General features: G+C 36.2%; 61 protein-coding genes (1 of these 61 running past the window's edge). 40 read left to right on the forward strand and 21 right to left on the reverse strand.

The window, feature by feature from the left end:
* Nucleotides 1-306 precede the first annotated feature (306 nt).
* The 3 genes from AC3II9_RS11495 to AC3II9_RS11505 all read left to right on the forward strand — a co-directional run bounded on the left by AC3II9_RS11495 (nucleotide 307) and on the right by AC3II9_RS11505 (nucleotide 2,593).
* On the forward strand, nucleotides 307-465 hold the full coding sequence (locus tag AC3II9_RS11495; protein ID WP_489155555.1) for a transcriptional regulator: 159 nt from the start codon (nucleotides 307-309) through the stop codon (nucleotides 463-465).
* On the forward strand, nucleotides 465-629 hold the full coding sequence (locus tag AC3II9_RS11500) for a transcriptional regulator (protein WP_489155557.1): 165 nt from the start codon (nucleotides 465-467) through the stop codon (nucleotides 627-629). Before AC3II9_RS11495 ends, AC3II9_RS11500 begins: the two co-directional genes overlap by 1 nt.
* Nucleotides 630-889: 260 nt before the next feature.
* On the forward strand, nucleotides 890-2,593 hold the full coding sequence (locus AC3II9_RS11505) for a putative bifunctional diguanylate cyclase/phosphodiesterase (RefSeq protein ID WP_489155559.1): 1,704 nt from the start codon (nucleotides 890-892) through the stop codon (nucleotides 2,591-2,593).
* Between the two features lie 45 nt (nucleotides 2,594-2,638).
* Here AC3II9_RS11505 and AC3II9_RS11510 read toward each other — a convergent pair whose 3' ends face one another.
* Complete coding sequence (locus tag AC3II9_RS11510; RefSeq protein ID WP_489155560.1) at nucleotides 2,639-3,997, reverse strand: nucleoside-diphosphate sugar epimerase; 1,359 nt, start codon at nucleotides 3,995-3,997, stop codon at nucleotides 2,639-2,641.
* 405 nt (nucleotides 3,998-4,402) lie between these two features.
* On the opposite strand from AC3II9_RS11510, the gene AC3II9_RS11515 reads away from it, so the two are divergent.
* The 9 genes from AC3II9_RS11515 to AC3II9_RS11555 all read left to right on the forward strand — a co-directional run bounded on the left by AC3II9_RS11515 (nucleotide 4,403) and on the right by AC3II9_RS11555 (nucleotide 13,092).
* Nucleotides 4,403-5,323 carry a metal ABC transporter solute-binding protein, Zn/Mn family gene (locus AC3II9_RS11515; RefSeq protein WP_489155562.1) on the forward strand — a complete coding sequence of 307 codons (921 nt, stop codon included), beginning with the start codon at nucleotides 4,403-4,405 and terminating at the stop codon, nucleotides 5,321-5,323.
* Between the two features lie 9 nt (nucleotides 5,324-5,332).
* Nucleotides 5,333-6,061 (forward strand): metal ABC transporter ATP-binding protein, encoded by a 729-nt coding sequence (locus AC3II9_RS11520; RefSeq protein WP_489155563.1) that lies wholly within the window; start codon nucleotides 5,333-5,335, stop codon nucleotides 6,059-6,061.
* Nucleotides 6,062-6,072: 11 nt separating this feature from the next.
* Nucleotides 6,073-6,948: a metal ABC transporter permease gene (locus AC3II9_RS11525; RefSeq protein ID WP_489155565.1), complete on the forward strand. Its 876-nt coding sequence runs from the start codon at nucleotides 6,073-6,075 to the stop codon at nucleotides 6,946-6,948.
* Nucleotides 6,945-7,832 (forward strand): metal ABC transporter permease, encoded by an 888-nt coding sequence (locus AC3II9_RS11530; protein ID WP_489155567.1) that lies wholly within the window; start codon nucleotides 6,945-6,947, stop codon nucleotides 7,830-7,832. The genes AC3II9_RS11525 and AC3II9_RS11530 overlap by 4 nt, the downstream gene beginning before the upstream one ends.
* Nucleotides 7,833-8,043: 211 nt before the next feature.
* The gene (locus tag AC3II9_RS11535; protein WP_391371051.1) at nucleotides 8,044-8,352 is read left to right on the forward strand and encodes an ArsR/SmtB family transcription factor; all 309 of its coding nucleotides are present in this window, start codon (nucleotides 8,044-8,046) and stop codon (nucleotides 8,350-8,352) included.
* A gap of 5 nt (nucleotides 8,353-8,357) precedes the next feature.
* Entirely contained in the window at nucleotides 8,358-9,647 is a 1,290-nt protein-coding gene (locus AC3II9_RS11540; protein WP_489155568.1) for an arsenic transporter, read from the forward strand.
* A 133-nt stretch (nucleotides 9,648-9,780) separates the two neighbouring features.
* Nucleotides 9,781-10,968 carry an MFS transporter gene (locus AC3II9_RS11545; protein WP_489155570.1) on the forward strand — a complete coding sequence of 396 codons (1,188 nt, stop codon included), beginning with the start codon at nucleotides 9,781-9,783 and terminating at the stop codon, nucleotides 10,966-10,968.
* Between the two features lie 96 nt (nucleotides 10,969-11,064).
* Nucleotides 11,065-11,877 carry a ComEC/Rec2 family competence protein gene (locus AC3II9_RS11550; RefSeq protein WP_489155572.1) on the forward strand — a complete coding sequence of 271 codons (813 nt, stop codon included), beginning with the start codon at nucleotides 11,065-11,067 and terminating at the stop codon, nucleotides 11,875-11,877.
* 33 nt (nucleotides 11,878-11,910) lie between these two features.
* On the forward strand, nucleotides 11,911-13,092 hold the full coding sequence (locus AC3II9_RS11555) for an AAA family ATPase (RefSeq protein WP_489155574.1): 1,182 nt from the start codon (nucleotides 11,911-11,913) through the stop codon (nucleotides 13,090-13,092).
* Nucleotides 13,093-13,432: 340 nt separating this feature from the next.
* Here AC3II9_RS11555 and AC3II9_RS11560 read toward each other — a convergent pair whose 3' ends face one another.
* The 3 genes from AC3II9_RS11560 to AC3II9_RS11570 form a co-directional block, all read right to left on the reverse strand.
* The gene (locus AC3II9_RS11560) at nucleotides 13,433-14,230 is read right to left on the reverse strand and encodes a DUF169 domain-containing protein (protein ID WP_489155576.1); all 798 of its coding nucleotides are present in this window, start codon (nucleotides 14,228-14,230) and stop codon (nucleotides 13,433-13,435) included.
* Nucleotides 14,231-14,393: 163 nt separating this feature from the next.
* Nucleotides 14,394-15,773, reverse strand: a complete 1,380-nt coding sequence (locus AC3II9_RS11565; RefSeq protein ID WP_489155578.1) for an anti-sigma factor family protein — start codon at nucleotides 15,771-15,773, stop codon at nucleotides 14,394-14,396.
* Nucleotides 15,751-16,290 (reverse strand): RNA polymerase sigma factor, encoded by a 540-nt coding sequence (locus AC3II9_RS11570; protein WP_489155580.1) that lies wholly within the window; start codon nucleotides 16,288-16,290, stop codon nucleotides 15,751-15,753. Before AC3II9_RS11570 ends, AC3II9_RS11565 begins: the two co-directional genes overlap by 23 nt.
* Before the next feature lie 297 nt (nucleotides 16,291-16,587).
* Between AC3II9_RS11570 and AC3II9_RS11575 the strand changes: the two genes are divergently transcribed.
* The 8 genes from AC3II9_RS11575 (at nucleotide 16,588) to AC3II9_RS11610 (ending at nucleotide 23,487) form a co-directional block, all read left to right on the forward strand.
* Entirely contained in the window at nucleotides 16,588-17,682 is a 1,095-nt protein-coding gene (locus tag AC3II9_RS11575) for a saccharopine dehydrogenase family protein (protein ID WP_489155582.1), read from the forward strand.
* A gap of 194 nt (nucleotides 17,683-17,876) precedes the next feature.
* On the forward strand, nucleotides 17,877-19,211 hold the full coding sequence (locus AC3II9_RS11580; RefSeq protein ID WP_489155583.1) for a DUF2252 family protein: 1,335 nt from the start codon (nucleotides 17,877-17,879) through the stop codon (nucleotides 19,209-19,211).
* 171 nt (nucleotides 19,212-19,382) lie between these two features.
* Nucleotides 19,383-19,958 (forward strand): TetR/AcrR family transcriptional regulator, encoded by a 576-nt coding sequence (locus AC3II9_RS11585; RefSeq protein WP_489155585.1) that lies wholly within the window; start codon nucleotides 19,383-19,385, stop codon nucleotides 19,956-19,958.
* Nucleotides 19,959-20,013: 55 nt separating this feature from the next.
* Nucleotides 20,014-20,952, forward strand: a complete 939-nt coding sequence (locus AC3II9_RS11590) for an SDR family NAD(P)-dependent oxidoreductase (protein ID WP_489155587.1) — start codon at nucleotides 20,014-20,016, stop codon at nucleotides 20,950-20,952.
* 115 nt (nucleotides 20,953-21,067) lie between these two features.
* Nucleotides 21,068-21,757: an aspartate/glutamate racemase family protein gene (locus AC3II9_RS11595; RefSeq protein ID WP_489155589.1), complete on the forward strand. Its 690-nt coding sequence runs from the start codon at nucleotides 21,068-21,070 to the stop codon at nucleotides 21,755-21,757.
* 178 nt (nucleotides 21,758-21,935) lie between these two features.
* Nucleotides 21,936-22,382 (forward strand): hypothetical protein, encoded by a 447-nt coding sequence (locus AC3II9_RS11600; protein ID WP_489155591.1) that lies wholly within the window; start codon nucleotides 21,936-21,938, stop codon nucleotides 22,380-22,382.
* Nucleotides 22,383-22,446: 64 nt separating this feature from the next.
* Complete coding sequence (locus tag AC3II9_RS11605) at nucleotides 22,447-22,797, forward strand: hypothetical protein (protein WP_489155593.1); 351 nt, start codon at nucleotides 22,447-22,449, stop codon at nucleotides 22,795-22,797.
* Between the two features lie 90 nt (nucleotides 22,798-22,887).
* Nucleotides 22,888-23,487 carry a hypothetical protein gene (locus AC3II9_RS11610; protein WP_489155595.1) on the forward strand — a complete coding sequence of 200 codons (600 nt, stop codon included), beginning with the start codon at nucleotides 22,888-22,890 and terminating at the stop codon, nucleotides 23,485-23,487.
* A 32-nt stretch (nucleotides 23,488-23,519) separates the two neighbouring features.
* Here AC3II9_RS11610 and AC3II9_RS11615 read toward each other — a convergent pair whose 3' ends face one another.
* The 4 genes from AC3II9_RS11615 to AC3II9_RS11630 all read right to left on the reverse strand — a co-directional run bounded on the left by AC3II9_RS11615 (nucleotide 23,520) and on the right by AC3II9_RS11630 (nucleotide 25,799).
* Nucleotides 23,520-23,834, reverse strand: a complete 315-nt coding sequence (locus tag AC3II9_RS11615) for a DMT family transporter (RefSeq protein WP_489155596.1) — start codon at nucleotides 23,832-23,834, stop codon at nucleotides 23,520-23,522.
* Nucleotides 23,834-24,172, reverse strand: a complete 339-nt coding sequence (locus AC3II9_RS11620) for a DMT family transporter (RefSeq protein WP_391371004.1) — start codon at nucleotides 24,170-24,172, stop codon at nucleotides 23,834-23,836. The genes AC3II9_RS11615 and AC3II9_RS11620 overlap by 1 nt, the downstream gene beginning before the upstream one ends.
* Entirely contained in the window at nucleotides 24,169-24,741 is a 573-nt protein-coding gene (locus AC3II9_RS11625) for a TetR/AcrR family transcriptional regulator (protein ID WP_489155598.1), read from the reverse strand. The genes AC3II9_RS11620 and AC3II9_RS11625 overlap by 4 nt, the downstream gene beginning before the upstream one ends.
* Nucleotides 24,742-24,908: 167 nt before the next feature.
* Nucleotides 24,909-25,799, reverse strand: a complete 891-nt coding sequence (locus tag AC3II9_RS11630) for a hypothetical protein (RefSeq protein ID WP_489155600.1) — start codon at nucleotides 25,797-25,799, stop codon at nucleotides 24,909-24,911.
* Between the two features lie 233 nt (nucleotides 25,800-26,032).
* Between AC3II9_RS11630 and AC3II9_RS11635 the strand changes: the two genes are divergently transcribed.
* Nucleotides 26,033-26,365: a hypothetical protein gene (locus AC3II9_RS11635; RefSeq protein WP_489155602.1), complete on the forward strand. Its 333-nt coding sequence runs from the start codon at nucleotides 26,033-26,035 to the stop codon at nucleotides 26,363-26,365.
* A 177-nt stretch (nucleotides 26,366-26,542) separates the two neighbouring features.
* Here the strand turns inward: AC3II9_RS11635 and AC3II9_RS11640 are convergent, their stop codons facing one another.
* Both AC3II9_RS11640 and AC3II9_RS11645 read right to left on the reverse strand, forming a co-directional pair.
* Nucleotides 26,543-27,166: a response regulator gene (locus AC3II9_RS11640; RefSeq protein ID WP_489155604.1), complete on the reverse strand. Its 624-nt coding sequence runs from the start codon at nucleotides 27,164-27,166 to the stop codon at nucleotides 26,543-26,545.
* Nucleotides 27,163-29,346, reverse strand: a complete 2,184-nt coding sequence (locus AC3II9_RS11645) for a sensor histidine kinase (RefSeq protein WP_489155605.1) — start codon at nucleotides 29,344-29,346, stop codon at nucleotides 27,163-27,165. The genes AC3II9_RS11640 and AC3II9_RS11645 overlap by 4 nt, the downstream gene beginning before the upstream one ends.
* Nucleotides 29,347-29,663: 317 nt before the next feature.
* Here AC3II9_RS11645 and AC3II9_RS11650 point away from each other — a divergent pair, with 317 nt between their 5' ends.
* The 6 genes from AC3II9_RS11650 (at nucleotide 29,664) to AC3II9_RS11675 (ending at nucleotide 34,346) form a co-directional block, all read left to right on the forward strand.
* Nucleotides 29,664-30,134 carry a hypothetical protein gene (locus tag AC3II9_RS11650; RefSeq protein WP_489155607.1) on the forward strand — a complete coding sequence of 157 codons (471 nt, stop codon included), beginning with the start codon at nucleotides 29,664-29,666 and terminating at the stop codon, nucleotides 30,132-30,134.
* A 142-nt stretch (nucleotides 30,135-30,276) separates the two neighbouring features.
* A complete protein-coding gene (locus AC3II9_RS11655; RefSeq protein WP_489155608.1) occupies nucleotides 30,277-31,398 on the forward strand; it encodes a serine hydrolase in 1,122 nt (373 codons plus the stop codon).
* Nucleotides 31,399-31,561: 163 nt separating this feature from the next.
* Nucleotides 31,562-32,008, forward strand: a complete 447-nt coding sequence (locus AC3II9_RS11660) for a GNAT family N-acetyltransferase (RefSeq protein ID WP_489155610.1) — start codon at nucleotides 31,562-31,564, stop codon at nucleotides 32,006-32,008.
* A 277-nt stretch (nucleotides 32,009-32,285) separates the two neighbouring features.
* The gene (gene arr / locus AC3II9_RS11665; RefSeq protein WP_489155612.1) at nucleotides 32,286-32,702 is read left to right on the forward strand and encodes an NAD(+)--rifampin ADP-ribosyltransferase; all 417 of its coding nucleotides are present in this window, start codon (nucleotides 32,286-32,288) and stop codon (nucleotides 32,700-32,702) included.
* A 326-nt stretch (nucleotides 32,703-33,028) separates the two neighbouring features.
* Entirely contained in the window at nucleotides 33,029-33,901 is an 873-nt protein-coding gene (locus tag AC3II9_RS11670; protein WP_489155613.1) for a DMT family transporter, read from the forward strand.
* Between the two features lie 100 nt (nucleotides 33,902-34,001).
* Nucleotides 34,002-34,346: a DUF3889 domain-containing protein gene (locus AC3II9_RS11675; RefSeq protein WP_489155614.1), complete on the forward strand. Its 345-nt coding sequence runs from the start codon at nucleotides 34,002-34,004 to the stop codon at nucleotides 34,344-34,346.
* A 178-nt stretch (nucleotides 34,347-34,524) separates the two neighbouring features.
* Here AC3II9_RS11675 and AC3II9_RS11680 read toward each other — a convergent pair whose 3' ends face one another.
* Nucleotides 34,525-34,854 carry a PepSY domain-containing protein gene (locus AC3II9_RS11680; RefSeq protein ID WP_489155616.1) on the reverse strand — a complete coding sequence of 110 codons (330 nt, stop codon included), beginning with the start codon at nucleotides 34,852-34,854 and terminating at the stop codon, nucleotides 34,525-34,527.
* A 101-nt stretch (nucleotides 34,855-34,955) separates the two neighbouring features.
* Nucleotides 34,956-35,567, reverse strand: coding sequence for a Crp/Fnr family transcriptional regulator (locus AC3II9_RS11685; RefSeq protein WP_489155742.1), 612 nt, complete (start codon nucleotides 35,565-35,567; stop codon nucleotides 34,956-34,958).
* Nucleotides 35,568-35,689: 122 nt separating this feature from the next.
* Here AC3II9_RS11685 and AC3II9_RS11690 point away from each other — a divergent pair, with 122 nt between their 5' ends.
* Nucleotides 35,690-36,412 carry an HAD-IIB family hydrolase gene (locus AC3II9_RS11690; protein ID WP_489155617.1) on the forward strand — a complete coding sequence of 241 codons (723 nt, stop codon included), beginning with the start codon at nucleotides 35,690-35,692 and terminating at the stop codon, nucleotides 36,410-36,412.
* Between the two features lie 95 nt (nucleotides 36,413-36,507).
* Here AC3II9_RS11690 and AC3II9_RS11695 read toward each other — a convergent pair whose 3' ends face one another.
* Nucleotides 36,508-36,963 carry an N-acetyltransferase gene (locus AC3II9_RS11695; RefSeq protein ID WP_489155619.1) on the reverse strand — a complete coding sequence of 152 codons (456 nt, stop codon included), beginning with the start codon at nucleotides 36,961-36,963 and terminating at the stop codon, nucleotides 36,508-36,510.
* A gap of 242 nt (nucleotides 36,964-37,205) precedes the next feature.
* Here AC3II9_RS11695 and AC3II9_RS11700 point away from each other — a divergent pair, with 242 nt between their 5' ends.
* From AC3II9_RS11700 to AC3II9_RS11710, 3 genes are all read left to right on the forward strand, one after another.
* Nucleotides 37,206-37,700 carry a hypothetical protein gene (locus tag AC3II9_RS11700; protein WP_489155620.1) on the forward strand — a complete coding sequence of 165 codons (495 nt, stop codon included), beginning with the start codon at nucleotides 37,206-37,208 and terminating at the stop codon, nucleotides 37,698-37,700.
* A gap of 188 nt (nucleotides 37,701-37,888) precedes the next feature.
* Nucleotides 37,889-38,578 carry a Crp/Fnr family transcriptional regulator gene (locus tag AC3II9_RS11705; protein WP_489155622.1) on the forward strand — a complete coding sequence of 230 codons (690 nt, stop codon included), beginning with the start codon at nucleotides 37,889-37,891 and terminating at the stop codon, nucleotides 38,576-38,578.
* A 12-nt stretch (nucleotides 38,579-38,590) separates the two neighbouring features.
* Nucleotides 38,591-39,235 (forward strand): HAD family hydrolase, encoded by a 645-nt coding sequence (locus AC3II9_RS11710; protein ID WP_489155624.1) that lies wholly within the window; start codon nucleotides 38,591-38,593, stop codon nucleotides 39,233-39,235.
* Nucleotides 39,236-39,343: 108 nt separating this feature from the next.
* Here AC3II9_RS11710 and AC3II9_RS11715 read toward each other — a convergent pair whose 3' ends face one another.
* The 4 genes from AC3II9_RS11715 to AC3II9_RS11730 all read right to left on the reverse strand — a co-directional run bounded on the left by AC3II9_RS11715 (nucleotide 39,344) and on the right by AC3II9_RS11730 (nucleotide 44,592).
* The gene (locus tag AC3II9_RS11715; protein ID WP_489155744.1) at nucleotides 39,344-39,508 is read right to left on the reverse strand and encodes a FeoB-associated Cys-rich membrane protein; all 165 of its coding nucleotides are present in this window, start codon (nucleotides 39,506-39,508) and stop codon (nucleotides 39,344-39,346) included.
* A gap of 16 nt (nucleotides 39,509-39,524) precedes the next feature.
* Nucleotides 39,525-41,504, reverse strand: a complete 1,980-nt coding sequence (gene feoB, locus AC3II9_RS11720; RefSeq protein ID WP_489155626.1) for a ferrous iron transport protein B — start codon at nucleotides 41,502-41,504, stop codon at nucleotides 39,525-39,527.
* A complete protein-coding gene (locus tag AC3II9_RS11725) occupies nucleotides 41,501-41,728 on the reverse strand; it encodes a FeoA family protein (RefSeq protein WP_489155628.1) in 228 nt (75 codons plus the stop codon). The genes feoB and AC3II9_RS11725 overlap by 4 nt, the downstream gene beginning before the upstream one ends.
* A 467-nt stretch (nucleotides 41,729-42,195) precedes the next feature.
* Entirely contained in the window at nucleotides 42,196-44,592 is a 2,397-nt protein-coding gene (locus AC3II9_RS11730) for a TOTE conflict system archaeo-eukaryotic primase domain-containing protein (RefSeq protein WP_489155629.1), read from the reverse strand.
* A gap of 273 nt (nucleotides 44,593-44,865) precedes the next feature.
* Here AC3II9_RS11730 and AC3II9_RS11735 point away from each other — a divergent pair, with 273 nt between their 5' ends.
* Entirely contained in the window at nucleotides 44,866-45,414 is a 549-nt protein-coding gene (locus tag AC3II9_RS11735; RefSeq protein ID WP_489155630.1) for a DUF6155 family protein, read from the forward strand.
* 134 nt (nucleotides 45,415-45,548) lie between these two features.
* Nucleotides 45,549-46,241 carry an AIM24 family protein gene (locus AC3II9_RS11740; protein ID WP_489155632.1) on the forward strand — a complete coding sequence of 231 codons (693 nt, stop codon included), beginning with the start codon at nucleotides 45,549-45,551 and terminating at the stop codon, nucleotides 46,239-46,241.
* Nucleotides 46,242-46,466: 225 nt separating this feature from the next.
* Here the strand turns inward: AC3II9_RS11740 and AC3II9_RS11745 are convergent, their stop codons facing one another.
* Nucleotides 46,467-46,628 (reverse strand): hypothetical protein, encoded by a 162-nt coding sequence (locus AC3II9_RS11745; RefSeq protein ID WP_489155633.1) that lies wholly within the window; start codon nucleotides 46,626-46,628, stop codon nucleotides 46,467-46,469.
* Nucleotides 46,629-46,822: 194 nt separating this feature from the next.
* Here AC3II9_RS11745 and AC3II9_RS11750 point away from each other — a divergent pair, with 194 nt between their 5' ends.
* Entirely contained in the window at nucleotides 46,823-47,698 is an 876-nt protein-coding gene (locus AC3II9_RS11750) for a MerR family transcriptional regulator (protein WP_489155635.1), read from the forward strand.
* A gap of 43 nt (nucleotides 47,699-47,741) precedes the next feature.
* Entirely contained in the window at nucleotides 47,742-48,914 is a 1,173-nt protein-coding gene (gene norA, locus AC3II9_RS11755; RefSeq protein WP_489155636.1) for a multidrug efflux MFS transporter NorA, read from the forward strand.
* A 22-nt stretch (nucleotides 48,915-48,936) separates the two neighbouring features.
* Here norA and AC3II9_RS11760 read toward each other — a convergent pair whose 3' ends face one another.
* Nucleotides 48,937-49,767, reverse strand: coding sequence for a LysR family transcriptional regulator (locus AC3II9_RS11760; RefSeq protein ID WP_489155638.1), 831 nt, complete (start codon nucleotides 49,765-49,767; stop codon nucleotides 48,937-48,939).
* A gap of 116 nt (nucleotides 49,768-49,883) precedes the next feature.
* On the opposite strand from AC3II9_RS11760, the gene AC3II9_RS11765 reads away from it, so the two are divergent.
* The 3 genes from AC3II9_RS11765 to AC3II9_RS11775 all read left to right on the forward strand — a co-directional run bounded on the left by AC3II9_RS11765 (nucleotide 49,884) and on the right by AC3II9_RS11775 (nucleotide 52,397).
* Nucleotides 49,884-50,816, forward strand: a complete 933-nt coding sequence (locus AC3II9_RS11765; RefSeq protein WP_489155639.1) for a TDT family transporter — start codon at nucleotides 49,884-49,886, stop codon at nucleotides 50,814-50,816.
* A gap of 53 nt (nucleotides 50,817-50,869) precedes the next feature.
* Nucleotides 50,870-51,580 (forward strand): hypothetical protein, encoded by a 711-nt coding sequence (locus AC3II9_RS11770; RefSeq protein WP_489155641.1) that lies wholly within the window; start codon nucleotides 50,870-50,872, stop codon nucleotides 51,578-51,580.
* Between the two features lie 109 nt (nucleotides 51,581-51,689).
* The gene (locus AC3II9_RS11775) at nucleotides 51,690-52,397 is read left to right on the forward strand and encodes a Dph6-related ATP pyrophosphatase (protein ID WP_489155643.1); all 708 of its coding nucleotides are present in this window, start codon (nucleotides 51,690-51,692) and stop codon (nucleotides 52,395-52,397) included.
* Nucleotides 52,398-52,448: 51 nt separating this feature from the next.
* Here AC3II9_RS11775 and AC3II9_RS11780 read toward each other — a convergent pair whose 3' ends face one another.
* Together AC3II9_RS11780 and AC3II9_RS11785 are read right to left on the reverse strand one after the other, a co-directional pair.
* Nucleotides 52,449-53,054: a hypothetical protein gene (locus AC3II9_RS11780; protein WP_489155645.1), complete on the reverse strand. Its 606-nt coding sequence runs from the start codon at nucleotides 53,052-53,054 to the stop codon at nucleotides 52,449-52,451.
* A gap of 16 nt (nucleotides 53,055-53,070) precedes the next feature.
* A complete protein-coding gene (locus tag AC3II9_RS11785; protein ID WP_489155647.1) occupies nucleotides 53,071-53,880 on the reverse strand; it encodes a hypothetical protein in 810 nt (269 codons plus the stop codon).
* A 1,182-nt stretch (nucleotides 53,881-55,062) separates the two neighbouring features.
* Between AC3II9_RS11785 and AC3II9_RS11790 the strand changes: the two genes are divergently transcribed.
* Nucleotides 55,063-56,097: a DUF418 domain-containing protein gene (locus AC3II9_RS11790; RefSeq protein WP_489155649.1), complete on the forward strand. Its 1,035-nt coding sequence runs from the start codon at nucleotides 55,063-55,065 to the stop codon at nucleotides 56,095-56,097.
* Nucleotides 56,098-57,229: 1,132 nt separating this feature from the next.
* Nucleotides 57,230-57,671, forward strand: partial view of an LAGLIDADG family homing endonuclease gene (locus AC3II9_RS11795; RefSeq protein ID WP_489155650.1) — the 5' portion only. Its footprint extends 671 nt past the window's final position; 442 of the gene's 1,113 nt are visible here — the first part of the coding sequence; it begins with the start codon at nucleotides 57,230-57,232; the stop codon falls past the right edge of the window.

Genomic DNA, 57,671 nt, shown 5'->3' on the forward strand with positions numbered 1-57,671 from the left:
AACTTCAGTTCATTTTGAACGCTAGTTGCCTTTTTTTGATTGTTCATTTAAAAAAATGTAAGTTTTTCAGTGCCCTCGCGAGGTACGAGCGACGAGGAGGCTGAGGCCATGCCCGTGGAAAGCGAGCTGAATGGAGCGGAAATCAACGTTTCACAAGATTTCATTAACAATAAAAGGTAAATCAACACGCTTGATTTTTTATAAAATTTTTCTGAAAATTTTATTGACACTACGCCTTGTCTGTACTATATTAAATACATAAAATAAAAACTGTTATAGTACAACTTAAACGGAAGGATGATTTAGATGACAATGTATCAAGAAGGATATGAAATCTACCGCAAGAAATGTGAGCAATTTGGATTAGAACCAATCAATTTCCGCTATTATGTAATTCAACTATCGCAAGAACAACTAGATGCTTACAATGAACAAGCTCTTACAAAGAAAGGAATGCAGGAATAATGAATGACTATAGACAAGCTTATGAATATTACCGTCAAGCATGTGAAACGCATGGTTTAGAGCCAATTAACTTTCACTATTTTATTTTAAACTTATCTCAAGAGCAGCTTGAAGCGTATCTTGCTTGTGCTGAGAAAAGAGGTCGACATGAAGTCGCCAGCTAATCACATCACATAACAACCTTTCCTTAGATGAAATAAGGGAAGGTTTTTTATTTATGTTTCAAGAGGTAATTACTATAAAGTGTAAAAAAAGTAGCTGTTCAGCATATTTGAATGCCTACTTTCTATTCTTCATAGTACAAAAGGTATTGTTTGCGAGTAGTTCTTAATTAATATTTTATCCAATATTGTATTTACATTTATAGTAGTATTATAATTGAAATAGTATTACATAAAACATATTAATGGAAGGGGAGGAAAATATGTTGAATGCTTATGCGTCTGAGGCATTAGGGGTTGTCGATATGTCTATCACAGAATTAAGTGATCTTAAAGCTGCGTTAGATGAATCGGTTATCGTTGCTATTACGGATAGAAGAGGAATTATTACATCTGTAAATGATCAGTTTTGCGCCATTTCTCAATATAGCCGTGAAGAGCTCATCGGTCAAGATCACCGTATTTTAAATTCTGGTTATCATCCGAAAACATTTTTCCGTGACATGTGGAGGACTATTGGAAACGGAAAAACATGGCAAAGTGAAATTTGTAATCGCGCAAAGGACGGTTCCTTGTATTGGGTGCAGACGACGATCGTCCCTTTTTTAGATGATAAGGAAAAGCCTTATCAATACATATCCATTCGGACAGATATTACGGCACAAAAGAATATACAAAAAATAACATATATTGCTTACCATGATGATTTAACAGGTTTACCGAATCGCCGAAATTTGATTAAAAGATTAGAAAATGAAGTAGAGGCAAGTAAAAAAACAGGGGATACATTTGCTTTATTTCTATTAGATGTCAATCGCTTTAAACATATTAATGATGGTTTAGGTCATAAAGTTGGGGATATGTTCTTAAAAGAAATTGCTCAGCGCCTACTAGCAATTGATGGTCAAACTGATTCCTTTTATCGCTTAAATGGGGACGAATTCGTCTATATTTTAAATGATGTCAATCGTATAAATGAAATGGCTCATCGCATTTTGTCTGTATTTAAAGAGAGCTTCGTATTTTCAGGATATGAGTTTTATGCAAGTATCAGTATGGGGGTAAGCATTTTCCCAGGACATGGGAAAGGAGCTACAAATATATTAAAATTAGCTGATTTAGCGATGTATGAAGCTAAAAAGAACAAGAGAAATGCATGGGTTTTATATCACGAAAATATGAGTGGTTTAAATGATCAACTGCTTATGTTGGAAACAAAGCTACATCATGCGATTCGAAATAATGCATTTGAATTACATTACCAACCAAAGATGAACGTAAAAACAGAGAAAATGGAAGGGATGGAAGCACTCATTCGCTGGACGGATGCTGAATTAGGCTTCGTGCCACCAGATCAATTTATTCCTTATGCAGAAGAATGTGGGCTGATTATTGATATTGGAGAATGGGTGTTAAAAAGTGCGGCAATACAAGCAAAAGAGTGGAATGAACAGTATGGGTTAAATTTACGGGTAGCTGTCAATATTTCACCTAAGCATCTTGCAGAACTAACATTTGTAGAACGTTTACAAGAAATTATTAGTGAAGTCGGAATTGAACCACATATGCTAGAAATTGAAATTACAGAAATGAGCATGATGGATCAAAATAGCGATTTAATCGCTAAAATACAAAAGATTAAACAAATGGGGATTACCATTTCGGTGGATGATTTCGGGACTGGCTACTCATCACTTAGCTATTTAAAACAATTCCCCATTGATGCATTGAAAATTGATCGCTCATTTATTCAGAATATTAGCAATGAAGAATCTGGTGTTGCCATGGTAGCTGCTATTATTCAATTAGCGCATGCTTTAAATTTAGAAGTGGTCGCAGAAGGGGTAGAAGAATTAAAGGAGCTCCAAATTTTAAAAGAGTATCATTGTGAATATGTACAAGGATATTATTTCAGCAAGCCACTAAATGTAAAAGACTTTACAAATAAGCTGGAACAATTATCGTAAAACTGAAAATACGGGACTATCATTTATTAGACAGTCCCGTATTTTTTAAGGTTCAATTAAGTTTTGCAATAGTAAAAACTGCTCATCATCAAGTAAATCACCATACTCATTTAACAGCTCGCTATTGATAACAATTTTGTCTTTATGAGTTAAGTATAAATTTTCTGTGAGATGACGAATCACAAGCGGGACAGGTTTTTGATGATTAAATCTACTCATATACTTATCCATAAAAGACTCAGATAGCTCACATGTTGTGTTATTACCTAATGCATTAAAATCAACATATTTTAAATGGGCTGTTAAAAAGTCCTCTGTTAGATGAGGGTTATATTGACAAATGATGGACCAGTTTAACTTGTCTTTATAACGATGAATCCAATGTAATTCAAGGCTATAGCTAATCAGCTCACATTGTTGCTCGCTGTAATTCGCAAACTTTTCATCCATTTCTTTATTTGTGCACTTACGATAGCCAAGCGAATCATAGAGCTGGCAAGCAAGTGAGGGGATTCCTTTTACTAAATGCTCACTACCAGGCCACTTATTTGCCCCACGGTCATATTCAAAAAACTCAAGTTCGACAAGTTCATCATCTTCTTCAAAAGAAGGGAGAATGTCCTGTGCAACACTATCCTCAATATCTGATTCTAAAAATTCCTGTAATTCTTTTGCAAGTTCAGGATCTAATTGGCTATACATAAACGCTCGAAATGGCTCCGAAAGGCGATTTAGCACCTGATAATTACTAGCAATCATTTCAAAATTCACTTGTGCTAAGTGGTCAATTAAATAACTTTCCGTTAAAAACGGATTTAACGTACAAATCATATCAAAATCAATATAAGGCAAGTATTGCTGAATATCATTTGGGTGCATTTGTACTGTTTTGTAACGCCATTTGGCATATTTCGTAATAAAATCGGGATTGTACGAAGGATAATCGTGCAAAATCATTTCTAAATCTACTTTTGAAACAACAGACTTAATATAGGCTGGAATGGATTTTACATCAAAACCTGATGGGAATTGGAGTTCTTGAAATTTTTTCTTATAAGCATAGCTCTTTTTTCGACTACCGTGTGTCGGGAAGCTATAGGAACCAATAGCTCCGCGTTCTTCCAGTAAAATGTAGGCAAGCTCCTGCTTTTGATCGCGTGTTAAGCGGACATGTTTTGGGAATTTAACAGATGCAAAGTATGTAACGTTTGCCATATCATAGAAAAATTTATAGTCGCCCTCAGCGGTAAAATCTTTGTCATCTGTATTTTTACGCCAATATAATAGTGCACCGTAAATAGGTGGATAATTTGAAAACGTAATATTAGCAATAGAAAATATATTATGAGAAAGCGATTCATCATAAATCACTTTATTGAATTCAATTGCTTTAATCTTTAACATACATAACCTCCCTCTCTATCTCTCCACTATAAGTATAACGAATTTTCTAACAAGAGCGTAATATTTTCATCTGAAAAGATATTAATAATCAAAAAGTGTTGAGTTCTAAGGGGTTACCTCTTTTTTTGGTTCATCACCAAAAGTCTTTTTCAATTTTTGGTTGCATTTTGTTTCGTTTTAGCATATATTTTTCCTTAAGGAAACATATTATCGTTAGTGAAAAGGACTGATTATTATGATAACTGACGGTTCAATGGTCTTGTTATGTATTTTCTGGCTTATTTTATTGCTCATATGGCTCATAACAAAATCGGTAACGATTGCGACGTTATTTTTTGTTATCTGGATTAGCTGGCGATATGTGGTTCGAAAAATTTTAATGAGAGAAAAGGAGTTTAAAAGACATTGAAACGTTTTTTAGGAGTTTTAGGACTATCTTTATTGTTAGCAGCATGCAGCGGGGGGGAAGAGGGATCCAAAAACGAAGAGAAAGAAGGAATTGTTGTTGCAACAACGGGGCAAATTGGAGATGCCATTAAGATCATTGGTGGAGAGCATCTACAAGTGACAACGTTAATGGGTCCTGGCGTAGATCCCCATTTATACAAAGCGACGCAAAGTGATTTGACAAAACTAGATGGAGCGGAAGTCATTTTTTATAACGGCTTACATTTAGAAGGACAGATGCAAGATATTTTTGATCAAATGGCCGAAGAAAAAACAGTGTTAGCGGTAGCAGAGCAATTAGATAAAAACACATTATTAGCTGATGAAGAAAATAAATCCTTACATGATCCACACATTTGGTTTGATATTGATTTATGGAAAGAAGTTGTCGATGTGATTGGCAATACGTTAGTTGAGGAATATCCTGAATATAAAGATGCTTTTGAGGCAAATGAAGAAGCCTATTTAGCACAATTGAATGAATTAAAGGAATATGCAGCGGGTCGTATTGAAGAAGTGCCCGCATCACAGCGCATTTTAGTAACGGCACATGATGCATTTAACTACTTTGGTGAAAGCCAAGGATTTGATGTACGAGGGTTGCAGGGCTTAAGTACGGATTCCGAGTATGGCGTAAAAGATGTGCAAAATATGGTGGACTATTTAGTAGAAAACAATATTAAAGCGATTTTTGTAGAGTCTAGTGTATCAGACAAGGCAATGAAAGCAGTCATTGAAGGAGCAAAGGAAAAGGGTCATGACATTGTAATTGGCGGTGAACTGTTCTCGGATGCCATGGGTGCTGAAGGAACAGAAGAAGGCACATATTTAGGCATGTATAAACATAACGTCGACATTATTGTCGATTCATTAAAGTAGGTGAAGGATATGGAAGCGTTAGTTGTTGAAAACTTATCGGTTGCTTATGACAAAAAAACGGTACTTGAAAATGCCAGTGTATCAGTACCAATTGGCCATTTAGCAGCAATTATTGGACCGAATGGTGCGGGAAAATCAACTTTTTTAAAGGCGGTATTAAACCAATTACCGAACAAGGTTGGGAAGGTGGCTATTTTAGGCAAGGCTTTTTCACCAAAAAGTTTAGTGGTTGGGTATGTACCACAGCGAAATGCCGTTGATTGGGATTTTCCAACAACCGCTATTGATGTAGTGTTAATGGGGCGTTACGGACATCGAGGCTTATTTAAGCGTCCGACCAAGCAAGACAGAACGATTGCGATGCAGGCTTTAACGAGTGTCGGGATGCAAGATTTTGCGGACCGGTCCATTGGTCAGCTTTCAGGAGGGCAACAGCAACGCGTGTTCCTCGCTAGAGCGCTCGCACAAAATGCAGAAGTCTATTTTTTAGATGAACCTTTTGCGGGGGTCGATGCCGCAACAGAAAAAACAATTATTGATATTTTAAAAAATTTAAAGGCACAAGGTAAAAGTATTTTTGTTGTCCATCACGATTTACAAACCGTAACAGAGTATTTTGATTATACGATTTTACTTAATAAAACGATTTTAGCTGCAGGTAAAACAGATGAAATCTTTACGATTGAAAAACTACAGCAAACATATGGTGGGAAATTATTAATGATGGAAGCAATGTAAGGAGGGACATTATGTTATCCGGAAATCTATTATGGGTACTAATTGGAACAATGCTTCTAGGTATAGCAGCTGGTATTACAGGGGCGTTTTCCTTCTTACAAAAGCAAAGTTTAGTCGGTGATGCCGCAGCACATGCTGCATTACCAGGTATAGCTTTAGCCTTTTTATTGACAGGACAAAAAGAGCTACCCGTTTTAATGATTGGCGCTGCTGTCACGTCTGCTCTTTCGGTTTACTGCATTCAATGGGTTGTGACGTATTCCAAGCTAAAGGCAGATGCAGCAATCGGGCTAGTGTTAGCTGTATTTTTTGGTATAGGTATTGTTCTATTAACGATTGTCAACCGCAGTCCATTAGGCAATCAAAGTGGATTAAATGATTTTATTTTTGGGAAAGCCGCGACGATGACAAAAGAAGATTTAACTTGGCTCTTTATTAGTGCGGTGATTATTATATTCGTCAGCCTGTTACTGTATAAAGAATGGAAGCTCATGATTTTTGATCCCGTCTATGCGAAGGGAATTGGCTTACCCGTAGAGGCGTTAAAAGCTTGTTTAACGGCACTCATTGTCATGACAATCGTAACAGGTATCCAAGCGGTCGGTGTCATTTTAATGTCGGCACTACTCATTATCCCGGCGGCAAGTGCCAAGCTATGGACAAAAAGGCTAAATACGATGTTATTGTTTAGTGGCATTGCTGGAGGATTAGCAGGCGTTGCCGGTACATTTATTAGCTCGATACGTACAGGATTATCGACAGGCCCGATTATCGTGTTGTTTGCGGCAAGTATCTTTTTCATTTCATACGTATTTAGTCCAAAATCTGGACAGTTAAGCAAGTATATAAGAAAAAAGAAATTTCAGCAGCAAGGTGACGTATCATGATGGAGTTTTGGGTAATTTTAACGGGTGTGTTAGTCGGCATTACGTGTGGATTAGCAGGCGTCTTTTTAATCCTTCGTAAAATGTCAATGATTGCAGATGCCATTAGTCATACGGTGCTATTTGGGATTGTGATGGCCTTTATTGTCACACAATCATTGAGTGGGTTCTGGATGTTAGTTGGAGCAGCGGTTGCAGGGATTTTGACAGCTTATTTAGTGCAATTACTTCAATCCTCAGGCATTCAAGAGGATGCAGCAATTGGTGTGACGTTTACGTCGTTATTTGCATTAGGTGTATTACTCATTACATTATTTGCAGGGAATGTTCACTTAGATGTAGAGCATGTATTGATGGGGGAAATCGCCTTTGTTCCGTGGGATAGATGGACATTTTTATCGCTTACAATGCCAAAAGCAGTTTGGATGCTGCTACTCGTTTTAGTCATTAACATTGCATTTCTTGTTCTATTTTACAAGGAAATGAAGCTATCAACATTTGACCCTGTCTATGCGGCAACAATCGGCTTACCGGTTGTCCTATTACATTATAGCTTTATGACAACGATTTCGTTAACAACGGTTTCGGCCTTTGATAGTGTGGGGGCGATTTTAGTTGTGGCGATGCTGATCGGCCCAGCAGCAACTGCTTATTTAATTAGTAAATCGATTAAGCAAATGTTTGTATGGAGCACGAGTTTTGGGGTTGCAGCAGCAATCATCGGCTATTATGTGGCCAAATGGTTAGATACCTCGATTGCAGGAATGATGGCGACCGCGGTTGGAGTTATTTTTATCGTAACATTTGCGCTTGATAAGCTAAATCAACGGTTAAACAAAAAAGCCGTCTCGATGTTAAATGTGACAGAGCGAGATTCTAGCGTATAGTAAAAGAAACCTGTAGCAGAACCTTTGTTACCACCGTACTTAATAACGAATTATCAAGGATGTGTATGGAAAGTTTCCCCTTTCTGCACACATCCCTTCTATATAAAATAGACGTTGATTTCTAAAATGAATACATATAGTATAAGTACATCGTTATATAGCGATGTTTTTTATATTGTATATAAGTGAGGGCTTATATAAGGAGGGCCATATGGATATCCAGTTCCTAGAAAAACAATTGAAAGCGGTGGCGGACCAAAACCGCTTAAAACTCCTTGCTTGTTTAAAGAAAGGGGAAGTGTGTGTTTGTGATTTTGTTGATATACTTGGCATTTCACAACCAGCAGTCAGTCAGCATTTACGTAAATTAAAAGAAGCAGGCATCATTATAGAACGTAAAGTGGGTACATGGAAGCATTACCGAATTAAAGAAGAACAAACTCCTTTAATGGAAGGGATTCTTGCTCAAATTACACCACTGACAACATGTAACTGCAAAATTTGTGAAATAGAGGAGTAACTTTGATGGTCGTTTTAGCAAGTTTCATTTTTATCACAACAATTGTGTTTGTGATTTGGCAGCCAAAGGGACTAAACATTGGTTGGTCTGCCTGTGCAGGAGCACTTCTTGCATTACTTGTAGGAGTCGTTGATGTGAACGACGTATTAGATGTCGTCGATATTACATGGAATGCTACATTAGCGTTTATTGCCATTATATTAATTTCACTTATTCTCGACGAGATAGGGCTGTTCGAATGGGCAGCGTTACATATGGCACGTGCCGCAAAAGGGCATGGTATTAAAATGTTTGTGTATGTCAGTTTACTTGGAGCAGTTGTATCGGCATTGTTTGCAAATGACGGTGCAGCCCTTATTTTAACGCCCATTGTTCTTGCGATGGTAAGAAATCTTCAATTTAAAGAAAAGATGATTTTTCCATTTATCATGGCAAGTGGCTTTATTGCAGATACGACATCACTACCGTTTGTCATTAGTAATTTAGTAAATATTGTATCCGCTGATTTTTTTAACGTTGGATTTGTAGAATATGCATCTCACATGTTTATACCGAACCTCTTTTCATTATTCGCAACCATTACGGTATTGCTCATTTACTTTAAAAAATCTATCCCGAAACATTACGATTTGTCTATGTTAAAAGAGCCGCGCACGGCAATCAGAGATGAGCGTATGTTTAAGTTATCTTGGATTGTACTGAGTATTTTAGTCATTGGGTACTTCTCAAGTGAGTGGACAGGCGTACCGGTTTCATTTGTGGTCAGTTTAGTGGCCATCTTCTTTTTAGTAATGGCGAGAAGAAGTCCAGCTGTCAATACAACCGCGGTTGTCAACGGGGCACCATGGAACATTGTATTTTTCTCTATCGGTATGTATGTCGTTGTATACGGCCTAGGAAATGTAGGCTTAACGGACGTATTAGCAAGTGTCATTGAATTAGCAGCAAATGAAGGATTATTTAGCGCAACGATTGCGATGGGCTTTATCGCTGCCTTTTTATCGTCAGTAATGAATAATTTACCGACGGTGATGATTGATGCGCTAGCTATAGCAGAAACTAATACGTCAGGCGTCATTCGAGAAGCATTAATTTATGCGAATGTCATCGGCTCGGATTTAGGACCGAAAATTACACCAATCGGTTCGCTTGCAACGCTCGTTTGGCTTCACGTTTTATCGCAAAAAGGGATTAAAATTTCATGGGGGACGTACTTTAAAACAGGTATTGTTTTAACGCTTCCAATTCTGTTTATCACGTTAGTGGGGTTATATATTACGTTGTTGCTATTATGAAGAAACAAAAATGCAAGGTTGCTATCCACTAGCAACCTTGCATTTTAATTTATTTAAAAGAAGGATTTATCATTTTAACATTGAATTCACAATGTACTTGGTCCCTATTTTGTAATGCAAAGGAGTCTAGAATTTGAGCAACTATCGCGTATTATGGTTCATGTCATTTGCCCAATTTTTAGCGATGCAAGTGTGGTTTAATTTTTCTGCGGTGATGCCGTATATTGAAAAAGAATGGGAGTTAACGGCTTCACAATCTGGAATCATTATTGCATTTTTTCAAATTGGTTATGTATTAGCTATTATTATTTATAGTGTTTTAATCGAAAAATATCATCCGAAGTATTTTATCGTATATGGTGCATTTGCTGCTGGAATTGCCGGCGTGTTGTTTACCTTTTTAGCGCAAGGATTCTGGACAGGTTTATTGTTAAGAATGCTATCAGGGATTGGTATTGCTGGTATTTACGTACCGGGTATTAGACTGCTATCCAGTCTCTTTGCACCGTATGAAAGAGGGAAAGCGGTTGGTATTTATGTCGGTTCTTTAGTGATTGGGTCTGGATTTTCGTTACTTGTATCGAGCTTACTCATTGAGACGATTGGCTGGCGCGGTGTTGTTCTTGTTACGTCTCTTTTTAGCATCATCGCTAGTTATATAGTACTGAAATTAAATATTCCATTTTCAAGGAATTCTCAGCATTCTTTAAAGTTAAATTGGGGGGTTTTTAAAAAGGTTTTTCGAAAGCGAAATTTACTTGTGAATGCAGGATACTCAGGTCATTCATGGGAGCTTTATGCAATGTGGGCATGGATTGGTCCATTCCTTGTGTATTATTTTCATCTGCAAGGCTTTGAGGAAATAGAGGCCATTCGCTATGGTAATTTAGCGGGGGCGCTTGTTATTATGGTGGGTGGTATAGCTACATATATCGGAGGTAGGCTATCTGATGCTTTCGGAAGAGTGAAAATAGCCAACCTCTTTTTAATCATAAGTATTGCCTGTTCTTTATCAGTAGGTTGGCTTAGTAACATTCCGATTGTACTTATGTTACTTATCGTTTTAGTGTATGGTTTTACGATTGTAGCTGATTCTCCTATTTATAATGTAATGATTGGTGAGGTATGTGATCCGGAAATACTAGGTTTAGCATTAGGTGTGCAGTCCGTATTAGGGTATACGGTGACTATTTTTTCACCGCTCCTCTTTGGACTTTTATTAGATGCATTTAGCTGGGGGATTGCCTTTACTGTAATTGGGGCTGTCGCAATCGTTGCGCCTATTTGTATGAGCTTTGTAAAAGTGGAAGGGGGATCGTGAGTGGTACCAGGTACGTACCGGCGTAGTACCACCTTTGTACCGGGTACGTGCCAGTGTAGTACCAGGTACGTACCACCTTACGAGGGAGGATTTGTTATGAAAAAAATACTGTTGCTATTATTAACAGGGCTTATTTTAACTAGTTGTAGTAGCACTTCAAATAATACAACCCCGTTATCGCTCTATATTTTTAAAATAGGGAAAGCAGATAGCATCTTAATTTCTTACAACGATCATCACATATTAATCGATGCAGGGGAAGACGATGATGGAAAAGAAATTTTAAACTACCTTAAAGTCAATCAAATCAAGAAGTTAGATGCACTCATTATCACACATTTTGATAAAGACCATGTAGGTGGAGCAGATCAAATTGTTGAAAATATAGCGATTGATGCCATTTATACAGCGAATTATAAAAGTGATAGTAAGCAAACAACTGAATTTATGGCAACTATGACCAATAAGGGAATAGAGCCTATAAAACTTACAGAGATGATCGAAATTGTATTAGATGACCAGACACTCACATTATACCCCGCAGAAAATACAGCATATAATGGAGATAATGATTATTCGATTGTTGCGACGATTGATTATAACAAGATCAGCATGCTATTTGCAGGAGATGCGGAGCAAGCCCGGTTGAGTGAATTATTAAGGAATGCAGACTTAGCTAGACCGTTTGATTTCGTGAAGATGCCACATCATGGTCGTTATCATGAATTAACAGAAGCGTTTATCGAAACCATTCATCCGGCATATGCAGTCATTACAAGCTCAGATAAAAATGTGGAAGATATTCGAACCGTTACGGCATTAGAGGGAATTGGCGCAGAAGTTTATGTGACCAGAAATAGCGATATCCAAGTGACAACGGATGGGGAAACACTTGTTATTCAGCAATAGTTATTCTATTCCACCTATAAAGGAACGTATAATATGAAATCAATCAATCTATTATCTTTATTAAGTGCGCACAAAGATTTAAATGATATACCTTTTAAAAAATATATAGGTAAATTTGGTATGGGACCACTTGTGAGAGTCAATGAGTTGAAGGATTTGCATACATTCGTCCATGAAATGATTACAATCACTGGAATAACAGATATTTTTAATCACTTCTATGTAGGGTTTAAAATTAATCAAATTAGCAAGGAATTCGATTTATTACGAATAGGCGAGAATAGTGTGATTAATATCGAATTAAAGCGCGAAAGTACAAAAGGAAAAATAACAAAGCAGCTAATTCAAAATCAATATTATTTAAAGTTTTTAGATGTACCGGTTTACAATTTTACATTTGTAACATCTACTAAAAAACTATATATGCTAGTAGACTCGAAGTTTATCAAAGAAGTAAAGCTTGATTTTTTAATGAATAAATTACAAGAGCAACAGGTAAAAGAAATAGAAGACCTCCATGATTTATTTGACCCAATTCATTACTTCATATCGCTATACGAGGCACCAGAAGCTTTTTTAAAAGATGAATACTTTTTAACGATGCAGCAAAATGTATTTAAAAAGGAAATACTCAGTTACCATCCTATAGAACATTCGATTTTTATGATGATTGAAGGTGGTGCTGGTACAGGGAAGACCCTTTTGACTTATGATATAGCCAAAGAGTATAGGCAAAACGGGGAAAATGTACTGATTCTTCATTGTGGAAAATTTGATAAAGGGCATAAGAAACTGAGAGACCAATACGATTGGACAATCGAGCCTATCCATTCCTTTAACGAGAAAACGAATGATATAAGTAACTATGATGTTATCATTTTTGTTGAGGCACAACATCTCGAAAAGGCTGAGCTTTTAAAATTTCTAGAACTTACAAAGCATATAAAGATGAAATGTATTTTCTCTTTAGATCGTTATTATTGTTTTATGTCCTCTTACAGTATCGCTGAGTTTATAGAAGCGCGTTTGCAACCTAAAAAATATGAGTTAAAAACAGTCATCAGATACAATAAAGAAATGCATGCGTTTATTCATCATTTATTTGATTTATCGAAACGCTCTCCAAAACAGCGATATCCCAATATTATGATTCAGTATTTTTCATCTTATGATGAGGCAAAAAGCTATTTATCGTATTTAGAAAATGAAGGCTAGAAAGTTATTGATTATTCATCTCCGAATCTGAATCACTGTCAATGCGCTATTTCGGAGGATAGAAGTGATGTACTTGGAGAGGAATATGACTATGTAGTTGCTACATTAAACGAGCGCTTCTATTACAAATCTAATCAAAAATTAGCAACATTTAATTCGCATTATGATGTAATGAAACTGCTTTATCAAAACTTGATAAGAGTAAGAAAAAAATTACATCTTGTCGTCATCAATAATCCAACTGTGTTGGAAAAGATTCTTAGCATATTACACTATGAAGAGAAATAGGGAGAAAAGAGCCCGTTAAAATGATGTTTGAATCATTTTAACGGGTATTCTATTATGAATTTGGTTGTACCCATTTCGGATAAATCGGCGCTAGTGACTCGGTTGCGTCTGCTTGAATGCCAACAGGTGGAATAGGGTAACGAAGACCATTGCGAGAAAGCTTTTTCATCCCTTCGATACCTTTTACTAAATCCGCAGGGGCAATCGCCATTAGCATTTCCTCGTCTAACACACCGCCAAAGCGTCGTTCTGCATAGCAGGGGATCGAAAGACTCGGTTCTCCAGTAGCCAAAGCTCGTCCCCAAGAATCAGCACACGAGCTTTCACCCGATACACTCCATTCGAATTTTTTAAAGCCAACCCACTGTAAACCATTGATTAACAGAATCATTTGCCCGGGTGTGCCATAAATTAAGCAAATATCAGGATTTTGAATCCGTCCAGATGCTAACGGTGAAATGGCTAGTGCCTTATACGTACCATACGGAATAACATCTAAGCTTGCTTGATGCTTCGCTGAATCCTCTCGTGTCCCAAACCAAACACCGTCCATTGCTTCGCCAGAATAAAAATCTTCATCCTGTGGCATCAACCCTAAAATGGCACCACATTGCTTCATTGCTAAATCCTCAGCTGTCACCCCCATTGTAAAGCCGAGACGAACAGATTGTGCGACGATTTGGTCGAATAAATAGCGTTTATTCGGACGCCTGATTTTTGGAACGGCCTCCATTTCTTCTGTTGATGCATACTTTTTCATACCAACAGGTGTTGCCTTTAAACGCAATAAATCTTGTAAATCCGCAGCAATTTCTGTCCAGTTGTATTCTGTTTGAGATACTGTCTCCATAAAACCCCCCCTTGTATTCACAATTATCTAACAATTCAGAATAATAATCAAATGGTTTTAGCAATAAATAACAGGGAATCGATAGAATAGCCAACCTTTTTAATAGAATGCATCAGAGAATATTTGAGTTAATAGATTTTTAACCATTAAATAATGAAGGTGTTCAGTTAGAGTGTATGTCCACATGAATCGCTTCATCAAAATAAACGAATTTTGATTCCGTTTGACCGTAAAGAATAAATGAATCTAATGGAATATCCTTTTCGAATGTAATGGTCGTATATTGCTTTTGGCTATCTGTTCGTAATTTAGCTGTATCCCATGCAGTTTTATGGTCAACTGTAACATGCCAGCTACTAATCGTTGTTGTATCAATATCTGAAGAAATCTCGATGCTTTGGTCTGATAATCGGTTTACTTCATATTCTGTATCTTTATAGGTGAATGTATAGGGTAATTGATCAACTGTTAGTTCATATCTTACATCAGTAGGCAGCTCAAATTTGGCACCAATAACGGATAAATAGCCCCCATTTTTTACACTTGGATATGCGCTAAGTGTCTCGGTATGAGCGTATCGATCATTTTGAATGCTAACTGTATCTTCAGGGATTGATCGATTTAATGTTTGTCCATCAGCATTAATAACATTAAAAAGTATTTGTGCATTATACGCGGCATAAGCAGCTTTTTCAGCTGAGGGTAAGTCCGCCGTATAGTCCGCTACTTGCTGCTCTACAAATGTTGCCATCTCCTCCGTAAATTTTGTTTCAAATTTAATCAAGGTGTTTTCTGGTCCATGCTGTGCCCGTATAAAGTTGACATCAATTCCGTCTTTTTCAAAAGAAGTATACAGTGTAACATTTTCTGTTTTGGCTAACAATTCTGTTCGATCAATAGGTACTTCAAGTGACCAATGTCCATCAATGTCATAAATGCGTGTAAAATCAAAGAGCAGTTTAAACTGCGTATAGGGTACATCAAATAGTGGGAATTCATACGTAATTTCATTCGCTGATTGTTCTGCCCAGGAGCCAATTGAATGCCTTTCCCCATTTGGTAGAACGAGGAACTCATCATTTACATTGCCATCCGTCGATTCATTGAAAAAAAATGCATCGCCAGTATAGCCAGAGGTAGCTAAGGTCACTTTTATAGCAGCATCCGTTACATTGACGTCCTTTACGCTCAAAGTTACAGAGGATGAACTTATTTCCGATTCCTTTTGCAAGCTTGAAAATACTAAAAATAATAATGCGGCAGTAACAAATACTGTTGCGAACGCTACATGCCACTCTCGTTTTTTTGTATGTCTAGCCTTTTCCTTTGGTAATTGGTCGATCACTTGATTCGTAAATGCAGCATCAACATGAATAGATGGAAACAAAGCATTCAGTTCATTCTCTGTTTCAAGCAGTTCTGTAAAAAGTGCTGAGCAAGTGGCACATGATTGGATATGCGTATCTATTTGCGCCATTTTCTCATCTTGTATTCGTCCATCAATAAAGTCATACATTTCTTCAGTCGATAAGCAGTTCTCCATCTATATCTCCCTCCAACCTAGATTTTCTTAGCCGTTTTTTTGTTCTATACAGACGATTTCGTACCTCTATTATTGAAATACTCAGTGTCTCAGCGATTTCTTCGTACGAGCAGTTACTGGCATACTTTAGGACAAAAATTTGACGTGTTTTTTCCTCTAATGTCTCGAGCCATTGCTGAAGCAACACAGTTTGTTCTTTCGCAATCATTAATGACTCAGGTGTGTGTAATGAGGGGGGTTCCTCAAGCGGTGTCGCGTCTTCCTTATGCCTTCTTTTAAAATCAATTAGTTGATTAATCGCAATGCGAAACAGCCACGCCTTAAAAGAGCCGCCCTTAAACTTTAGTAAGCTTTCATAGCATTTTATAAATGATTCTTGCGCAATATCTTTCGCCAATTCCTCATCTTTCGTTTGATATGCTAAATAGTTAATGAGTGGTTGCTTGTATGTATCAACAATGATGCGAAATGCTTGTTGATCACCTGCAATAATTTTTTGTATAAGCTGCTCATTCACGAAATTCACCTCCCTACATTAAAAACGTAAAATCTTCAAAAAAATCTCATGTGAATAGAAAAATATTTTCGCATACAAAGAATTTTATGTATGGAAAAATGGATTATATGAAAATATCATAGGAAGACTTTTGTATGTTTATCTTACAATTTGCTTTTACTCCTATCTATGTTAGTAGACTGTTTTTTTCTCACGCGGATTAGCAAGCGTTTTGTTTAAATATAACTCGAATGTCCACCTTTAATTGGAATTTCATGTTAAATTGATAAAGGAACTATGAGAAAGTAGGGGATTCTAATGAAAAATATTGTAGTAATCGGTGGGTATGGCCAAGTCGGCAGTGTAATCTGTAAAACTCTCTCCAAAATTTATCCTGGAAAAGTTATTGCTGCTGGTAGAAATTATGAAAAGGCAAAAAGATTTTCCATGTCTATGAATGAGAAGGTTCTGCCAATGAATCTAGATATTTATAATTTGGAAGCATCCGATGAAGTATTTATAAATACACAGTTAGTCATAATGTGCCTCGACCAAAAAAATACTAATTTCGTTGAAATGTGTATACACAATAAAGTGCATTATATAGATATTTCACCTTCTTATACCATCCTATCAAAAATCGAAAGTCTTCATAGTAAAGCACTTGAATGTGGAACAACTTTAGTATTAGGTGTAGGCTTAGCCCCAGGTTTATCAAACTTAATGGTAAAAAAATTAGTCAATCAAGTTAATAAAGTGAACAGTACGGATATGTATCTCATGCTCGGAATTGGTGAAAAGCACGGAAATGATGGAATAGAGTGGCTGCTAAATAATATAAATAATCATTATTCAATTTCTGAAAATGGTCAAAAGAAGCATGTAAGTAGTTTTACTGATGGGAAATATGTAGAGTTACCTAAGAAGTATGGAAAAAGGACTGCTTATAGATTTGACTTAGCAGATCAACATATTGTCACTAAAACCCTCGATTTAAAAAACGTATCTTCTCGCTTTTTCTATGACTCTGCCTTTGCAACAAAAGAATTAGCAATACTAAAAAAGTTAGGTGCTTTTAAGCTACTAAAATATACATTCTTTAAAACTATTTTTATGAAGTCATTTGCGGGAGCGTTGTATATTTTTGACAAATTAAACATCGGCTCAAATGACTATTTAATTAAAGTGGAAGTACATGGAGAAATTGAGGGGAAAGAAGGAAGCATTGAATCTGTATTGTTTGGCTCAAATAATACAGAGATAACAGGGCATGTCGCTTCGATAATAGGCAATAAGTTAACCCAAAATCATTATCCAGCAGGTGTACATTATATAGAACAGCTTTTTGATTTAGATGGTATATTATCCATTTTAGACAGTGAGATACGTTACAATTATGAAATGAAGTTTTAACTAACCGGAACATTTTTTCAATAGACAAAACAGCTTTTTTACTAAGGAAACGCTATCTAAAAGCATTTGTTATAGCAGAATTTGATAATAAAACTTTCAAAAAACACCCAAAATATTCCGTTTGATGCTAAAATAAGTTCAATATCCCGAATGTTAATACATAACTAACTGAAAAAATGGAAGGTGGAGTAATAATGGAAGAAGCTTTATTATCACGTGTACGCAATACACGGGTAGCTCTACGACAACAACAAATTGCAACAATTTTTGATGAATTTGATGAGCAATGTATGAAGCTCACGGATGAACAACGGGTAGAAAAATATAAAAAAATGCTTGAAAGCCCATTTCGTTTTTATCGGGGATCGGCGTATTTATTTTATTATGACGTGACAAAAACGCCATCTATTTTCCACTCGCTTGATACAAAACCAACGTGGATTATGGGCGATATGCATATGGATAATTTCGGTGCCTTTCAAAATGAAAAAGGGGAAATTGTTTATGACGTCAATGATTTCGATGAAGGGTATGTAGGCTCATACTTATATGATTTAATTCGCATGAGTATCAGTATCGGTTTATACATGGATGAACAGCAAATGGAAGAAGCGGCACAAGAGCAGGTCATTGAATCCTTTTTAAATAGCTACATCAATCAACTCAAACGATTCCAGCTAAAAAAAGAGGACGCCTTTACATTAAACTTCACAAAGGCTAATACAAAAGGGCCGATTAAGAAACTTTTAAAGAAGCTTGAAAAACGGAAAGGTACGCATTTACTCGAAGATATAACAGGAGTCAAAGACGGAAAGCGCGTATTTGTCTGGAATGAAGAAGTACAACCTGTATCGGCAGAAATGTATGCAGCCATAAAAAATGTATTACCTCAATACGAAATTAAAGATATTGCGCTAAAATACGGTTCTGGTACTGCATCGATTGGGTTAAAGCGCTTTTATATTTTAGTCGAAGGACAAAAGGACGCAGCAGGGGAAGAAGACCTAGTGCTTGAAATGAAGGAAGTTCGTACAGCTATTCCAGCGTATTTCTTGCGTTACTCAGAAAGATTTTGGTCCGCTTTTGCACATCAAGGAGCTCGTGCTGTCGGTACGCAAAAAGCGATGCACCATTTAGAGGATCCGCACCTCACATATATCACGATGGACGGGCAAGAATACTATGTGCGCGAACGTTCGCCCTATAAGAAAAAAGTGAAGCCCAAGCATTATAAATCGCTAGATGATTATATCGTAACAGCAGAAATCATGGGCAAAATTGCAGCGAAAATTCATGCGCGAGCAGATATCGATTATTCAGATGTTTTTACCTACCATAGCGAGGACGAAATTTTAGAGCGTATTAGCCAGCATCACGAAATGTTTGTACAAAGTACCGTATTACAAGCCATGCACTATAAGAAAATGGTATATAGCGATTATGACCTATTCAAGGAATGGGCAGAGCAGAAATATTCAGAACTTCAGTATGGCGAAGTATCTAAGGAAGTAAAGAACGAGCAAGCATGACATAATAATAGCCGTATTTCAGCATTCGTTGAAATACGGCTATTTCAAATATGCCACAATGATTACAATCACTTTCTGAGAAACAAATATAGACGGCATAAAGAAATGTTTGAATAGCTAGGTTATTTATTGTAAAATCAAATTAACCAGTGGTCAATAAAAGGAGATAACATGGTCGCAAGAAAAAAAGCACATGAAGAATTAACAAAAGATATGATTATTCAGGAGGCGAATCGTCAGTTTTTATTGCATGATTTTCATAAAGTATCTATGAGGGCTATTGCAAAAGAACTTGGGTGTAGCCACGGGGCAATCTATTATTATTTTGCGAATAAATCGGAATTATTTTATGCGGTAGTAGAGCAGTATTTTGATGAGCTCAACCGGATGATGGAGACAGCTTTAACGGAGGAACATAGCACCAAGCAGCAGATGATAAATGTATTTCTAGGCTTTATACAATTTGGGTTAAACTATCAAAGCCAATATGAATTTATGTTTTCGATGCGAGATGAGCATACGGATCCATTAGCACAACACGCTTCGAATAACAGCTATACAAAATTTGCGGAAACACTACAAAAGCTTAGTCATCATAAACTAGCTCTAGCCGAGATTTATTCAACATTTATTGCGCTTCATGGATTTGTATCTCATTATCATGGTAGGGTAAAGGGGTATGAAGAAGCATATGAAGCTGCTATTCACTTTGCAGCATTTTTAATGAAAGCTCTAGAAAAAAGCTAGAGTTTTTATTTTAGCATTAATTGACCAGTGGTTAAAAAAGAAAGGGAGAGTTACTATGAAAAAAGTATTTATAGCAGGTGCAACAGGTGGTATAGGCTCTGCATTAGTAGCAGAATTAACGGCAAGACAGATTGAGGTCATTGCATTTGCTCGAACAGAGGCAACATTAAAAGAAAGGTTTGGAGAAAATGCACGAGTGACATGTATCGCTGGCGATGTTTTAAATAAGCAAGATGTACTGAAAGCTGCTCAAGGTGCTGACACGATAATGCATGCAGTCAGTTTTCCATATGAACAGTGGGAAGCAAAGCATATGCCGTGTTTAGAAAATTTATTGAAAGTAGCGCAGCAAATCAATAGTCGATTTGTTATGCTTGATAATATTTATGCTTATGGAAAATCCCTATCACCTGTAAAAGAGGTTGTAGAAAAGCGACCACATACAAAGAAAGGGAAAAAACGCTTAGAAATGGAGAGGTTGATTAAAAATAGTGGCGTCACTTATTTAATTACTCATATCCCAGATGTCTTTGGTCCATATGCAGTCAATACCGTTTTATATAGTACGCTGCAAGCTGTCGTGCAAAATAAAAAGGCTTATTTTGTTGGAAGAATGGATAAAACGAGAGAGTTTGCTTACACACCAGATGTCGCTAAAGCTGTTGTTGCACTTACTTTAAAGGAAGAGAGCTACAATCAACATTGGAATATTCCTGGTTGTTTGAAAACAACAGGGGAGGCATTACAAAGTTTTCTCCATGAGCAATTCAACTACCGTAAAAAGTTAAAGCCTGCTACTACTCGTATGATTGCATTTCTAGGATTGTTCTCACCCTTTATGCGGGAACAAAAAGAAATGATGTATTTAACCGAAACACCTGTAATCGTTGATGGAGAGAAATTACAAAAAATGCTTGGTCACATCCCTTTAACAGACACAAGACAAAGCTTAACGGAAACGATGCATTGGATAGAAACTAGTAAATCATTGTAAGTGTGCGATTATAACTTATTTCATGTCATCTTTCTTTATCTGGGTTATGATAGAACATATAGTTTGAATATTTTGTTAAAATGTACATTTTTAAAATAGAAGAGGTGCTTTGACGTTGAAAACAATCGGATTAATCGGAGGAATGAGCTGGGAGTCTTCCGCAGAATACTACCGGATTATCAATGAGGAAGTAAAGTCACGACTTGGGGGATTGCACTCTGCAAAACTATTACTCGCTAGCGTAGATTTTGAGGAAATTGAACAATTTCAATCGTTAGGAAAATGGGAGGAAGCTAGCGAATTACTCGCACATATTGCGAAAAATTTAGAGAAGGCAGGAGCAGATTTTATTGTTATTTGTACAAACACGATGCATAAAGTAGCCCCAATCATTGAAAAAGCGATTCATATCCCGCTCCTACATATTGCAGATGCAACCGCGCATGAAATTCAGCAAATGCAGCTAAACAAAATTGGCTTACTTGGAACGAAATATACGATGGAACAAGATTTTTATAAAGAACGAATTCGTCAACATGGCATTGAAATCGCCATTCCTTGTGAAGAAGCACGGCTAGAAGTAAACCGAATTATTTTTGAAGAGCTATGCTTAGGCGACATCAAGCCATCGTCCAAAGAGTATTATCTTCAAGTGATTGATGAATTAATACAACAAGGGGCTGAAGGGATTATTCTAGGCTGTACAGAAATTGGATTATTAATTCAACCTGACGATGTACAAGTGCCTGTGTTTGACACGACGGTTATTCATGCAAAAAATGCTGTAACAGTAGCGTTAGATTAAGTTGGCATAAAACGGTGAAATGCAAATTAAATGAGTTTAGCCACAAAACCGGTACTAGTAAGTGCTGGTTTTGTTATTTAAGTTATGATAAGAGAAAGATATTTGAATAATTTAGGGAAATTTCATGATGGGTACTTATCGCGAATGATAGAGGATAAAAACAGTGAGGAGCATGAAAATGAAAAGAATTATATTGCTATACCTATTACTATTAACAGCTTGCAGTGAAGAGGAAATCAATGTTTCATTTACAATTTCGCCTATTTCAGATGAAGAATTTAGTAAAGTTGGTGGCATCGATCAGCCAAAACAAGAAGACTTTAAAATGCTCGATTTTGAACTGAATGCAGAACTTCCTAATGGTACGGTATTTAGTGAGAAAATGGGGTTTGATGATCTGGAAGAAACACTCAATACAATCGATGGCACAGAACGATACTGGTATGGGAGTGGCTGGGAACACGAGCTTAATATGAAACGTCAAATTGTAATCTATACAAAAGGTGTGTCAAATGAGCAATTAACAACAGCATTTGAAGAAACAGAAATAGATATTGTATGGGTGAAAGATGAAAAACAACATACAAGAACATATAACTTAGCTGAACTACTGGAGATACAATAAAGAAAATCATTGGGATGCACAGCCACTTTAAATAGTAACGAGTAAGTAAAAAGGGGGAGCAGGGTTGAACCAGCGAGTGAAGAAGCTTTTATTAGCTATATTAACAATGGCTGTATTACTTAGCTACGGTATTTTTTATTACAACAGTGTAGATGGCAATTATTATACAGTTGATGAAATGTACGGTTTTCCAGTTCTGAAGAATGCTCAATTAGAATTAGAAGGCGATTACTCCAAACATTATACTTGGTCAAAAGCAGGCGGAGATAAGGGCATTCCATTATCTTATAAGCTAGTCATACGCAAAAAAGGGTGGAAGAAAGGAAATGTGGAGGGGACGGTCATGACCTATACTAAAGGAGATAAAGTAATTTACCTTTCTACTTCAACTCAGTATTTAGAGGTTTTTAAATAACGCCTTCAAATTACACTAACGCAACAGGTCATTTCAACACTGTATTTTTTTAAAGATCAAAGACATACCTTCTTAAGTAGGAGGGGTTATATGTTAAAAAAGATATGGATGCTTGCTGGAATACTTATAGCGGGATTATCCTCATTTATCTTGTTAACTAAAGATTTTGTTCCTAAAGAAGAAGGATATAATTCCACATTGGAAATGGTTAAAGAAAAACTTTATGAGAAATACGTCGGTGTTGATGTAAAAATAACTTCAAAGAAAGAATTAATCATACAAATCGTAGGGGATGAGCAATATGTCGATTCCGTAAAAAAGGATATGGCGTCCATTGCTAAACATGTACTTCAAACCACTACATTAAAAGACTATACAATTGTTTTTGAAAGATGGGAGTTCATTAACGATGAAAATAAAATGATAAACAAAGAGCTTCACCATTTAACAATGACTCTTATGGAGGGGCTTAAAGTTTACGACATTTTCGAGAATATAACGATAGAGAATCAATCAGCCATTATCATTCAAACATTAGTAAACAGTTCAGATCAAGAGGCACACAAATTAGTGATAGAAATTGAAGAAACTGTAAATAATATCTTGCATTCTAAAGAACTGAATTCATTATCTAATATCGACTCTTATGAAATTAAAATATTAAATGCTACAGGGAAAGTAATAAATTAGACACCACCTGCATAATCGCAGGTAGTGTTGTTTTATTGCGTAATTTTCAAGCCAACGACAGCAATTAAAATAAACGAAATAAATAAAATACGTTTCCAGTCTTTTGATTCTTTATAAAAAACCATACCGACAAGTGTTCCACCAACGGTACCAATCCCTGTCCAAACCGCATAGGATAAGCCCATCGGTAACGTTTGCATAGCAAGTGCTAAAAAGCTAAAGCTACAAATAAACGAACCAAACAAAATAACAAACGAGGATAAAGCTTTCTTTTGTACGACCTTATTCATGCCGATGACACCAATTACTTCAAATATGCCCGCTAAAATTAAATAGATCCACGCCATTATGCATTCCTCGTTTCATTTGGTTCAGCGGATACGAGCTTTAAGCCAATCACACCAACAAGTAATAACGTAATAAAGCCCACTTTAGTGAAGCTAAATGGTTCATTGAATAGAAGTGTTTCCACAATAACGGTGCCCGCTGTACCAATACCTGTAAAGACAGCATATACCGTTGCGACTGGTAGTTTTTCATTGGCAATTAGTAAAATATAAAAGGACAGGACGATTAAAGCGATCACGCCACTCCACATCCAAAATGAGCTGGCGTATTTTAACCCCATCGCCCATAAAATTTCGATAATACCCGCTAATAATACGAGCCCCCAATAGCGATTCATGATGAAACCTCCTGCTGTGATACCCCATTCCAAAATACAAGCCAACCAGCTTGCAATCGTCGTTCAAAGCGCGCATGCCCCCCGTATAACATTTCAACAAATAAACTATCCAGTAAGGCTAAATAAGCAATTGCTGCATCTTCAGCACGTACAGCTAGCGGATGCTTCGCAAAATATCCGCTAAAAAGCTGCTCAAGAGCGTCTAAGTAAACATAGACGTGTTCTGTAATGACTGCCTCCAAATGCTGTGGCGCAAAAAAGGATGTGCGAATAAAAAACTTCGTTGCGACTTGCTCTTGAAAACGTTGCTCCCATGCGCGCAATAATGCAAATAGCTTACGCTGCAAAACGTCATCATGCGTAGCTAAAAAAGCGCGCATAAAGGCAAGCTCCTGTTCTAACACATCCTGATAAAGTGTCTGAAAGAGCATGTCCTTACTTTTAAAATACGTATATATGGACTGTTTTTTTATGCCGACCTCTTCCGCAATTTGTGCAAGAGAACTACCATCATAGCCATTTTCAGCGAAATTTTTGAGTGCTGCCGCTTTAATTTTCTGCATTGTCATGCTATCACCTTCCTGACGTTCGTCAGTTAGATGATAGCACAAGTTTATTTGTGTAGCAACTTGGATTTATATTATAGAAAACGTGCGTGGAATTTTGCACAAAAGACAATTTGTATGAGGGATGGAAAGACAAAAAAGGTACAGAAACATCATTCTGTGCCTTTTGATCATAAAAAGTCAGCAGGTAAGCATCCCATGAATATATCCAACTGTTGTTGCGTTATATCCAATACGCGCATCATTCTAGTTTTCGTTTGTTGCAGTTGTTTCGTATAGTTATTAAAATCATCCGCACTTAAGAAATTCCGCAATTGCTCTTGTTTGACGACTCTTCTTTCAAGATGAATCAGTTCAACGAGAGAAGCCTGGATTTCATGTGAAGTAAGTGCTTTTAAACTGAGCTTGATTCGATTATCATTATGTTTCTTTTGAATCGTTCGTAGTAAAACTAAAGGATCTCCTATATATTTTAAGAGTAACGATTCCTCGATATCGTATAAATTGACAAGCTCATTTACATCAAAGTAGTCCATTAATAGTTTTTGACAATAGACGAGATGTTTTTTCGATTGTTCGATTGACTGCATCGCATCAAACTTTTCTATTTCAATTTTCAAGTCAATCGGGTACTTTAGAAGGTCACTAATATGGGCTGAGGAAAAGCCTAATGAGCATTGTCTTACTTTTTTATCGGGAGTGCTGACATCGAGCTCAAATATACTAAATGCATGCTTTTTTAAAAGCGCATCATATTGTAAATATGAAAATAAAAAATATGAATACGAATTGAGATGAGAATAGTAAGTCGCGTTATGAAGTGAAAAAGATCTAGCCGGAAGACATAGTTCGTACTGTAGATGTGCGGTAAGTTCATACACCTGCTTTTGAATCAATGGAATAGAGCTTTTCACAAAATGGATATGAGATGGAAGAAATGGAGAAGGTTCGGAACAGTCTAACCGAGCAAAAAGTTCCTCTTCTTTTAACGACAAATAATGATGTATGCGTGTATTTGTGCCAAAATCAATGTGTAAAAATGGCTGGAAGAAATGGTACATACACTCAACTCCTTTTTCGAAACGTACATGATCATCCTGCCCCATTCAATGAAATACCTAAACCTCCTCCAACTTAAAATACCCAAAAAGGAGCGAAATGTTGCTGTTCCATAAAAGGCAACACCGTCTAATAAAATGGGAAATTTTATTTTTCCGTTTGATGAGTGAACTTAGTAAAGTGAGTGCCGATATTATTTGTAATTATTTAAAATGTTCAAGCAAGAGGTGAAGAAATGTTTATACAGAATACAAATTCATCGAGTTTATCTTCAGATTTATTTTTAGTAAATAAAAAAGCCGCCTCCATCTATGAAATTAAAAAGGAAAACGGTTATATTCGTCATTATGTAACTAAACCAAACGGGGAAAAAATAATGATAAAAGAAACAAAATTACCAAAATCACAAGAAAATGAATATAGTTCAAGTAACAATTTAAAGGATTTCCTATGCAATCAATTAACTCAAGTAATAGACGCAAAAAATTTGAAGGAAGTTTTGAGCACAGGTATAACAGGTCAAAAAGCAAAACAAAAAATTATATCTGCTTATCACAACTCCATCTAAAATTTCGAAAGATTTAGTCAAAGAAGGCGACCGAAAAGTGATTCTAGGATGTTTCTTTTGCCACAAAGATTAGTATCGAGCAAAGAATTCTAGTATCTATTTATGATAAGCGATAGGGGAGATTGGGAGAGCTGAAACTTTCCCAACCTCCCTCTAACCCTTTTTATATTTATGTACTTAATCAATCCAGCCTTGTTCTTTCGCAAGGATGGCCGCTTCTGCGCGGGATTCAACATGTAATTTCGTAAAGATTTTCGATAAATGATTTTCAATTGTTCGTTGTGTAACACCTATTTCAACAGCAATGGCTTTATTCGTCCAGCCTTGTGCTACGCGTTTCACAATAGCTAATTCCTTTTCATTTAAAATCGTTTCATGCTCCGTTGATGAAGCTTTTGTTCTTCTTGCCATAAAATCTAAAAAGTCAGCCGGTATTAGAATTTCGTTTCGTAGTGTGGCGCTAATCGTTTGTACTACCTGCTCTTTCGTCGCGGTTTTCGATAATAGGCCATCTACTTTACGAGATAATAGCAACTCATAATAATCCGTCAATTCAAAGCCTGTATATAGAATTATGTACGTTTCGGGATAAGTTGCTTTTATTTTTGCCGCGAGCTCCACCCCATTAATCGGTTTCATATGGATATCGAGTAAACATAAGATATAGTCGTCACCTTGTAAGCGTTCCATGACCGCATCAGGGTTTTGCTCTGTATATACCGACCATTGCTCAATTGGCTCAAGTAAAGCTTTCGTTCCGTTTAGTACAACTGGATGATCATCTACTATTAATAGTTTCACAATATCACGTCCTTCATTGATATTAAAATCGATAAACCTTCTGCCTCTGTGGAAGAGATATGCATTGTGCCATTAAATGCCCGAACACGTTCACGCATGCCATTTAACCCCATCGAATCACTCTCATCCAAATTTTCTATATTTAAACCAATTCCATCGTCTTTATAATGAATTTCAACCCCACCTGGAATGGCTAACACTTCTAATGTGACATGCTTTGCTTGCGAATGTTTATAGGCGTTATTTAATAGTTCTTGCACCAGGCGATAAATCATTAAAGGATAAGTAGTATCTGTTAACGATAACGGCTCAATTCGCTCTTGCAAAATGAAATCGGCACGCATTTTCATTTTTTGCGTAAATTTCTTTAACGCTGCTTGCAAGCCCAACGTATCAAGTAGGGGAGGGTTTAAATTTTCACAATACTCCCGTAGCTCATAGGACACTTCAAGTAGCTGATCACGAATCGTCTCAATTTTTTGCTCACTTAGTTCACCTTGCTCAAGGTCAAGCTCTCTCGCTAAAAAAAGCTGCTCCTGCAAAATGGTATCATGTAATTCGTGTGCTAAAATCACTTTTTCCTTCTCTACAAATTGCCAGATTAATTTATCGAGCCATGGAATGGATTTTTGTTGCAGTGACATTTCTTGGACTAATTCTTCTACTTGTTTCAGCGTCTGTAAAAAGGTATCGCAATACAGCGCAATCATTTCTAACCAAATAATTTCCTCATGCTGCAGTTGAATTTTTTCATCTTGTGAGCCAATCGATAAAATATACTGTTGGTCTGCATTACGATGAAGTAAGAGCTCATAAAAAGGACCGCGCTTTGTTACTTCAAAAGGCATCACAGAAATTTGCTGCGCGGGCATCGTATAAATGGACAATGCCTCAAAGCCAAGCTTCTCTTTCACTTCTTTTAAAACGATATCCGTTAACTGGACTTCTGACCGCGCTTCACCAATTCGTTGAATGACGGCATATAAGCCATGAATCGAACGACCATCTGTTGTCACGAGCAGCTTTCGTTGTTGAAAATCTACTTTCTCTTTCACATAAAGGAGTATAAACGTAAGAATGAGCGTTAAACAAAACAAAATCAACGCATCCTGAACATCAAAAACATCCCGCCAAATAACCGCAATAATCGTCGTTAAAACGGTAGCTGTTATAACGGATATATTCCCATAATAGCGGATTCGGGAAAGGTGATATTGTAAACCAAACAGCCGCTCTGTTAATTGCGTAAAAATAAAACTAAACGGGATGAATAGTAAAAACACAGCTAAAATTTCAGATGACACAAGAGGTCTTTGAAACAATACTTCAGGAACAACAAATAAAAAGACAAACGGTAAAATGGGTAAGATGCAACTATAAATTAAAAATTTAAGCTGCAATCGCTTTGAAATCATATAGCCATATAGCAAAATCCCGAACACCGTTAGTAAACCTGTTGAGAAAAATACAAGTGTACCCCATCCAGAAAATGTACTAAGCGTATTGCTCCATATAGCACGGATACTGATACAGAATATCGCAATAGGAAAGCTATATATAAACATAAGATTTTTCGTATAGGGCCATCGTACTCGTAGTAGAGCAAAGTAATTGCGTAAAAAATGCACCAATATACTAATACCAAGTAGCATAGCAGTTGAAATCGTTACACTACCAATCGGATTATCACGGCTTGAAGCACCTGCACTAATATAAGCAAGTGACACAGCAAGCAAAAATAAAATGAGCATCGGTAGCAGCTGATTTTGCTTATAACGATATAAATAACAAGCTGTCAGTAACGTAATGATAAAATAAATACACGGAATGACAATGTGCATATAAAACATATACGGTAAATCTGCATTACTCACCGTGATGTCCTTTACTTCTGTGTGCTGAAGCACTTGAAGATGAGTGGCAGTCAAAATATATGTTGTCTCTTCCTTTACAGGCTCCTCATCGACTAATAACACAAAATCTCCAACGGCAATGCCTTGCTCCTTTGCCCATTCTTCAGCCCATATCGATTGAATGGTCCAGTCATCACCCTGTTGTTGAATTTGAATACCAACCATTGGCTGTTGGTACGCAACCGTTAGCACGTAGCCCCCCATGACAATATAAAATAAGATTGCTATGTAAAACCAATATTGTTTTAAGCGTTTTAAAAAATCCATGTAACTCCCTCACTTGTTATGACTATATCTATTATCAACGAACCACACCTCTACGTGAAGTAGTTATGGATAATTTTCGGAAAATAATGAGATGGGGAATAGGGCACCGAAAGGAATTTTTCGGAAAGCCGAAATCGTTTTTTCGGTATTCACCATGTTATGGTAGAATTAGAAATTTAGTTTAGGAGTTGTGTATATGAATCAAGAAGTAAAATACGATTTATTATTACTTTCAAGTATACTAGGTGTTGTTTTATTAATGGCTTTTTTTGCGTAAATCAGGCGCAAATCGTTGTGAATAAGACGGGAGAGTCAAATTGAGTAAAAAGAAATTTATCTTGCAGGGAGCTCTATTTGGAGCAGTTGTTTCTTTCTTAATTGCGTCTATATTTACGATGGTAGTAAGAATGGTAGCAGGTGGTTATCTTTTCGGCACTGTTTTGAATTCCGGAGAACGATGGTTGTATTTTGCTGTTATCATTCCATTTAGTATGGCATTTGCTTGGTTAGGCGGCTATTTCTTTGACAGAAAACAAGTACGTGCAAAAACACTGTGGAAAATCAGTTTTACGACCACACTTTTTATTATTGTTTATTGCGGAACAATCGGCGTTATATTTTGGGAAAACATCATTCAAGGGAAATTTGAAACAATTAATGTTTTAGATACATTAGGATGGGGGACGTTTTATGCTGTCGTTTTAACACCATTCTTCACGCCTATTACACTACTACTTATTAACGTCTTTACTGAACTTATTTTAAAATTGGAATCTTACACAGACTGAACGGAAAAGACCTGATTCTACGCAAATCGTAGAGTCAGGTTTTTATGTATTTGAAACTTTTCTTAATCGTAACCGTAAAATTGATGAGGAATAATTTTCCTGAATTAAGTATTACACACTCGAACTAAGGAGGGAGTTACATTTGAAGATAATAAGATGGCTGCTTATAACCATTATCGCTTTAGGAAGTATCGTGATTGGCGTTGGTATTTGGCTGTTTCAAAAGGACCGTCCAGCGTATCTGATTCAATTTATAAAGGATAACGCAGCAAATCAAAATGTCGCGCTTTCCATTCACTACAATGGGGATAGTTGGATAGAAGTCAATGAACAGGAGCCTCTTCCACTAGCAAGTACGGTCAAAACGATTGTTGCGATTGAATATGCAAAACAAGCTGCAGACGGGCGGATCAACCCTGAGCAAAAAGTCAGTTTAGAGGAGCTGGATCATTTTTATCTCCCGAAAACAGATGGAGGGGCACATGCTGCGTGGTTAGCGGACATTAATGCAAAAGATGATGTACCGTTGAGTGAGGTAGCGAATGGGATGATAGCCTACAGCTCCAATGCAAACACCGAATATTTAATGCAGGTGCTAGGGCTTGAGTCTATTAATGCTGTGCCGAAAAGCTTAAAACTTAGTCATCACGAGCCTTTGTATCCGATTGTCAGTGCATCATATATACCTGTTCAGTTGATGCACGAAAAAGGACTAACGAAAAAAGAAGTAGTGAATGAACTAAAAAATATGGATATGGATGAATACCGAAACCGTGCTATAGCGATTCACGAGAAATGGTTACATGAACCGCTGAACAAACAAGAAAGGGAGAAACTTTTAAAGGTGATGGACATGGATGTTCAAAAAATCTGGTCTGACCGATTACCAAGAGCTACGACTTCAGATTATGTGACGATTATGCAAAAGTTAAATGGCAAAGCGTACTTTAGTGAAACAATACACCAATATTTAGATCCGGTAATGGAACAGCTAATGCAAAACCCAGCCAATCGTGAGTGGCTAATGCATGCGGGACAAAAGGGTGGCTCCACCGCTTTTGTTTTGACGAATGCGATGTATGCAACAGATCAAGACGGTAACCGAACAGAATTCGCCTTTTTTTCAAATGACTTAACTTTAATAGAACAAGCGAGACTTTCAAGAAATCTAAATAGCTTTCAGTTGAAGTTTCTTACGGATGAAGCATTTCGAACACAAGTGAAAGAAGAACTGTCGCATCTACGTAAGGGAGAGGGAGAGTAATTAACTTTCGCTCTTTGTAGAAATAATAAGGTTGTTTAATTCTTGTGGAAATAAAAGGGGGCTTAGTGCAATAAGGATGTTTGATTAACTTAGAAATTGGTTGGCAGAGTTGCAACCGTATTAAAATTAAACAATACAGAATTGTATGAAAGGAGGTTATATGGTGATAAAACCAATTGAATTACGTGTTTTTGAATCAAAAGATATAGAGATAATCCAGGGATGGTTTAATGATTTTGAGATTCAACGTCGTCTCGAGGGAATGGTGCCGTTAAATGAATGGTATAACTATATTCATAATAATGAGCACTATTTTGTATGGCTGGCGCTTGAAAATGAACAACCAGTAGGAATGATTATGGTAGAAACAGAAAATGTTTTTATAGGTAGTGTTGCACTTGTTGTTAAACCGTCTCTCCGTAATAAAGGATATGGTAAATCAATCATAGAAAAAACAATGTTACTACCGGAAATGAGCGTTATTAAAAAATGGTTCGCAGGAATTGAAGCAGATAATTTCGCTTGTATCAAATGCTTTCAATCAATAGGATACAAACTTGAAAATACACAGCCTGATGAAGATGGTTATTACTCGTTGATTCATTTTTAGAGAATCACATTATCATAAAAGGGGATATGAATAGCATGAACTTCGGAGATATATTATGAGTAGAAATAATAAAGCTGTTTAATTTATAAGTAAATTCTTTAAAAAATAATAAAGTTGTATTTATCATTATTGCTAATATTACGAATGAGTGAAGCATGATGCCCTCTCTACTTACATTATAACAACATCCGATAATTAATTATAGACTATTTTTTCTCCCATTCCTTACCTTATACTGTTATACACAAGTCAAAAAAAGCATAAGGGGTGCGTTTATATGAATGACAAAAAAAATATTTTAGATCCCGGTCCGTTCTTTCATGGTACTAAAGCAGAACTGAAAATCGGAGACCTACTTGAACCTTTGCACTTATCCAATTATCAGGATAAAAAATCTAACTATATATATTTTACTGCAACATTAGACGCTGCTAAATGGGGTGCTGAATTAGCAAGATCTAAATCAAAAGAGAGAATTTATATTGTAGAGCCATTAGGTGATTTTGAAAATGATCCGAACCTAACTGACAAACGATTTCCTGGAAATCCGACACGTTCTTATAGGTCTAAATCTCCTTTGAAAATAATAGCTGAATTAAGCTCATGGGAAAGACATTCCGATGAAGAAATAAATCATATGCTTACATCTTTAAAAGAGTTAAGTGAACAAGGGAAAAATATAATATACGATTGATTCTCGCATTATTACACATTGGCCACATTATTTGTATTAATACCTATCATTTTAGCTGCTTTCGTATTCAATTGGATCTGAACCATGAAACTAAATAGTGAAACTGAAATAGAGCAAAACAAAGAAATGATCCGCCTTCTGAAGGAATTGACAGAAAAACATTAACTTTCTAAGCATAATAATAAGGTTTAAAGGAGCGTATTTGAATTTTCATAACCCATCGACTAAAAGACAAGTGTTGAATTAATATACTATAATGTGTATATTTGATTACAGTAGGAAATAACATCTTGTTGTTGTAGCTAGGTTTAGAGAGAAGGTTTTTCATGAAGAAGTATAAAGGTGAATTATTAATGCTCATTACCGCTGTCATGTGGGGGAGCGGCTTTGTTGGGATGGCAGTAGGCTTAGAGCATTGGAGTGTAATGCAATTGATGGCGCTCCGTTTTACATTAGCAACAATCCTATTAGCTCTTATTTTTAATAAAAAACTAAGGCTCATTTCGAAAAGTGTATTTTGGAAAGGCTCCATTTTAGGCGCGATTTTATTTGTTGCGTTTACCTTGCAAACATTAGGACTTGAATATACAACTCCGTCCAAAAACGCATTTCTAACAGCGATTAATGTCATTATTGTACCCATTATTGCGTACATCATTTATAAACGTCGATTTGACCGCTTTGAGATTATGGCAGCTATCATCGCCATTGTCGGTATCGGATTTTTATCATTACAAGATTCCTTTACGATGAATCTTGGGGATATGTTATCTATCCTGTGTGCCATTGCGTTTGCATTCGACATTTTTTATACGAATGTTTTCGTAAAAAAGGAAGATGCGTTAGCGTTAACAATTGTCCAATTTTTCGCTGCTTCGATTTTAAGCTGGATTGGTGTCCTTGCACTTGGTGAAGTCCCAACTTCTGCAAGTACAGAAGGCATTTTAACCATTCTTTATCTTGCTGTTTTTTGTACGCTCGTTGCTTATGCATGCCAAAATATTGGGATGCAATATGCAGACCCAACAAAATCTGCATTAATTCTGTCAACAGAATCTATATTTGGTACACTTTTCTCCGTACTATTATTAAGCGAAGTGTTAACAGGAAGAATGATTTTCGGCTGCTTCCTAATCTTCATAGCCATCATTATCGCGGAAGTGAAGCCATCCTTTAAAAAATCGATTATAAATGCTTAACAGTACAACTAGGCTCTCGTTTAACGCGAAGCCTAGTTTTTTTATCCCGCATGATTGCGAGTAAATGTCTCATCCTATGTAAAAGGAGTTGAGCTTAATCGTGCGAAAGTTATTATTTGCAATGGGCGCAGTCATTGCGACAGGTTTAGCGATTACGTATATTCCAACGATCATGAATGCCCAACAAGAAACCGTCCAAGAAGAAACACCAGCTTATGCAAAGTGGGGCAAGATGGCGATAGAACAGGTACAATCCAAATATCCAAATGCATCGATTGTAGATTATTTGCATGTAGGCAGAGAGACGCAGCAAAATACAACAACCGAAACATTTAAACTATGGCTAAACGAGGGGGACCGTGAATTTGGTGTCTTCGTATACATTAAATTTGTAACGGCATCCGAAAAAGTCGTCAATATTCAGTTTGAAGAAACCGCTAAATAGATTTTGAAGCCAATCCTAATGTTTAGCTCTGAAAAAATTTCAATAAAAAGTAGCTCAATTTTAAGGTAAATGAAAAGAATCCGTTTTGAAAAATTAATCAAAATGGATTTTTCTTTTATGCATTACTATACAATTTGTCAACCATCGCATCCGATTCGAACAAAGTCTTTCGAAAAAACTAATTAAATGGACCGTATAAATCAACAAAATCCCCGTTGTAAGCATCAATCACAACTGTTGATTCGCCTCCATTATATTTTATCGTGACTTCCCATTGTGTTTGATTAGTTAATTCATTCCAAAATCCACTTTTTTCAGTTAAGTATGTAGTCATATTCGCTGAGGACGTTCCCTTATAAACAATTGATTTTTGCCATTCTTTAGGTGGGTTATTTAAGACGTTTTCTGCATACTTGATTGCTTCTTCTGAGCTGATGATCGGTAACTGATACATGTATAAGAAAAGCATGCTCATTATGCAAATAAGCCCTACAAGTAACTTTTTCAATGGGTGCCTCCTTACCTTTTCAATATTTTAAAAATCCTTAATAATCTCACTTATAATTTAACATAAATATCCAATTGAATTTATGAAAATAGCGTATTTGTTCATTCATAACGTATATTTTCAGAAAGTGCCTCGATCTGTGACCAATCTAGTATACGAATGCCTTCATCTGTTCTTTCCACAATGTTCAAATTCCCCCAATCCTTTAATACACGGTTTAAATGGCGCTTCGTTGTCCCAATGAGGGAGGCAATATCGTTTAAATTCGTCGTAGACATATAGTGCTTTAACTGAGTATCTAAAGCAACTGTACATAAATAAGCCGCCAATCTTGTGGATACGGCTGCCAGTGCATTTACTCTCGATGAAATCGTACATGTTTGCAGCTTAAATGTGAGCTCTTTCAAAAGAAGTTGAGAAAATGCGCCGTCATATTGTAAATAGGTTTGATAAACCGTTAATGGAATAAATAAAAACAGGCAGGCTCGATCTGCTATACAATCAGATTGAACCGGGCATGACTGGAAAATTTCAATATCTCCTAAGATTGCAGGGGGATTACAGTACCTAAGGAGGAGCTCCTTTCCAGTGACTTCTTTTGTTGTCACATAGTATCGACCGTCCACTAGCAAATATAAGCCGTCGATTGCGTCGCCTGTTTGAATAATCGTTTCACCTTGTTTATATGTACGAAGTGTGAGTTTGTTCTCGATTTCTTTTGGAAAACTAACTTTCCATTTTTTTTATGCATCGTTTATATTCATATGATACCTCCGGGACACCTGTCCTACTTATTTTACCAAAAGTAAGCTAAGATTGAAGAGAGGTGAATCGTATGAACTTTGTATTTGATTTAGATGGAACAATTTGTTTTCAAGGGCTACCGTTAGAGGAACACATTTGCGCGGCGCTGGATCTTCTACTACGTAACGGTCATCAAGTCATCTTTGCATCCGCAAGGCCGATTCGTGATATGCTGCCAGTCTTGCCGGAAAAATACCATACATGTGATATGGTCGGAGGGAACGGGGCTTTTACATATCGTCAAGGCACAGTAAACGTCATGTATTTTTCAAACGAAACGACGAGGATATTAAAAAATGTAATCAAACAGTTTGGACTTACATACTTGGCAGATAGCGATTGGAATTATGCTTACACAGGTAGCACAAATCATCCAATTTACCGGAATATCGATCCGCAGAAAAGAGCCGTACATCAAGCTGTAGATGAATTAAATGGGATTTGTAAACTGGTGTTATTTTCACCACCAAATGAAGTAAAAGAAGTAGTCGAGAAGCTACCTGTCAATGTATTTGAACATCATGCTGAAGACATTCTTGATATTAGCCCCATGCATATTAATAAAACGAGGGGATTGCATAGGCTACAGATCCATGAGTTTATTGCCTTTGGGAACGATGCAAATGATGCTTGCCTTTTTGAACAGGCCGTTTACAGTGTTTGTGTGGGGAATCATTCTGTTTCCGAAAAGGCGACAGAGCAAATCGAGCCATCCAGTGTAGCGGCTGTTATTGAGCGATTGGCTAGAGAATGAGGGATTGATTCATCCTGAACTTCACGAAAAAGAGGTAGCATCATAAAGCATGATGTTGACCTCTTTTGTCGACGTTGAAGATAAATAGTAAACTACTAATTTAAATTAATGACCATTGCGGTTTCATCACAAGCGAAAAACTTTGGACATCCAAGACAATCTTTACGTACTTTTTGTGGAATCGTCTCTTTTTCAATAACCTGAAAGCCGAGTTTTGAAAAGAATTCAATTTGATACGTTAATGAGATCATTCTGCCGATGCCTAATTGCTCCGCATCTTCTACGATTTTTTGCGAAATCTTTTTTCCAATCCCTTTACCCATATGACCTTCTGAAACGGCAAGAGAGCGTATTTCACTTAATGATTCATCATAAATATACAAACTACCTACGCCAACTACCTCATCGTCCTCGACTGCTACGTAAAAGCTCAACAAATCTTCACAAATAGAAGCATGTGTACGAATTAATAATTCACCTGTTTTCGCATACTGCTCAATCAATTTACAAATCCCCGGCACATCAGCTACCTTTGCTTTTCTTATTAACATTTCAAAACCCCCTTAGATACTTTGTATTTTTAAACATTTTTATTTATAAATATAAAATATTATTTATATTTTTGTCAATTCAGAATTTTATTGATAGCATTAAATTTTAATAGATAAATTTTACAAATATGCAAAAGGAGGCTTATGATGCTAGGTTTACCGCGTGGAAAATTGTTTTTAGCATCTTTAACGAAAGAATGTGAAAATGAAAATAAATAATTTTTTTAAGAGAAGGTGAATCGGTGAGGAAAAAACTACTGTTGTTATTGCTAATTTCGGTTGGAATCGTAACGGTTATCATCTATATACATCGTCAATATAATCCAGCCATTGTTATGCATACAGAAATTTCGGGAGTAGATGATGAAACATACGAAAGTATTGGACGATTAGAAGATGTTAAATATCCAGAACAAGAAAACTTTAAGCAACTTATTTTTTCTTTAAATGTGACTTATTCGAATAAGATTGAAGATATACAAATTAATATGCCTTATTCTTTTATTGAATTATTGAGCTGTGAAATCTATTGGACTGGGAGTGGTTGGGAATTTCCAGATCCAAATAAAAGGCACGTACAACATTATTATAAAGCCATAATGTATACAGGGGAAGTAATGGAAGAGGATATTGAAGATTTATTAAGTAAAGGATATGTTACTGTATCTTGGAAGTTGAATGGAGAAGAAAAAAGCAAAGAATATAATATAGGGGAATCCATAATATTCTTAAAATAATGTAATTAAATTTATTGTAAGAACACTCAGAATGTACAAAATACGCAACATATGGTTTAAGAAGAATTGAGTAGTTTTATACAGTTCGTTAGGAGAGTCTTAATTTTAAAAACCCTTAATATTTCAGACATATGTCCTTTATTTTCTGTCCAGTATTCATTTACTATAGATCTAACGGGGAGGAAATGATGAAAATATTGCAAAACGAGACCTTATGCCAGGATTACATAAACCAATTTCAATTACAGCTTTTCAAAGACTCCCCATGGGTCTATATGGAATATGAGTCAGGCGAATGTATTTGTGAACAAGGTTCCATCCTTACACACTTGTTTTTCTTAGTAAAAGGGAAGGTGAAAATTTATACGACTTCACCAACAGGAAGACGATTAATTGTTGCGTTTAATAAACCATTTGAAGTGTTTGGGGAGATTGAACTTGTGGAAGAGGTTGAAGTGCTTAACACAATCGAAGCAGTTGGAACTGTTCACGTGATTGCCATTCCTATTCACGATGCTAAGAAATTGCGAAATGAAGCTGCTTTTACGGAGTTTTTATTACGTAGTTTAGCGCGGAAGTTTTATACGAAATCGAATGTATTGTCATTTCATTTACTTCATGAAACAGAAGTCCGCCTAGCTAGTTATCTTATTTCGATCACACATGATGAATACGGTATGTTTCAAACAAGGTTCATTCCGAAAAGTGCATTAAGAGACATTGCTGAATTTATCGGTACAACGGTCAGACATCAAAATCGGGTTATCGGATCATTTGTGCAGGAGGGGATTTTAACAAGAGTGCCAGGTGGTATTGAAATCATCAAACCACAGGCTTTAAAGGAAAAGGCAAAAGAACATCCATACGAGATGCAGTAAGGAGAGAGAGGAATGAAAGCATATATTTTTGATTTTGATGGTACATTAGCTGATTCTGCGGCATGTGCGCTACACGCAACACAAATGGCTTTTCAACAATTATCACTGCCTATACCATCTGAAGAACAAATTTCTTATTATATGGGGATTCCTATTGAGCGTTCATTTAAAGAAATGGGGGCACATCACTTATCATCACATGCATTTGAACAGTTATTACATACGTTCCGCCAAATGTATGCGACAATCGAAGATACGTATTTACGCCTTTTTCCATATGTGAAAGAGGGACTTGAAAGACTTCAAGCACAAGGACTTCTGTTATTTGTTGTATCAAGCAAAAAAACAAATGTACTCAATCGAAATTTACAGACACTAGGGATTCGGTCATATTTTAAAGACATTATCGGCTCTGATCAAGTGACACAGTTCAAGCCGCATCCAGAAGGCATTCAACAACTACTAAATCGTTACGAATTAAAAGCAAATAGGTGTTTGATGATTGGGGATGCTATTTTTGACATTCAAATGGGGAAAGCTGCTGGTTGTAAAACTTGCGCGGTGACATGGGGGAGCCATACAAAAGCACGTCTATTAGAAGAGCAACCAATGTTTTGTGTGGATGCATTTGAGCAAATACTTTCACTAGAGGACTAAATAATTCCTATGTAGTAGCAAGTACATACCAAGCTAAAACTAATAGAAAAAACATATAATGAGCCGCCTCAAATGACCTTTGAAACGGCTCCTATTTTTTTATTCTCTCTAAGGGCGACTAGTTTTAGAAGGAGTCTCACAAGTGTTGGTTGGGCAATTTTTCTGTAATGAACATGCCGCGCATTTTCCTGCCTTCTGTTTCTTAACGCTTTTAAATAATGTGATAGCTGCCCATCCAAAAATAACAGCGCCTATTAATATATTGATGAGTATACTCATCTTATACACCTCATATAAATAGATTTCCGATAGAATAAATGACAAGTGCAAAAACATATGCCACTACAAATGGATAGAGTGTTGCAAATACAGTCCATTTAGTAGATTGCGTTTCTCTTTTTATCGCTCCCACTGTTGCTAAGCAAGGCATATAGAGCAACACAAAAGCCATAAACGTATAAGCACTCAGTGGAGTAAAATGAGTGCTCATCGTAGAAGATAATACCCCTTCGCTAACCCCATAAATAATGGCCATCGTAGACACAATGACTTCCTTTGCGAGGAATCCAGAAATGAGTGATGCTCCCGCTTGCCATGTACCAAAACCAAGCGGTGCAAATAGTGTACCAAATGCGCCACCAATAATCGCTAGGAAGCTTTTATTCATTTCAACATCAACACCATTTGGTCCTAGATATGATAGTAGCCAGATGATAACAGAACCTGCAAAAATAATTGTACCTGCTTTTCGAAGGAACCCTTTTCCTTTTTCCCATGTTGAACGCCAAAGCGTCTTTAGCTGTGGAACATGGTAAGCTGGTAATTCGACAAAAAACACAGACGTTTCTTTTCTCAAAATAGTCATCGATAAAATCTTTGTGACAATGAGCGCCATGATAATACCTAAAATATATAAAGAAAAGACGACTAAAGATTGATGTTGAGCAAAAAATGCGGCACCAAATAAAGCATACACAGGTAATCGTGCAGAACAACTCATAAACGGAGCAACAAGAATGGTTAAAAGACGTTCCTTTGGTTGCTCGATTGTTCTCGCCGCCATTACACCTGGAACATTACAGCCAAAACTAATAATCATTGGGATAAATGCCTTCCCGTTTAAGCCGAAGAATTCCATGATACGGTCCATCACAACAGCAATTCTCGCCATATACCCCGAATCTTCTAATAATGAAATAAAGAAAAATAGTACAAAGATTTGAGGAATAAAAACTAGAACACCGCCAACCCCTGTAATGATACCATCACATATTAAATCAATGATAAAGCTAGATGCACCAATAGCTGCTAAAGCTTGACTAACCGTATCTGTCAATGGACCACCAACAAAGCTATCCAATAAATCAGATAGGGGAGTACCAATCCATGCAAATGTTACTTGAAACATGAAATACATTAATGCTAAGAAAATCGGAACACCTAAAATGGGGTGTGTCAAAACTTTATCTACATGCTCTATCCATTGCTTTTCTGTCTTTTCTTGCACAATGACTTCTTCTCGAATGTGAGTAATATAACGATCACGTTCATTTGTAATGGTATTATTTAAAGGTTCACCCATTTCGTTCTCTAAAGCAGAGCGAATCGAGACAATTTTCTCAAAGTATTCTTCTTTTCTGAAGTAATCATCTAAAGCATCATTACCCGCTAAAAATTGAATAGCACACCATCTTTTTTGGTCGTCATCAATATTTTGTAACATACTTTCTATAGTTGAGATGCCCGTTTCTATCACATCTCCATAGGTTAATGTAAAATGGTCATCGTTTGTTAAAGTTTTTTGAATCCTAGCATAAATGCCTTCGATCCCTTCGCCCGTTCGCGCTATAACCGGAACGACAGGCACTCCTAATATGCTTTGCAATTTTGCTATATTAATTGTAATACCTTTTTTCTTAGCCACATCCATCATATTCAGGCAAATAATCACAGGCTTTCGAAGCTCCAGTAGATCCACCGTTAAATGCATGTTCCGTTCGAAATTGGACGCATCAACAATATTTAAAAATCCATCTACTTGTTCTTCTAGAAGGAAAGTTGTGACAACACTTTCATCTTTTGATATAGGGTTTAGTGTATAAACACCAGGTAAATCAATAATTTGTGCATTCAGTTTCTTTACCTGCCCAACTTTCTTTTCAACCGTTACCCCACTCCAATTGCCCACATATTCATATGAATTCGTGAGCTTATTAAATAAGGATGTTTTTCCAATATTAGGGTTACCTATTAAAGCCCAGCTACTCATAATTCTTCTACCTTTATATTCAATAAGTCTTTTTTACGAAGTCCGATTTTTTGACCTTGGCATTCTAAAACACATGCGCCAGAAAACCATCCTTTTTGTATCATACAAACGTGGCAGCCTTCTTTTACACCAAAAGCATTTAAACGTTTATATAACAGAGAATCGACCTGTTTAAGATCTTTCACTTTCACCTTTTCACCTAATGGAACAGCATGAAGGTTCATAAAATTTTCCCACTTCCTTACGGATGATAATCATTATCAAAACAAATATTATATTAGCACTCTTTATAGGATGTAGCAATAAGAAGTATAGTTTTAGCCCGTGCTTATTTTAAAATACTTAACTGACATAAAGAGGGTGACTTTGCTATAGTTAAATGGAATAATAGAAACACGGATTGTGTTTTATGTTTACAGTAGAAGTGATTTATCTCGTGGTTGTTGATGTGCGAAGTATAAGGTATAACGATTATGAATGACAGGGAAGCGTGATACTTTTCTATTAGAGTGGAGGCTAGGCGAGTGCATCTATCAGCTACACACCTTTTCTAATGGGAAGCAGCGTTCTCAATGAGAATACGGACTAAGCTTATAAAGGAACAAAGGCTAGAATCGTCACATAGAAAATGATGTATATCTAAAAGTCAACACTCTTTAGTTGACCTTTAGATATTGTCAAGAGAACTTCTTTAAAACAACTTCATTTGTTCAGTTGTAGTTTGAGGGGATTTTTCTTGTTGTACACAATAGCCCATTGATTGATAGCCTTGCGTTCTTTTTTCGAACATTGCTTTTAACATAGGTTCTCTATGGTCTACATAATCAAAAACTTTTACTTTTGATTTATCATTATGCAGGCGGTGTAACCTTCCAACATATTGTTGCAGTGTGCCTTTCCATGATATAGGCATGGCTAAAAATAAAGCATCTAATCTAGCATGATCAAAGCCTTCACCTATGTATTTTCCCGTTGCAATAATCAATCTTTCTTCATTATCAGCAAATTCTTCTAATTTTTTAAGATTTTCTTTTTCTTCTTTTTTCTTCAATTTGCCGGTTAAAACGATGATGTTTTTCGCAAACCCTTTAAATTTTGCCTCTAAATCAAAAGCGTGCTCCACTCTTTCTGTTAAAATGAGTGGCATTGAACCGTTATTTAATTCTTTTAAAACATCATCAAAAATCAATTGGTTGCGATTAGAATCCTTTATTATTTCTTTATATAAGGCTTGTATATCTTTTTTATTTGCCTGTTCATTAAGAGTTTTAAAGTTTGTATATCTAGGCACTAATATATGCTCAAAAGGGCGAACTTTTGCTTGCTCTTTTGCATTCACCTTGTAACGAATGGGACCTAACTGCATTGTCATAATCGGCTGTAATCCATCTTTTCGTATAGGAGTAGCCGTTAATCCAAGAATATACGTTGCATTGGCCTGTTTTAGTACCTGTTCAAAACTAAACGCTGATATGTGATGACATTCATCTACAATAATTTGACCATATTGTGTAACCTGTTCTTTAATTTCTCCTTTATAATTTAAGCTTTGTATTGTTGCAATATCGATGATGCCAAATTGTTTACTTTTTCCACCTCCAATTTGTCCTATTTGTTTTTCTTCTACATCTAGAAACATAGATAAACTTTTTCTCCATTGATTTATTAGCTGATTTCGATGAACAATTATTAATGTATTGACCTTTCTTTCTGCAATCATAGCTGCGGCTACTATCGTTTTTCCAAATCCCGTTGTCGCTGATAATATTCCATTAGGATTTTCTAATAATTTTTTCACTACTTGTTCTTGTTCTGCTCTTAACTGCCCTTTAAAATCTAGTGCTATTCCCGTTCCGGAATTTGTCTGATTATCAAAAAAATACGCTAGAGAGTAATCTTTTAATAAATTGATTAAATTGTCTTTACATCCGCGCGGTAGTATTAGAAACTCTTTTTCATCTTCCAGACAGTTAATATTTCTCGGAATATTATGTGTGAATAATCGTTTCGCTTGAGCTTGGTAAAATTGAGGGTTTTTAAAAGTAGCTAATAAAATTAGTTTTTGAATAAAGAAAGAGGGAAGACCTTCTTTCTTTATATACAAGCCGTTCTTTTCAATAATTGTTAGTTTGTCTGGGAGTAGAGTGGAATCCTCTCTCTGAGTGGGTAATTGCTCGTTTTCTTTTACAGACATAGAAAAATCTTTATTTCCATAATCTGTTTTTACAATCTCATTTACCTCTTCTATTGTCATTTTTCTTATTTGTTTTAAGTAAAGCCATTGATCTGGGTAGGGAGAAAAATTTTCATCCACAAAAACACTGTTCCCATTTTTTCTTGGTCCTCGCTGTAAAGGAAGAGCTATTAAATTGCCAAAACCACCTTGGGGCATTGTATCTTGATTAGGAAATAAACGGTCATAAGAATCCATCCCTACTTCAAAGCGTTTTGCAAGTGTATGTGTTAACAACATCGTTCCTAGTTTACGAGCTAATGAAGCAGTTAAAGCTTGTTGAAAGAATATCCATACATGACACCCATTTCCTGATCGAGACCGTTCAATACTTGCTGGGACACTTAGCTCTTTACATGTAGCTATAAATGCTTGCACATCGTCTTGCCAATTCTTTTTATCGAAATCTAAAGCTAAAAACCAAGTAGTTTCATTTTGTAAAAGAGGATAAAGCCCAATTGTATGTTTACCTGAAAGATGATCGTAAATTATTTGGTCTGTCAAAGAAATTAGCTTTCTATGCTGACAATTCCCACATTTTATTAATGGTTTCTTGCAAATGGCTGGTTGCCATTCGTGTGCACATGCAGGTGAGTAACCTGATTTTCCGTTCTTCGATTCCCATCTTATTGCAAATACATCTGTTCGACCCTTAAAAAGGTTTTTAAAAATATCCATTCTTTCTTGAATTTTTTGCTTGTTACTATTAGTGATTTCATTTCTATTTTGGATAGAAGCTGCTATGTCGGAAGTAATGTTATGATATTTTAGTAATTGTTTTAGTTTCCTGTTTTCTAGCTTCAGTTGCTCGCATTCTTGTAATACACGCTGAAGTTGTTGTTCAAGATTTTGCATGATTTCCCCTCAAATCGCCGCATTTTTCGATTAGTAAGTTATACTAATACTATAATAGATAAATTTGAAAGGGAATAAACATGGGAAAATCAAAAAGTTAAATGAAAAGAGAAGAAGAGATAGAGAAATTGAAGGATGAAAATGACGAATTTTTTCTATTCCAAGCGAAAAGAGATTTAAATTTACTTACAGCAGAGGAAAAAGAACGATATGAGTTATGGTTAGAGGATTTTTAACGAACGTATTTTAATATGTTAGAAGGGAATTAGCATAATGACCGTTTTAAAGTTAAACGAATTAAAGAAAGAGCTGAAAGAGTTAGATCAAAAGCAGTTGATTCAGCTAGTTTCAGAGCTTTATAAAGTTAACAAAGATGTGCAGCACTATCTGTCCAATAAATTTGGTGGAGAGGAAGCGATTTTGGAGTTATATGAAAAGACGAAGGAAAAAGTAACAGATGAGTTTTTTCCTAAGCGCGGCTTTGGTAAATTACGTTTAGGTGAAGCGAAAAAAGCGATTTCTAATTTTAAAAAGTTATCATCAGATGACGTTAAAACAATCGATTTAATGCTTTATTATGTAGAAATAGGAACAGAATTCACCAATACATATGGGGATATTGATGCACGGTTTTACGATAGCATGAATTCGATGTACGATAAAGTAATCACGGAATGCAATAAAAATGAGGAGTATTACCAACTATTCAAGGATCGACTTTATGCAGTTGTTGAAGACTCTCAAGACATTGGTTGGGGGTATCATGATGTTTTATGCGACAGCTATTATGCTTTAAATTGGCTAGAGGAAGAGGAAGAATAGCGTATAGAACACACTGTTTTTAACAGAAATTTCAAGAAAAAACGAATCCTTTTATACTTGTATCCGTATAGTTAGATAGAAGATTATCTTTATGTTTATTACGTTTGCACATCAAAAAAGAAGAGGTGTATGGCATGAATAAATACTCGATTACGGAATTTATTAAAAATACGGAGCAAGTGGATAGGGGAGAAGGATTCTTTGAGCTAGAAACGCCACGTTTATTAGAAGTCAATTTAGATGGCCTTGTTTGGGCAAAGGCTGGTTCAATGGTTGCTTACGAGGGATCGATTAAATTTGTACGGGAAGGCATACTCGAAAATGGGCTCGGTGCGATGTTTAAAAAAGCATTGACAGGCGAAGGGGCCTCTTTAATGAAGGCGAATGGAAAAGGGAAGCTATACCTTGCAGATAGCGGTAAGAAAATCATCATTCTGCATTTGCAAAATGAAGCCATTTATGTGAATGGCAATGATTTGCTTGCTTTTGAACCTTCGATTAAGCATCACATAAAGCTAATGCGAAAAGTAGCGGGGATGATGGCAGGTGGCTTATTTAATATTCGCTGTGAAGGAACAGGATTAGTCGCCATTACAGCGCATTATGAACCACTCACATTACGTGTTACACCTGGGAAACCCGTGATTACAGATCCGAATGCAACCGTAGCATGGTCAGGAAATTTACAGCCCGAGTTTCAAACGGATATATCATTAAAAACGTTCGTTGGCCGAGGAAGTGGCGAGTCAATTCAAATGAGATTTGAAGGAGACGGTTTCGTCATCGTACAGCCGTATGAAGAGACGTACATGCAGGTACAAAGCTAATACTTAGGGAGGGGTCAAGGTGATTGGCCCCTTCATTTTCGTTTTCAAACACTCTATAAATGTATTTCTATTTCATGTTACAATAGATTCGCAGCATCCAGCTGACTCCTTTTTTGGGAAAGGAGGTGTACTGCTGTGTCTTATCCATCACGCACTCAAAGGGCTAAGGCTGACACGAAAAAGAAGCGTGAACAAAGATTAGCCATCTTTCGTCACGCCGCGGACTTATTCCGTTTTATTGATACCATGTATCGTCTTTTTCGGATGATGTTGTAAAAAACTTGTTTTCACCGCTTTGTCTAGCCAACAAGGCGGTGTTTTTAGTAAAAAGAAAAAGCGACTGGGAGCCACCCAATCGCCACGTACTGCTGTAGATCCATCACGCATGAATCTTACTACCTTCATTGTATGCAAATAGCCTATACATGTCAATGAATTACTTTTAACTTATGTAACATAAAGCCAATTTATGAATCAGATTTCTTTACAAAGAAAGGTGAATAAATAAGACAGGAGAGGGAACAAAAATAAAAAAGAGTCCATACTGAAAGTGCACAATATTAAAATGAAGGAAATGAACGATGAAAGAGCATTATTATTCTATTGGAGAGATGGCCAAGCTAACCAATTTATCCATCCAAACGCTACGCTATTACGATCAAATTGATTTATTTAAACCAGCTTATACGGACCCTGCCACAAACTATCGCTATTACCATGAATCACAGTTTTATTATTTAGATTTAATCAAATCGTTAAAGTATGTAGGGACACCGCTAGATACAATCAAACAAGTACAAAATTACCCATTAGAGGAACTTGTGGCATTCTTAAGTAAACAAGAACAAGTGATTGAATCGAGCATTCAACGACTACAAGAAGTACAATATACATTGCTAAAAACGAAAAAACAATTAGAAGAGCAACTTGCTATCCCCGCATTGAATGAGGTTTACGAGAAAATAGAAGAAGATACGCGCGTGCTTTATATCAAAGTGAACGATGCGACACCTGAATATATTCCTCATACATATTTCAGTGAATTAATCAAAACGATTGAAAATGAGGGGAGTGTCATTACAAGTCGCTACGGTAGCACATATCCATTTAAGTCTTATCAATCGTTGAAAGAGATTGATTACCAGAATATATTTACGCCGATTTTAACAAGTCGTTATCTGCATGATTTATCCGAAGAAATGGATGTAATGAAAATAAAAGCCGGGCGCTATGTATGTATTGCTTTTATTTTTTCATTGGAAAAATATATCGAGCATTATCAAACATTATATGCCTATATTGAGATGCATCAGTTACCAGTTGAATCCGATGTCTATGAGTTTTATATGCCGACACATTTTGCACCGAACAAAGAAGAACAGTATGTAGTGGAATTAAAAGTGAAGATGAAAGATGAATCAGTTGACTCTATAGTAACTAGAGGGTTTATGGTGTAAAGAGCGATTCTCACTGCTATTTTTTATGATTGGAGCGTTCTTTATGAGCACATTAAAAAACAATATGACACTGACCATCCTATTAGGCAACTTGTTTATTGCCTTTTTAGGAATTGGGCTAGTCATTCCGATATTACCTACAATTATGAATGAAATGAATGTAAACGGAACGGTTGTTGGGTATTTAACGGCCGCATTTGCATTAACACAACTCATTTTCTCACCATTTACAGGAAAAGCGGTCGATAAGTATGGTCGTAAAATTATGATTGTCATTGGCTTATTTATTTTCGCCTTTTCTGAATTGCTATTTGGTATGGGGGAAACAATTGAGGTACTATTTATTTCGCGTATTTTAGGGGGCTTGAGTGGAGCATTTATTATGCCTGCTGTCACGGCATTCATAGCCGATATTACTACGCTGGAAACACGCTCAAAAGCATTAGGCTATATGTCTGCTGCGATTAGCACAGGTTTTATTATCGGACCTGGAATCGGCGGATTTTTAGCTGAAATCGGGACACGTGTACCATTCTACTCAGCAGCTGCTCTTGGTGCTGTTGCTGCGATTTTATCGGTGTTCTTTTTATCAGAGCCTACTCGTCAGGAACATGAAGCGACGCAAGGTGTAGAAGGAAAAAGCAGCTTACGAAAAATCATTGTACCCATGTTTTTCATCGCGTTTATCCTCATTTTTGTTTCATCATTTGGACTTGCTGCTTTTGAATCTTTCTTTAGTCTATTTGTGGACCATAAATTCGGCTTTACTCCGTCTGATATTGCCATTGCGATTACAGGGGGAGCAATCGTGGGTGCCATTGCACAAGTGGTATTGTTTGACAGGTTGATGAAACGACTTGGAGAAATTGTGTTAATTCGTTATTGTTTAGTCTTTTCAGCTGTTTTAGTATTGTTAATGACTGTTGTCAGTTCGTATTTTGCTATTTTACTTGTAACGTTTACTGTATTTGTTGGCTTTGATTTAATTCGTCCCGCGATTACAACATACTTATCTAAAATTGCAGGAAATGATCAAGGCTTCGTAGGGGGCATGAATTCGATGTTTACCGCTCTTGCCAATGTCATTGGTCCAATTGTTGGTGGGATGTTATTCGACGTAGATATTCATTACCCGTATTATTTTGCAACGGTGATGTTAGTCGCTGGATTCGTACTCGCGATGTTTTGGAAAGCACCGAAAAACATTAATATTTAAGCTAAAAAAGCAAGAGGGGAATTTACCCTTCTTGCTTTTTTTGATGGAAATAGTGTGCAATAAATTGTTCAATCAATTGGAGAGGATGCCCGCTGTCGATTGAACGGCTGCACCAATACATATTTCGATTATACTTTTCTGGCAGTGTCGTATATGGAATCAAAGCAGGCAATGTTTTTTTAGACACAATCGATTTACCAATATTCTCCTGAAGTAAACGAATAATGAGCTCGGAGTGATTGGCGTATAAATAATTGGCTTCAATATTATTTTCTGCGATATATAGCTCATTAAAATAGCGAATACCAGAGTGCTTCTCGCGCATCAGCCAGTAGTTCGAGTCAAGCTGCCCCGCCAGCACAAGCTCATCCTGAAAGATGATTTTTTTATCAATACCTGTCGTTTCAATTGGTTTTTCAATAAAAGCAAAATCCGCCTCACGCTTCATCAATTGGTCGATTGCCTGTTCAGAGTTCACAACATCAATCGTAAATTCAAAGCCTGGAAATTGCGTTGTTAGCTGTGGCATAAACGACGGAAGATAATAAAGACCAAATGTATTAGAGCACACCATCGTACATTTTTGCTCGTATAACTGTCCATGTTGCAAAAAGGCCTCCGTTTTTTCCCATTGCTCAATGATCATGACTGCTTGTTCGTACAAATAGGTAGCAGCAGGTGTGGGTTGGATATGCTTAGGCCCTTGGCGGATAAATAAAGGTACTTGCAACTGTTTTTCGAGCTGTTTTATTTTCATCGAAATCGTTGGCTGTGAAATAAATAAAATTTCCGATGCTTTCGTAAAGTTTTGGAGTTCATATACTTTTGTAAAAACCTTTAGCGTCTCAATCATGGAAATACCCCCTGTAATTATTAGCTTTCTTAATAATTATTATATCAAATATGTATTTTTCAAATAATATATCTTCCTGTAACCTAAAAGTATCAACAAGCTAAGGAGAGAGAAAGATGACATCATGGTTAAAAACAATACCCATTCCAATGAGTGGCTTGATGCTTGGGTTAGTATCATTAGCAAAGTTACACTTTTCATTAAATATGGAGCTGTTAGGGGCTTTGTATTTCACAATAGGGTTTGCACTCTTTTTATTATTGCTATGTAAAATCATTTTTACGTTTTCACATGTTGTGAGCGATTTAAAAAATCCGATTATCGCTTCCGTAGCACCAACCTTTTCAATGGGTACGATGGTCATTTGTAGTATTATCGCAACAAAAACTTCACTTCAAACACTCGCGGTGATTGGATGGGGGATAGCAGCTTGTCTACAATTTACACTCGTCATGTATTTTACGTATGCATTTGTTTGGAAGCATAAAATCAATATACAGTCTGTCTATCCAAGCTGGTTTATTGTGTATGTAGGCATTGGCATTATACCGATTACAGCCGGGCATTTTCATGCTCTGTTAATAGATATCGTGTTTTGGGTTGCCTTTTTATGTTATGTCCTATTGCTACCGATTGTGTGGAAGCGGATGAAACATTTAGAAGAGCCAACGATGCCAATGTTAACGATTGTGGCTGCACCTGGATCGCTATGCTTAACAGCTTATTTACAGCACTTTACGCATCCAAACTTGTATTTTGTAATAGCTATTTTCGCGTTATCTCAACTGGTATATGTAGTGGTCCTTTGGCAATTACCAAAACTGTTAAAGCTACCATTTTACCCAAGCTACGCGGCATTTACGTTTCCGTTAGTCATTTCTGCGACAGCGATGAATGCAGCCGCACATTTCTTCCACTCCATGCCGTTATTTCATGTGTTAACACATGTGGAGCTGTTCATTGCTACATGTATGGTTCTGTATGTGTTAGTACGGTATTTATTATTTATCCAAGCAAATGTCCGAAAAAATGTCGCGCATGGATTGTGAATTATTGGAACATTTACTGCGTTCATCCGTATACCAAATAGGGAGGAATGTATATGCTGTATTTGTTTTTATTATTCATTATAAGTCAAATTGGGATTGGACTGAGGTTTTGGCTCAAAGGCATATTTGAGCCGTCTCAATTTTTCCTAAGTTGCATGTTTTTGCTTGCTGGTGTAGGAATCTATTTCATCCAGGAAGTGCAAAGTAAAAAGGATGTGCAATTTAAATCGGTTAGCGATGAAAACCTTTGGCAAACGCGATTGACAGAGCGTATGAAAACGACGAAAAAGAAGCTAACAAAGGGGCAGGACATTCTATTTTATTATAATCGCTACTATCGAACAGCATGGCAACGGCTTTATGTAGAGTTACTAAATGCACCTGATAAATATATTCATGTAACATTCTCGAATGAAAACAAGCAAGTTGACTGGCAAGAGTTTAGTAAGTTTTCGTCGAGTAAAGCCAATTGGAAAATCAATGAAAATGGGCAGGAAATCGCGCAAGCTCGCTATAAATCAAATTTAAAAGATAAAGTCAATTTTGAAGAACGACTACAGCTAACAGTAGCAGCTACTACATATGAAGTTTTGTCCTATAAAATGAGCAATCAAATCCTCATTTACCGAGAAGGTCAAAAAATAGGGGAAGGCGATTTATCGAAATTGGTGAACGGACATTTACACTTTCGACTGCATGATCAACAGGAGGAGTTGTTAGCGATGGCCGTGATTGTGTTTCATTATTTACATAAAAGTGGCTAAAATAAAGCCGTTTTCCCCTAAAAAGTCAAATAGGTATCCGTAAAATTCAAATAGTATGATAAGGTCATATTCATGAGTAGGGAAATTTGAATAGAGGGGAAAGATCGAAATGTCACAATTAATAGAGTGGAAAAATAATGCGCGCGGGCATAAATTTATCGCTTCTTTTAGTGGCGGAAAAGACAGTGTATTAGCTTTATATAAAGCGATGAAGGTGGGCGAAGCGATTGGACTCGTTGTCATGCTAGAAGAAGAAGGGGAACGCTCCAGATCTCACGGGATGCCTCCAGAACTCATACATGCTCAAGCTACATCTATCGGTTTGCCCGTATACACGGCCGCTTCCAGCTGGACAGATTATGAACAAGTATTTATGGCCCTTTTAGAAAAAGCGAAAAAGCAAGGGGCAGAAGTATTAGTAACAGGCGATTTAGACATGCCTGCTCATGGCTGTTGGCATGACAAGGTAACAAAGAATGCAGGATTGAAGCTTGGCATGCCTTTATGGGAAATGGACCATCGTGAAGCGGTCGAAGAATTCATCAATCTAGGATTTGTCACGATCATTGTCACGGTGAATTTATCATTAGGCATGCGAGAAGACGACTTAGGGCGAACGTTAACTCACGAATACGTGAAAGAACTTGAAGCGCGTGGCATTGACCCGTGCGGAGAAGGCGGGGAGTTCCATACGACTGTAATCGATGGCCCCATTTTTAAACAGCCGATTCCCGTTCGGAAATGTGACATAATCAGAGACGGGGAATATGCATTTTTGCCATTGGAACTAGATGAGATAGGGATCAACTTTAAATAGGGACAGATTCCGATAAAAATAAAGCATGAAAAATATACTCATGCTTTATTTTTAAAAACTTATATTCCATGTTTCATTATCGTACATAATATGTACATCGGCATGTTCAATAGTTAATTCATTTTGCAAATACTCGATAAAAGATTGAAACATTTCTTCACTTATCTCTTCTTTTGTGTTATTTAAATGAATATTAAGTGTAGGAGTACCTCCAACATCAGAAGAAGGGGTAAATGCCATACCTTTAGGTTCACCGAATGTTTCATGTATATAGCTATACACTTTCGGTTTTACTTGTTCTATGAATTGTGATGCTACTTGAATTGAGATATCATCTTCCATTTGTTCCGTAAATGTATTTTCATACACCTTAAATGTTGTTTGTGTTTCTGTATTTACAATCACTGCCGCATAATCAAAATTACCGTATTGCTCCCCCTGATCATAAAGGATATGAGCGACTTCGTATTTCATATTTGGATACTTCTCTTGTAAGTATCGCTCTGCTTGCAATAATACCTTTTCCTCTTCTTTTTCATCTGGTATCAACGAGGCCCTAAAATCCATAAATACGAAGACAGTGCCTACTATCAATAATATCACTATTCCTGCAACTGAAAAAATGAATATACTCCAGCCTTTAAACCATTTATTCATCTGCTTCTTCTCCTTTTTACAGACTAATATCAATGAAAGATGTTTCAGCAGTTGGGAGTTTGTACACTTTTGAATCGTTTAACATGGAAGCAAAGTCGTTCCATTTTGTACGTAGTTCGTCTTGAAATTGATGTAGCATATCGTCGGAGCTATTATCTAAATTCTTTTGGTTTTCTTTAAATTTCGTTAAAGCATTTTCAAATGATTGTACAAAATTAGCTTGGCTAGATAAATCGAGCTCACTGTAAAAACTGCGAAATGTTTGCTCTTGTTCTTCTAATGATTTAATCCCATTAGCCATTATTGATTTTTCACCTAATGATGGGAATTTTGTTAATAGCTTATTATAGTTTGCTTGCGCTGCTTCATATATTTTAACATCAAAGTTATAGCCTTCTTCTTGATAATTTTTAATCGCTTGCTCCATCTGATCTTTATACTTATCAGGAATCAATTTTTCGGCAATCAATTGCAATTGTACGCCTGCTTGAGCGCGGTCCATTATAAAATAATCACCTGTTCCACCATTTGGTTTCTTTATACTTTGTTGAATTAACCGATTAATGTTTCTTTTTTCATCCGAACTAAGTTCCTCAATATCCTTAATAAAATCGAAGTGAGCCATTTCACCTGTAACAGTTACCTTGATTTCTGAAGGATTCACTGAAGTATTTCCTTCGAACTTAACAGCAGGGTTGTTTTGTATAATTTCTCTTGCTTGTTCTTCAATTTGTTTTAACTTCTCATTCTTACTGGACGAATTATTTTTTAATGAAACAGCATTTTGCATGTTTAAGCTTTTAGTATTTAAAATTGCTATATTCATAATTTATCTCCTCCATTTTACTCCTATAAAAGAGTATCGACTTTGGAAATGTTATTTTAAGGTGCGAAAGTTTTATTTAATTGGATTTTTTTACAAATTTTACTGAATGAATTTTTGGAACTTGTTATTACTGTGAATGTATAGAAGTACAGATTTGTTGAAATGTAATAGGAGGGAGTGAATCCGCCTGCTACTATTAGTAGAAATTTTGCGTACAATTTCGGTCGTAATATTAATTTTTAGTTCCTCTTTTTATTTTAGACATCTGGAAAAAACGAAAAAACAAAGAAAACTTTCAACCTTGGAATTCACAATGCACTTATTAATCCAAATTGCATATGTATTATTTGCAATCAGTTTATTGCTTTTAACATTTGGGTAAGTGTTTGTTGTAAGTAGAATATAGAAAGTCATAAGAAAAGAGAAAATAAGAGGGGGAAGTTTATCGTTTTGAACAATCGGAAAGTTGGAAGCATTTTCGGTTTTACCTCTATATTACTTGTGATAATAAGTATTATCGTTTTCTATGCTCTAAGAGGACCTAATGCTGATGTTTATTTGATTAGCACCATTTTTGGTATGTTATCAATTTTCGGTATTTTATTTGCTGTAGTCTCTTGGTGAATGTCTAAACGACTCGTTCTTTTAATTGTCGGTTTGTTAGGAAATATAGTAGTTTTAGTTGTCGCTTTTCTATTACTGTTAGCTATGGGAATTAGCGAACCGTAACCTCTTATACAATTTTGTCGTGTGGAAATGTCATTAATCTCATTTGATAAAAAACTGAATAATAACACTTTTTCTAGGTGTTCATTTTAAGATTTCATTCGATAGAACTAACATAAACGGCCTTACTTAAAAAATATATTCTCCTATAAGAGGATAGTGTAGATTTCCTATTTAAAGGCAGTGGTTTAGCGCTTAGCATATTCTGATGATGTACAGGAACGTATCGAACGACACTACATCAATTTGCTGCCAATGAAAATACAAGTTTTGAAATATCCTGCTCATTCACACTTTAATAATTTCTTCATAGTTTTCCTCACTCTTTCTTAAGATTTTATTTTTATAATGAAACCTTGTTATACGCAGCTTTTAATTGCGAAAGAATAGTATTGTGGGTAGGCAGACTACTCAATAGAATAGCGTATGAAAATCATAAGGAAGAGGTAATTTATAATGGAGCCCGTAATAAAAGAGAACCGCATTAACGTTATTGATTTGATTAGAGGGTTTGCTCTGATGGGGCTTCCTTTCGTGAATGTGCTTGCTTTTTGGAGCTCAAATATTAACTTATCAGGAACGCAGCAGGATATTTGGGTTCAACGTTTCCTATATCTATTTGTAGAAGGACGTTTTTACGCTATATTTTCTTTTTTGTTTGGATTAGGGATTTGGATTTTTTTATCGAGGGCTAAAGAAAAGAACGATCGTCCGTATGCCCTTTTTATTCGGCGTATGTTGATCTTAGGTTTAGTAGGAGCAATACATAACCTAATAAACCCTGGTGAAGCTTTATTGCTTTATGCAATTTTAGGCGTGCCTGTTGTTTTCTTTGATAAGGTTCCGAAACAGGTTAACTTAATTTTAGGTATTGCGGGCGTTATTATAGGGAGTTTTTTTGGAGCCAAACTACTTTTGCCCTTGCCTTTAATGCTACTAGGTCTAGCGTTCGGACAGTACCATGTATTTCAATCTTATATAAAAAGGCGAAAAACATGGATGATAGTTGCTGTTCTTTCATTTGTTGTAACGAGTATTTTAGTCGCTTTTCTACGGCAAAAAGCACCTGCCTATGGGTTAGTACACTATATGGAAGGTGTTGAATTAACCGAAGCACAAGTATTATCAAATCATGCTTTTTATGACTTTGCAAACTTGTCCTTGACTTTCGCTCCCATTTTCTCTGTTTTTTATGTGAGCTGTCTTGTTTTGCTTGAACCTTTAGTAAAGAAATTGTTATCCCCACTAAATGCATTTGGGAGAATGGCATTTACAAACTATATTGGGCAATCCGTTATATTAGTTATTATTGCAATGTTTATACCAAGTGAGACAACTGTTTCATACTCTGTTGCAACAATTACATGCTCACTGGTAGTGGTAGTACAGATCATCTCATCTTCACTTTGGCTTAGATTTTTCAAGTATGGTCCGATAGAATGGCTTTGGCGATGTGGTACGTATTGGAAATGGCTTCCGATACGAAAATGAACAGATGTTATAAAGCGAAATGAGTTAAGAAAAAGAAAGTTGCCTATTCAACAAAAGAGAGCTATTTGTTAATAACATAGGTGGAAAACGAGCAAACTTTTTTCTGAAAATCTTATATTTTTTTTAAAAGAGCAACCCCATTTTGATGAATCCTTTTTCAAAATGGGGTTTTTGAAATTACTGGTTAGATAAGGGTTAAAGGATGTTTTTTAATCAATCTTTATCCCAAAACTACAATGAAGGCGTCAATCATTGAAATCCAGGCAGTATTGGACGAATTGGTGAATCCTTTTGGAGCGCATTCAGATGGATGGGGAATGATGGTCGAGTGAGCTAGTACAGGCCATTATATTAAAAACACACTGCTTTTAAAGTGCTTTATTACAGAACAATCTGCTCTTTTATATGACTCTCAATGAACTACTCCTTTAAAATGGCCTGCTTACATTGAATAGAGAGGGGGGATAATTACATCGTTTATTCACCGTAAGCTCTCAAAATACCGGGAGCCAAATCCCAATTATGTAGCAGAAATGTTTTAGTACGAAAATTTACAGCGCGGAAATCAAATTAATTAATTTTTTTAGGTAGAATAAGCAAATGGAGAAGAGGCCGTTCAAGTTGGATTGAACGGTCTTATTAATATTAAGTTACCAGATATCAGGAAGTGATTATGGGGTAGAAAGAGAACCAATGCCATTTTGCCTAATCATACATTCTAGTGAAGACATAATAAAAGAGTTGAACTTTAAATTTGAGGTTGAGAAAATGTTTGTTGTCGATAAAGTTTATATTAATCCCTCTACAAAACGAACTATTATTACTTAACGGATGCATAACGTTCGTATTTAAAGCATAGAAATGCCAATCTCCCATCGGCCGGACACAACCTCATTTGAATGAAAACCGAACAATAACACTAATTTTTGATTTTAAGGTTTTATTTAACGAAATGAACACAAAACAGTCTTATCTCTTCCGAAGAAACGTATGTTCTTATATAATGTATATAAGGGGGTAGAATCAGCCACATAAGAGAGGACTACTTGTACTTAAAACTGTTAATCCAAAGCTTTATTAAAACAACCGAAAATTTGTATGTTATACATAAGTTGATTGGAGGGGGATTTGAATGCCGAGAAAGTGGAATATTTGTGATGAAGATATTATTCATATGTACAATCAAGGGATGTCTTACAAATTAATGATAGAGCAGACAGGGTTATCTGAGCGTGCTATTCGCAATGTCGTGAAAAAACACGGGGTCAATACAAGACCTACAGGACAACCTAGAAAGCATAAAGTAAACGAAGATTTTTTCAAATTTTGGAACGATAAAATGGCATGGGTGCTAGGTGTTTTTGTTACGGATGGTCATATCAATAAAAGTACACATAGTATTTATTTCTCTCAAAAAGATGAAAGAATTCTAAAATTGATAGCAACATATATGGAAGCTGATTATGTTTTAATGCCATTTGGTAAAACAAGAACAACACCGACAATTATTATGAATTCAAAAGAAATCAAAAAAGACTTAGAACAAATGGGGATTACACCAAACAAGTCATTAA

The sequence above is a fragment of the Lysinibacillus sp. RU7 genome (assembly GCF_057837305.1).

Excerpts from the sequence above, each read along its gene's own strand:
- AC3II9_RS11495 (WP_489155555.1), top strand. The coding sequence starts at position 307 with ATGACAATGTATCAAGAAGGATATGAAATCTACCGCAAGAAATGTGAG.
- AC3II9_RS11500 (WP_489155557.1), top strand. The coding sequence starts at position 465 with ATGAATGACTATAGACAAGCTTATGAATATTACCGTCAAGCATGTGAA.
- AC3II9_RS11505 (WP_489155559.1), top strand. The coding sequence starts at position 890 with ATGTTGAATGCTTATGCGTCTGAGGCATTAGGGGTTGTCGATATGTCT.
- AC3II9_RS11510 (WP_489155560.1), bottom strand. The coding sequence starts at position 3,997 with ATGTTAAAGATTAAAGCAATTGAATTCAATAAAGTGATTTATGATGAA.
- AC3II9_RS11520 (WP_489155563.1), top strand. The coding sequence starts at position 5,333 with ATGGAAGCGTTAGTTGTTGAAAACTTATCGGTTGCTTATGACAAAAAA.
- AC3II9_RS11525 (WP_489155565.1), top strand. The coding sequence starts at position 6,073 with ATGTTATCCGGAAATCTATTATGGGTACTAATTGGAACAATGCTTCTA.
- AC3II9_RS11530 (WP_489155567.1), top strand. The coding sequence starts at position 6,945 with ATGATGGAGTTTTGGGTAATTTTAACGGGTGTGTTAGTCGGCATTACG.
- AC3II9_RS11535 (WP_391371051.1), top strand. The coding sequence starts at position 8,044 with ATGGATATCCAGTTCCTAGAAAAACAATTGAAAGCGGTGGCGGACCAA.
- AC3II9_RS11540 (WP_489155568.1), top strand. The coding sequence starts at position 8,358 with ATGGTCGTTTTAGCAAGTTTCATTTTTATCACAACAATTGTGTTTGTG.
- AC3II9_RS11550 (WP_489155572.1), top strand. The coding sequence starts at position 11,065 with ATGAAAAAAATACTGTTGCTATTATTAACAGGGCTTATTTTAACTAGT.
- AC3II9_RS11555 (WP_489155574.1), top strand. The coding sequence starts at position 11,911 with ATGAAATCAATCAATCTATTATCTTTATTAAGTGCGCACAAAGATTTA.
- AC3II9_RS11560 (WP_489155576.1), bottom strand. The coding sequence starts at position 14,230 with ATGGAGACAGTATCTCAAACAGAATACAACTGGACAGAAATTGCTGCG.
- AC3II9_RS11565 (WP_489155578.1), bottom strand. The coding sequence starts at position 15,773 with ATGGAGAACTGCTTATCGACTGAAGAAATGTATGACTTTATTGATGGA.
- AC3II9_RS11575 (WP_489155582.1), top strand. The coding sequence starts at position 16,588 with ATGAAAAATATTGTAGTAATCGGTGGGTATGGCCAAGTCGGCAGTGTA.
- AC3II9_RS11580 (WP_489155583.1), top strand. The coding sequence starts at position 17,877 with ATGGAAGAAGCTTTATTATCACGTGTACGCAATACACGGGTAGCTCTA.
- AC3II9_RS11585 (WP_489155585.1), top strand. The coding sequence starts at position 19,383 with ATGGTCGCAAGAAAAAAAGCACATGAAGAATTAACAAAAGATATGATT.
- AC3II9_RS11590 (WP_489155587.1), top strand. The coding sequence starts at position 20,014 with ATGAAAAAAGTATTTATAGCAGGTGCAACAGGTGGTATAGGCTCTGCA.
- AC3II9_RS11600 (WP_489155591.1), top strand. The coding sequence starts at position 21,936 with ATGAAAAGAATTATATTGCTATACCTATTACTATTAACAGCTTGCAGT.
- AC3II9_RS11610 (WP_489155595.1), top strand. The coding sequence starts at position 22,888 with ATGTTAAAAAAGATATGGATGCTTGCTGGAATACTTATAGCGGGATTA.
- AC3II9_RS11615 (WP_489155596.1), bottom strand. The coding sequence starts at position 23,834 with ATGGCGTGGATCTATTTAATTTTAGCGGGCATATTTGAAGTAATTGGT.
- AC3II9_RS11620 (WP_391371004.1), bottom strand. The coding sequence starts at position 24,172 with ATGAATCGCTATTGGGGGCTCGTATTATTAGCGGGTATTATCGAAATT.
- AC3II9_RS11625 (WP_489155598.1), bottom strand. The coding sequence starts at position 24,741 with ATGACAATGCAGAAAATTAAAGCGGCAGCACTCAAAAATTTCGCTGAA.
- AC3II9_RS11630 (WP_489155600.1), bottom strand. The coding sequence starts at position 25,799 with ATGTACCATTTCTTCCAGCCATTTTTACACATTGATTTTGGCACAAAT.
- AC3II9_RS11635 (WP_489155602.1), top strand. The coding sequence starts at position 26,033 with ATGTTTATACAGAATACAAATTCATCGAGTTTATCTTCAGATTTATTT.
- AC3II9_RS11645 (WP_489155605.1), bottom strand. The coding sequence starts at position 29,346 with ATGGATTTTTTAAAACGCTTAAAACAATATTGGTTTTACATAGCAATC.
- arr (WP_489155612.1), top strand. The coding sequence starts at position 32,286 with ATGAATGACAAAAAAAATATTTTAGATCCCGGTCCGTTCTTTCATGGT.
- AC3II9_RS11670 (WP_489155613.1), top strand. The coding sequence starts at position 33,029 with ATGAAGAAGTATAAAGGTGAATTATTAATGCTCATTACCGCTGTCATG.
- AC3II9_RS11690 (WP_489155617.1), top strand. The coding sequence starts at position 35,690 with ATGAACTTTGTATTTGATTTAGATGGAACAATTTGTTTTCAAGGGCTA.
- AC3II9_RS11695 (WP_489155619.1), bottom strand. The coding sequence starts at position 36,963 with ATGTTAATAAGAAAAGCAAAGGTAGCTGATGTGCCGGGGATTTGTAAA.
- AC3II9_RS11705 (WP_489155622.1), top strand. The coding sequence starts at position 37,889 with ATGAAAATATTGCAAAACGAGACCTTATGCCAGGATTACATAAACCAA.
- AC3II9_RS11710 (WP_489155624.1), top strand. The coding sequence starts at position 38,591 with ATGAAAGCATATATTTTTGATTTTGATGGTACATTAGCTGATTCTGCG.
- feoB (WP_489155626.1), bottom strand. The coding sequence starts at position 41,504 with ATGAGTAGCTGGGCTTTAATAGGTAACCCTAATATTGGAAAAACATCC.
- AC3II9_RS11725 (WP_489155628.1), bottom strand. The coding sequence starts at position 41,728 with ATGAACCTTCATGCTGTTCCATTAGGTGAAAAGGTGAAAGTGAAAGAT.
- AC3II9_RS11730 (WP_489155629.1), bottom strand. The coding sequence starts at position 44,592 with ATGCAAAATCTTGAACAACAACTTCAGCGTGTATTACAAGAATGCGAG.
- AC3II9_RS11735 (WP_489155630.1), top strand. The coding sequence starts at position 44,866 with ATGACCGTTTTAAAGTTAAACGAATTAAAGAAAGAGCTGAAAGAGTTA.
- AC3II9_RS11740 (WP_489155632.1), top strand. The coding sequence starts at position 45,549 with ATGAATAAATACTCGATTACGGAATTTATTAAAAATACGGAGCAAGTG.
- AC3II9_RS11745 (WP_489155633.1), bottom strand. The coding sequence starts at position 46,628 with ATGCGTGATGGATCTACAGCAGTACGTGGCGATTGGGTGGCTCCCAGT.
- AC3II9_RS11750 (WP_489155635.1), top strand. The coding sequence starts at position 46,823 with ATGAAAGAGCATTATTATTCTATTGGAGAGATGGCCAAGCTAACCAAT.
- norA (WP_489155636.1), top strand. The coding sequence starts at position 47,742 with ATGAGCACATTAAAAAACAATATGACACTGACCATCCTATTAGGCAAC.
- AC3II9_RS11760 (WP_489155638.1), bottom strand. The coding sequence starts at position 49,767 with ATGATTGAGACGCTAAAGGTTTTTACAAAAGTATATGAACTCCAAAAC.
- AC3II9_RS11765 (WP_489155639.1), top strand. The coding sequence starts at position 49,884 with ATGACATCATGGTTAAAAACAATACCCATTCCAATGAGTGGCTTGATG.
- AC3II9_RS11770 (WP_489155641.1), top strand. The coding sequence starts at position 50,870 with ATGCTGTATTTGTTTTTATTATTCATTATAAGTCAAATTGGGATTGGA.
- AC3II9_RS11775 (WP_489155643.1), top strand. The coding sequence starts at position 51,690 with ATGTCACAATTAATAGAGTGGAAAAATAATGCGCGCGGGCATAAATTT.
- AC3II9_RS11780 (WP_489155645.1), bottom strand. The coding sequence starts at position 53,054 with ATGAATAAATGGTTTAAAGGCTGGAGTATATTCATTTTTTCAGTTGCA.
- AC3II9_RS11785 (WP_489155647.1), bottom strand. The coding sequence starts at position 53,880 with ATGAATATAGCAATTTTAAATACTAAAAGCTTAAACATGCAAAATGCT.
- AC3II9_RS11790 (WP_489155649.1), top strand. The coding sequence starts at position 55,063 with ATGGAGCCCGTAATAAAAGAGAACCGCATTAACGTTATTGATTTGATT.